Source organism: Sphingobacterium sp. UBA7038, assembly GCF_002494055.1.
Taxonomy (GTDB): domain Bacteria; phylum Bacteroidota; class Bacteroidia; order Sphingobacteriales; family Sphingobacteriaceae; genus Sphingobacterium; species Sphingobacterium multivorum.
On sequence record NZ_DLAV01000016.1, the window covers coordinates 1 to 57,671 of the forward strand.

Sequence of the window (57,671 nt, forward strand, 5' to 3'; positions counted from 1 at the left end):
AAATTTGAGACAGCTTCTTCTTGCTGTTAGCTCCGTGGGGATTCTTCACAGAGGCAGCGTATAATTAGTGTGAACTTAAATTTTTCGCTTTCTCTTCATCGAAATTCGCTTCTAATTCAGCCAATTTTTTCTTACCGTATGCCATACGTGTAATCACAACGAATAGTACCGGAACGATAAAGATCGCTAGGAGTGTGGCTGCAGTCATACCACCAAATACCGTCCAACCGATTGTTTGGCGAGAAATTGCTCCAGCTCCATGAGATAGCATTAATGGAATAATCCCTAAGATGAAGGCAAAGGACGTCATGATAATTGGGCGTAGACGCAATTTTACAGCATCTAATGTCGCTTCATAAAGGTTCATCCCGATATCAACCCGTTCCTTAGCAAACTCCACAATTAGAATCGCATTCTTGGCAGCAAGTCCAATGATGGTGACCAGACCAATCTGTGCATAGATGTTATTATCCAATGTAGGGATTAATGTTAGGGTTAATATGGCCCCAAATACACCTAAAGGAACAGATAATAAAATAGAGAATGGTACAGACCAACTTTCGTATAATGCGGCTAAAAGCAAGAACACAAACAGGATACACAACGCAAAAATTTGGACAGTTTTTGATCCAGATTGCATCTCTTGCAGCGACAGACCGGAGAACTGATAGTCAAAACCTTCTGGTAATGTTTGTGCAGCTACTTCTTGTAAGGCTTTCAAAGCATCTCCTGATGAGTAACCAGGGGCCGAACTACCATTGATCTCGATACTTCTAAAGATATTGTAGTGATTGATGATCGAAGGCATAGTCATCAATTCATACTTAACCAGCGTACCCATAGGTACAGGGTTTCCCGACACATTATTGACATACAATTTGTTGATGTCTTCAATATTCATACGGTACGGGATATCAGCTTGTGTGACGACACGGTAACTACGACCATACTTTGTAAAATCATTCACATAGCTACTACCCAAATAGGATGATATCGTCGAATAAATACTGGAGATAGGCACGCCCATGCGTTTTGCCTGTTCGCGGTTCACTTCCAATTTGTAGTTGGGAGAGTTGGTATTAAATAGGGTATAAGCCATTCCAATTTCTGGACGTTGGTTGGCAGCCATCAAGAATTTGCCGACTGTCGCTTCGAAATCTTTGATATTTACCGTCTGTAAATCCTGTACCTGCATAGAGAAACCTCCAGATGTACCTAGACCCGGAATTGCTGGTGGCGTTACCGCCAACACCCTTGCTTTGGTATAGCCCTGGTATTTACCCATAATCATACCAGCGATATCGTTTGCCGTGCGTGTACGGGTTTCCCAAGGTTTAAGCGAAACGAACACTGTTGCACCATTGGATTTAAACGCGCGGTTCAAAATATTGATACCGGAAATTGCAGTAACATACTTGATTTCTGGAAATGTCTTGTGTAGATCGGCTTCAATCTCTTTAAGAACTTCATTTGTACGCGCAGAAGAAGAACCTTCTGGCAATGTAATACCGGCGAAAAATGCACCACCATCCTCTGAAGGAATAAATCCAGTTGGTTTGGTTGTAAACATCCAGCCTGTTCCGATAAAAATACATAACAGAATAATCAATACCAGTGGTGCTTTTTTGATAGCCTGTTTTACACCATTTGAGTACCTGATGGTCACTTTTTCAAACCAAATATTAAATTTGTAGAAAAATTTATTCAAACCTTTAGCGCCTTCATGTACTGCTGTCGGCTTTAATAAAATTGAACATAATGCTGGGGTTAACGAAAGTGCGATAAATGCAGACAGCATAACGGATACTGCAATGGTGATTGCAAACTGTTGATATAATTTACCAACCATTCCAGGGATAAAACCAACCGGAACGAATACCGCAGCCAAAATTAATGCAATTGCAATAACCGGAGCAGTGATATCGCCCATGGCACGACGTGTCGCTTCTTTTGCATCCAGTTTATAATGGTCAATATAGTGCTGGACGGCTTCCACCACAACGATGGCATCATCCACCACAATACCGATGGCCAATACAAAGGCAAGCATGGTCAGGTTGTTGACCGAAAAGCCAAACATTAGGAAGAAGATGAAAGTACCGATGATGGATACGGGGATTGCCAGTACGGGAATTAATGTTGCTCTCCAGCTTTGAAGGAAGAAAAATACCACGACCGTTACCAGAATCAATGCTTCAACCAAGGTGTGGATAACCGAAGAAATAGAGGCATTCACAACCGACACCGTCTCATAACTGATCGTATAATCTACATCCGTTGGAAAAGATTTCTTTAATTTTTCCAAAGCATCGACAATACCTTTTGCGGATTCTACGGCATTTCCTCCTGGGGTTTGATTGATCATCATCGCAGATGAAGTCATACCATTTACGGTAGATGATGTACCATAATTAAATTGACCCAATTCAACACGCGCAACATCCTTTAAGAGTACGATAGATCCATCTTTATTGGTTTTTACAACGATGTTTTCAAAGTCCTCGGGATTTGAAAGATCACTATCGGTAATGATCGGATATTCAAATACCGTCGAAGACTCTTGTGGACGTCCACCAACGCTACCACCAGGTATACGGGAGTTTTGTTCGGCAATTGCTGTGGATACATCAGCAGGAGTCATGCTCAGGTTGGCTAATTTATTTGCGTCAAGCCACACGCGCATCGAGAATGGTTGCCCGAAAGCCGTTACATCACCGACGCCTTTCACACGCAAAAGTGCATCTTTAACGTATAAGTTGTTGTAATTGGCCAAGAAATTTTCACTTCTAGTTCCTTTTGGTGAAGTTAAAGCAACCAACATCAAGATATCGTTATTGGCTTTACGGGTTGTAATCCCCAAACGTCTTACCGCTTCCGGAAGGGCTGGTTCAGCGATTCCCACACGGTTTTGTACGTCTAAGGTCGCAATATCGATATCCGTACCTACTTCAAATGTCACCGTAATTGTTGCTTGACCATTTGACGTACTATTGGACGACATATAAATCATGCCAGGTGTACCATTGATCTGACTCTCGATAAGAGTTGTCACGGTTTGTTCAACCGTCTGTGCATCAGCTCCGGTGTAATTGGCCGTAACCGTTACTGTTGGAGGTGCAATAGAAGGATACTGGCTAATTGGCAACGTGGATACTGCAATGATCCCGATAATTGAAATCAATATCGAAATAACGATTGCGGTAACTGGCCTCTTAATAAATACTTCTGAAATCATTCTATATCTTTTAGATTCTCTTTAAAAAATTAATGGTGTTATTTTCCTTGAGGTGCGCCTTTTGCAGCCTGTTGGGCAGCGACAGCAGCGTCAACTACTTTAACTCCATTTTGGACATTCATGGCACCATCGACAACGATTTTCTCACCATCTTTAACACCTTCTTTGATCACAATTTTGTCACCGGCTTTAATACCTAATTTTACTTGGCGAATTTCAGCTTTACTGCTATCATTTACGGTATAGAGGTTAAATACGCCAAGCTGTTCGAAAACGGCTTTGTAGGGAACCACAACTTCTTCCGTAGCTGAGGTTGTCGATACATTCATCGTAATATTCATACCGGCCCGCAATTCGTTGGCATTGTTGGGGAAAGTAGCGCGCACTTTGATCGTCCCGGTTGCAGGGTCAACTGCGCGGTCGATGGTTGTGATTGTTCCTTTACCTTCATACGTACTTCCATTTGGCAATACAAGAGAAAGATCCGATGATGAATGGCTACTTTGCAGTTGGGTAAATTTGGTAATATCCTTTTCATTTACCTGAAATTCAACAGCTATTGGGCTAGTTGAAGACAAGGTATTCAATAGGGTCGTACCTGGATTGACCAAGGCGCCCAAACGTACCTGTGATATTCCTACGGTACCACTAAAAGGAGCCCGAATGGTCGAACGCGATAAGTTTGTATTCGCGGTGACCAAAGCTGCACGAGCAGACTCTACCTGTGCCTGCGAAGCGGCTACATTCGAAACTGCATTGTCAAATACCTGCTTCGCAATCGCATCTTTATCGGCTAATGTTTGGTAGCGCGCTAGATCTCTTTTTTGGCGGTCCAAATCCGTTTGTGCTACCTGTAAGCTTGCTTTAGCTTGTTGGACAGCCGCATTGTAGCGTGTTCCATCAATTTCATAAAGCGCTTGTCCTGCGGAAACTACTGCGCCGTCAGAAACATATATTTTGGTGATATAGCCGCTTACTTCCGCATATAGATCTGCTTCGTTCAACGGTTTGACTGTTGCTGGATAGCTGATTGTACCTGTAACAATCTCATGTGATGCTACGCCAAAGCTGACAGGAACAACTTTTTCAGCCTGAGCCTGTGCTGCACCTTGCTTTTTTGCATCCTTATTTCCACAAGAGGTCCATACTAATGCCGTCCCAAGGAAGAAAGCGAATAATAATTGTCTTTTATTCATGATTTGTATTAGTTTCCGTTTATTAATTAATTTGTGTGGATTGCCCCAACTGCTTTCTGAACATCTAATTTACTTGATAATAGTGCATAGAGGGAGTTCAAATAATTAAGTTGCGTTGTTTTGAGATCAGTTTCTGCTGTCATTAGATCGAGGTAAGTTTTGATACCTTCGTCATATTGAAGTTTGATGGTCTCGTATACTTCTTTGGAGAGTTCCACATTTTCTTTAGCTGTTTTCCAATCATTTAAGTTAGCATTATAGGTTGCTCTTGCCAGCGAATACTCTGTGTTAATGCTATTTTCTAAATTTTTGATGTCCCAGTCAATTCTTTCTTCCTGCAATCTGGACTTATTGATTTGTTTTTTACGTTTAAATCCGTCGAAAATTGAAAAAGAAACATTTAGGCCGGCAACTGAACCCGGGAAATTATCGGAGTAAAGTTTACTAAATTTATCATTTCGATAGTTGAAAGCGTAATTATAAAAAGCACTTACACTTGGTAAATATGTCCATTTATAGTATTGCGTGCTCAACTGCTGGATTTTTTTGGATGTTTCCAATTGTTGGAATTCAATTCGATTAGAGACATTTATTCCAGCAGTTGTGTCTAACAAAATTTCTGATTCCATATTGCTATTGTCAAAGGATAGCGTCAAATTTTTGCTTTTATCCAAAGCTAGCAATTGTTTGAGGTATTCGTATTTATATTTGCGAAGCTCAACCGTTCTTTTCTCGTCTGCATTCGAATTTGCCAAAGCAATTTGTGCTCGCTTATAGTCGGTCTTATCGACTAAGCCCACATCGTATTGAGATTTTGCATCTTTCAATTGTTTTTGGAGGCGAGCGATATTTTCTCGTACAATCTTGATCTGCTCTTCCGAAGTTAGGATATCATAATAGGCTTTGCTGACCTCTACAACAGCGGTGATCTTTTTGTTCTCCGTATTTTGTTTATTGCCAAGACGTACCAATTCTGCCGCTTTCTTCGCCTGCATTAGCTCTGGATTTAGGATCTGTTGATCCGCTTGAAGCGTTAATGCACTTGCATTGTTCTGCCCCATTTTGATATTATTTCCGCCAATATTTGCTAATGGAACAATGACATTATAATTATAACTTCCTTTTAGACCCAATTGTGGATACCAACCTGAAAGAGAGATGTCAATATCCTTTTCACCGATGGTCTCGTCCAATTGCGCTTGTTTTACAGCGATTTGATTACGTAAGGCGTAATCAATCAGCTGCTGAAGTGTTGCATTTGCCGGCAAGTTTTCAGATTGCTGTTGTGCAAATCCTGTATTACTCAAAAGCGATAGGGCCGCTAAGGAATAAACGATTTTATTAAACTTCATATATGTAATTAATTATTTTTTTCTCTATTAATAGCCCCATCCCAAATAATCCCCATTAAGTCCTCCACATTTTGTTCGGAAAACTTGAGATCTTTAAATTTGATGCTGTGAACAGTTGATAGTGCCACGCCAATGTAACTTGCCACCAAAAGATGGACATCTACCTGCTTCAAAATTTTTCGATCAATGCCTTCCTGTAAAAAATCAACAACTTTGTTTTGCCCCCCCACAGGTTCTTGTATCTCAGCTTTGTTCTTCTCGTAATAAGGAGAGGAAAAAAACTGCTCAAAAAAACTAAAGATGTGCCCGTTCTCTAGATAGAACTTGACAAAGTTGCGCCAAATATGAAAAAATGAGTCTTTATAGTCGAAATCATCTTTTATACCATCAAAAATATACTCATTGAGTAGTGTTCTACAATGTTTGAACAAACCAAAAATTAGATCGTCTTTTGACGGGAAATAATGGTAGATAGTCCCAATTGCTACATCAGACTCTTGTGCGATTTTGCTCATCGGCGTTCCATGGAAGCCGTTTGTTTGTATAAGTTTTAGTGTGCTGGCAAATACTGCCGCAATTTTTTCATTGGAATTCATCAATCGAACGTTCATTCGGTTGCAAAATTAACGATTAATTTGGATCCAAAATGTCAGAATATTGTTATAAATCAATAAATATAAAACGATTTGAATCAATAATACAATAAGGAAAAAGAGATGAAATTGTTTTCGTATTTTTATTTTTTTTGATCGGTGGAGGGGAGGTAGAGGTGAAGGATCGCAAATAGAAAAGCGGTGATTNNAATCACCGCTTTTCTATTTGCAACCTTTTAAACTTTTCTCAACATCTTCCAAAGGATATAAATTTTTCCCTTTGTTGATCTTGGTATTGATATAGGTTAATACATAAGCGATATCAATTGCGGAAAGATTTGAAGCGGGCATGGTATTATTAAACTTTTTACCCGCAACTTCAAGTTCACCAGAAGTTCCGTGCTTGATGATGCAAGCAAGATCTTGACGATGAGTTTGCAGAAAGGTGGTATCGGTTAGGGGCGGATAGAGATTGCCCAATCCTTCACCTTTCTCTCCATGACAATTTTGACAATGTGTTCGGTATACCTTTTGACCGTTGACCGCATATTGCGCAGTTTTGATATCAACTTCATGCTGACAGCTTATCAAGACCGCTAAAATAGCACCAATTGTTATACCTGTTTTTAAGAGAATGTGCATGTTATTTTTTATCCTTGCTCAAGAGTAAAGGTAAGTCGTTCGTCAGTTTTTTTACTTGCTCATCATTTGTACCGTCGTAGGCGCCCCGAATTCGCTTATCTTTGTCTATTAAGACAAGGTACCCCTGATGATCGTAACCTCCAGGCGCATTTTTATCTTCAGCGGTATAAACCAGGTATTGATTGGCTAGACCATATATTTCTGCTTTAGTCCCCGAAACAAATTGCCAGTGATTATTGGTTACACCCAATTTATTGGCATAATCTTTCAGTACGTAGGGTTGATCGTATTTAAAGTCTATACTATGGGACAGGAAACGAACTTCTTCATTATCCTTGTATTGCTGGTATATCTTTAATAGGTTGCGATTCATCGTTGGACAGATACTTGGACAATGGGTAAAGAAGAAGTTGGCGATATATACTTTACCCTCAAAATCTTTGTCTGAAATCATTGTACTATCCTGATTGAGCAGTTTAAAAGGCGGAATAGTATGATAGACTGTATCTACGATTTGTTTTCCATCAACTGTTTTTTCTACAGCTTCTCTTTCGCCATAGATGGGTAAGCTTGTCTGGCTATTGTTTTTACAGGAAAATAAACCGAGTAAAAGACCAGTTGCGCAGTAAAATTTAGTTATGGATCTCATGTATTTAATAGTTTTGTTTGTTAAAGCTTGATTCCATCTTTACACGAACAACTTAATGTTAACCTAAAGAGGGGCGGACTGTGTTATTTGAATTTTTGGATTTAAAAATTCTTTAATTTGTCTTGGCTTTCTTTAGCAACATTATCAAATATTTTTTTCATATCACTTACTTTTTGAAGCTCTGTTTCAAAATATTTAACATCTGTTGAATCTGGGTTATATCCTTTCATCCAGTCCATCATATGGTCTGTAGCACTTTCTAAATTAGCTTTCAATGTGCTTAGCTCTTTTCTTGTTAAATTGGTGTCTAAATCAGCCTTAGTTGTTTTTAGGTTTTTTAAATTTGCCAAAATAGAATCTATCTTAACAACATCGCGGTCGAAATGAGCGATTTGAGGCATAATTTCATCATGTATCTTAATAGTTGAATCTTGCAGGGCTTTTACACCTGTTGCACCATTTCCCTGGGTTCCACATGCTGCTATTGCCAAGGATGCGATAGCTACAAACGCGATTTTATTCATGTTTTATGTTTTTTGGTAATTGGACAAATATATTAATTTCTTATGGCTCAATATTTCGATTTCTGGAAGGGAATGTAAAATTCAAGTCACGAATATAGGTTTCACAACGTACCGTGGCACAGAGGTCACCAGACTTATCTTTAATTTCCAGGGTAAAATCCTTAACTACTTTGCCTTTTGTGCGGATAATATGGGCACATTCTTCAAGGATTTCCTCTGAGAGTTGCACAGAATATTCCACGCTGGTTTTGCCGGGTTTCTTAAAGGTGATCTGTGATGATTTTAACCAAGCAACGGTTTTCTTAAAGCCAATTTTTTGAAGGTATTGGTCGATTAGGATAGGGAAGATGGGGTCTGCTGCAGAAAAGATTGTTCCACCAAAGAGTGTTTTGTTGGTATTGATGTTGAATGGTGTTTTATATATTTTTACTTTGGCACCTTGGAAGCCAGGACTAATTTTTTTTACCCAGATTCCTTGAAATAGAAAGGGCGGGTAAATACGTAATAGCCATGTTAAGGCAAGTGGACTATATCTCATGATGCAAAAATAAAACAATGTGTCGGATTATTTTTCGAAATCTTGGTTTTATAGCTTCACTATGGTATTTTTACAGATCAAAAAACCTAAAATGTCAACAATAAAAGAAAAACAACCCAATAAAAAAGTGTGGTTACTGGTTATGATTGCGTCACTGGGCTATTTCGTCGATATCTACGATTTGATTATTTTCTCCATCGTCCGTATTCAGTCCTTCACTGATATTGGCGTCCCTGCGGAAGAGATGCGGGTAAAAGGTGAATTTGTGCTCAATATGCAAATGGGCGGTTTGCTGTTGGGTGGAATTCTTTGGGGGATTATAGGGGATAAATTTGGACGTTTAAAAGTGCTTTTTGGATCGATTCTTTTATACTCTGTAGCGAATATTGCAAATGGTTTTGTACATGATGTGCTTATGTATGGTATTATTCGTTTTATAGCGGGCGTTGGTTTGGCCGGAGAACTGGGGGCGGGAATTACCCTGGTTTCTGAAAGTATGCATAAATCAAAACGCGGTTATGGGACCATGTTGGTTGCCGGTGTCGGTGTTTTAGGCGCTATATTGGCCTATTTTGTCTCGGAAGAATTTGACTGGCGGACGGCCTACTTTGTCGGTGGTGGAATGGGCTTACTGTTGCTATTGTTGCGCATTGGCTCTTTTGAATCAGGATTATTTAAGGAGCAAGATAAATCGGGTGTTGTGAAAGGGGATATTCGCATGCTTTTCACAAATAAAAGCCGCTTAAAACGGTATGTCAACTGTCTATGCATTGGTCTTCCAATCTGGTTTGTTGTCGGTGTTTTGGTTACTCAAGCTCCGGAGATCGGCAAGGCCTTGGGGGCTGCAGGTACACTGAGTGCTGGTCAAGGGGTGATGTTTACCTATATCGGTATTTCTATCGGGGATGTACTGGCAGGAATATTCGCACAGATTTTAAAATCCCGCAAAAAAGTGGTGTTTATATGTCAATTAATTATCATTGGAAGCTCACTATGGTATTTATTGAGTGATGGTATTACAGCGACGAAGTTTTTAAGCCTTGCCTTTATAATGGGCTTAGGAGTAGGGTATTGGGCAACCTTTGTGACTATCTCAGCGGAACAATTTGGTACAAATCTTAGAGCAACTGTCGCAACGACGGCCCCCAATTTTGTACGGGGTGCACTCATTCCGTCAACAATGCTATATGGACTTCTAGTAAATGCATTTGGAATTGTGCCAGCAGCAATTACAATGGTTGTCGTTCTTTCGGGTATAGCAATTTATTCGTTGACCCAGTTAGAAGAAAGCTTTGATAAAGATTTAGACTACCTGGAAGAGTAGTCAATAAATAGCTATTTTTTTCGTCCCGGACATTTTTTACAGCGTTTGCCTTCTTTATATTTTTTGCAACACTTTTTAAAGCAGGCACAAGAAAAGTCAGAAAAAGGGTTCATAGCCGTATTCCGAAACTGAAACAACCCAGCTTTATTTTCTGACTCATCGATCTCCAACACAGATTCAATAACTTCGTTCATAATACAAAGTTACAATTTGTTTAAAACAATTCTAAATAATAGGATTGTTTTTACATTTTTTTGATCAGATTTTCAATTATTTTAGGGAAGTACTGATGTTCGAGTTGCTGTCCTTTAAATTTAATAATGTCTAAAGTATCGTTGGGATCCACTTTGAATCGTGCTTGGTATATAATTTCCCCCTCGTCGAAATGTTCATTTGCGAAATGGATCGTAATGCCATGTTCCTCTTCCTTATTGGCCAAAACGGCTTTATGTACATGGTCACCATACATACCTTTGCCACCATATTTTGGTAGGAGAGCAGGATGTATATTTATAATTTGATTTGGAAATGCTTTCAGCAGGTTATTTGGAACGAGCCAAAGAAAACCCGCCAAAACAATCAGATCAATATTTAAGTTTTTAAGAATGTTGACAACGTTGTCGGTTTTGTAAAATTCGTCACGATCAAATATATGTGCAGGTATTTCAAAATTGTCGGCTCGTTGAATAACGTAAGCATCAGGGTTATTGGATAAAATCAAGGCAACCTCAGCTTCATCTGAATACTTGAAATGTTCCATTATTTTTTGAGCATTGGACCCTGAACCTGAAGCAAAAATAGCAATTCGTTTTTTCACGATTAATAAGTATTAATAGATTTGATCGATTTAAAAATTAGCCCAAACTTACGGATTTTTTGTAAAAAAACTAAAATAATAGTTGACTGAAGCGCATTTTTAAGTATTATTGATTAAAATTAATTGAATAGTCACTGTTGGTTTAAATTTCTTTAACATGAGGTTCCTTTGTTCCCTATTTTTTGTAAGTGTATTTTTCTTATTTAAACCTGTTTTTGCACAGGCACCCAAAACACTTCCATCGTTTACTTTTGAGGAGGTCTATCAGGCCAGCAAGTTTAATTCAGACAGGCTTCCAAAATCGGGCTATATTGTGTTGGATTTTTACGACCCGGGTTGTGGCCATTGCCAGAAAATGGGGGCTGGTATCGCACGCAATTTGTCCAAATTCAAGAATGTATCCTTCTATTTTATCTCCATGAATGATAAGCCTTATGTCGATGGATTTATTAATATGCATGCGAAGGCATTGAAAAGTGCCCCAAATGTCAAATTCTTGTTTGATGCTGGAACTCAATTTATTGAAAAATTTAAGCCAGGCAATTACCCATCGCTCTATATCTATGACGCAAAAACCAAAGTATTGGTACAGCATTTGGACGGCGAAGACGATGTAAACAAGTTGTTAAAAGCTTTAGGTATTACAGGTTAAATGTTTAAAAATTAACAATAAAAAAAGAACGTCCGACAGTACTGTCGGACGTTCTTTTTTTATTGTTCTTGTTTATTGATGAACACAAATTTACCGTCGAATACATCCAGACGAATAATCGAATCGCGATTTACTTTTCCGGATAAAATTTCCTTTGATAGTTCATTTAAAATTCGTTTTTGAATAACACGTTTTAGTGGCCTAGCCCCATAAATTGGGTCATAACCAAGCTGTGCCAACCAATCCATTGCTTCATCAGAAGCCGTAATGAATATATTTTGTTCGGCCAGCTGTTTCTGAACATGTGCAAATTGTAAACGAACAATATCTCCAATTTCGTCTCGACTTAATGGCGTAAACATAATCACTTCATCGATACGGTTCAAAAACTCGGGGCGAATCGACTGTTTTAAAAGATCGAAGACCTCATTGCGTGTTTTGGCGATAATTTCATCCCTATTATCATCGGTCAGATGACTGAAATTCTCCTGTATAATGGTTGACCCCGTATTGGAGGTCATGATGATAATGGTGTTTTTGAAGTTTACCGTACGACCTTTGTTGTCTGTAAGATGGCCATCATCCAATACCTGCAATAGGATATTGAATACATCGGGATGAGCTTTTTCAATTTCATCTAACAAAACAACAGAATAGGGTCTTCTTCGGACTGCTTCAGTCAACTGTCCGCCTTCATCATAGCCGACATATCCCGGAGGCGCTCCGATTAAACGAGACACGGCGTGTCGTTCTTGATATTCCGACATATCAATACGAACCATGGATTGTTCGTCGTCAAATAAGAACTCGGCAAGTGCTTTTGCAAGTTCGGTTTTTCCGACTCCGGTAGTCCCCAAAAATATGAACGATCCTATTGGTCGTTTCGCATCATTTAATCCAGCACGTGATCGACGAATGGCATCGGAAATAGCTTCTATTGCTTCATCCTGACCGGCGACACGTTTATGAAGCTCTTCCTCCAGATTCAATAATTTTTCGCGTTCTGATTGAATCATCTTGCTCACAGGTATTCCTGTCCATTTTGCGACAACATCAGCAATGTCTTCTGAAGTAACTTCTTCTTTGAGCATACGCTTGCTTTCTTGTTTTTCAGCGAGTTCAGCCTTTAGTTTGTCCACTTTTTCTTGCGCTTCTTTAATTCGTCCATAACGAAGTTCTGCTACCTTTCCATAGTCTCCGGAACGTTCGGCCTGCTCAGCTTCGAGTTTGTAGTTTTCAATATTCTCAATCTCTTGATTGACATTGTCAACAAGACTCTTTTCTTCTTGCCATGACGCTCTTAAGGTATCTCTTTCCGCAGATAGATTAGCGATACTTTCCGATAATTCTGCAACTTTTTTATCGTCATTTTCACGTTTCAAAGCTTCACGCTCAATTTCCAATTGCATGATACGACGTTCAAGCTCATCGACAGCTTCCGGTACAGAATCCATTTCAAGGCGCAATTTGGATGCTGCCTCATCAATTAAATCAATCGCTTTATCTGGTAGAAAACGATCGGCAATATAGCGCTGTGACAATTCCACGGCAGCAATGATAGACTCATCCAGAATGCGTACCTTATGGTGTGTTTCGTAGCGTTCTTTTAGGCCACGGAGAATGGAAATGGCATCTTGCGTGTCAGGTTCTTCAACCATAACTTTCTGGAACCTGCGCTCCAATGCTTTATCTTTCTCAAAGTATTTTTGGTATTCGTTTAAGGTTGTCGCTCCAATTGCACGTAGTTCACCTCTAGCTAACGCCGGTTTGAGGATATTAGCCGCATCCATTGCACCTTCACCACCTCCAGCACCCACCAATGTATGGATTTCGTCGATAAAGAGTATGATGTCTCCATTGGAATCGGTAACTTCTTTTACAACCGCTTTTAGACGTTCTTCAAATTCACCTTTATATTTAGCTCCGGCAACCAAAGCGCCCATATCTAAGGAAAATACAATCTTAGATTTTAAGTTTTCAGGTGCGTCGCCTTTAATAATTCTGTAAGCAATACCTTCCGCGATAGCCGTTTTACCAACCCCAGGCTCACCGACAAGTATCGGGTTGTTTTTGGTACGACGGGAGAGTATCTGCATCACACGTCGAATTTCCTCATCACGGCCAATCACAGGATCCAATTTTCCGGATTCGGCATATTCATTTAAATTTCGGGCATATTTTCCCAAAGCATTGTAGGTGGCCTCCGCATTTTGATCAGTTACCCGACTGTTTCCGCGCAATTCTTTTAGGGCGGTCTTTAAGTCTTTTTCTGTAACGCCCTGTGACTTAAGTAATGTTGAGGTTTTATCAGAAGTTGCCAGAATACCCAATAATAAATGCTCTACCGAGACAAATTCATCATTGAATTCTTTGAGATAGCCCTGTGCTTTCTGAAGTGCATTGTTGGCATCGCTACTTAAATAAATATTGCTGCCACTAACCTTCGGAAAACCTTCAATTTGTTTGTCAAGTTCAGTCCCGAGATAGCTGATGTTGACATTTAACTTTTTTAATAAGTGGCTGACAACATTTTCATCCACTGTGAGTAAAGCTTTTAAAATATGCGCTGTCTCAATCGCCTGTTGTTGATGACCAGCCGCAATTTCGGAAGCTTTTTGTATAGCCTCTTGGGCTTTAATTGTATAGTTGTTAAAATTCATTTTTATTCTCTTATTTAAAGTTTCGTTGATACATATTGGTTATAACAATTGAAGTGCCATTCGGGTTTTAAGCTATACTTCGGAAAAAATGGCAATAATTTTTATTGAATCATGACAAATTTTCAGTTGTCAAAAATAATGCGCTTGATTTTTAAATAATTGGCTTAGCAGGGTATAAAATTCTTGAAATCGACTTGCATTTTTGGTTTAAGCTTTCGATATTTGCAGCATCTTAAAACGGTCAGACGTTATAAGATTGAAAAGAAGTAACGCCTCTTTAGCTCAGCTGGTAGAGCAACTGACTTGTAATCAGTAGGTCATTGGTTCGATTCCGATAAGAGGCTCTTTTAAGCAACATGCATTAAACTTCTTTAAAAAGCCTCTTTAGCTCAGCTGGTAGAGCAACTGACTTGTAATCAGTAGGTCATTGGTTCGATTCCGATAAGAGGCTCTTTGAGCGACACTCATTAAAATTCATTTGAAAGCCTCTTTAGCTCAGCTGGTAGAGCAACTGACTTGTAATCAGTAGGTCATTGGTTCGATTCCGATAAGAGGCTCATAAAAAAGATCCCCAAGATTTCTTAGGGATCTTTTTTTGTTTAGTCCAAACTAAGTTTTGCTGCTGTAGCGATTTTCTTTGGTATATCTGTGTTATCCATTTTCTGACTGAATTGCTCGGAGCCAACACCGATCGCATATACCGGTGCATAGGCGGCCGAATGGTTGTTAGAGGCCCAGCTTATTGATCCCATCCGATTTAAGATTGAAATACTCAGTGCGGCTATTTTGTCGTCGCTTGCGTAAAGGCTTTTTGCGGTTTCATTTTGGTGATCGACAAAGCTTTTTTGATAGGCAGCTTCTAAAGCACTACGATCAGTTTCATGGATTGTAATTTTGGAAAATAAACCAGTTTGAGCAGCAATGAGATTCTTGAGATCGTCCCATGTTGCATTTGGATTATTCTTACGAAGGTTGCCTATTGCGTTCGAAAGTTCTGCATGCGAGGTTTTTTGGTGGGACAAGAATTTTGTTTTCAGCGAAGAACTTCCATTACCGACACCTAATCCTCCTGTTTCATGGTCCGCTGTAACGACTATAAGTGTTTCATTTGGGAATTTTTTATAAAAATCATAGGCGAGTTGTACGGAGGCATTGAAATCCAATACTTCCTGAATCGTTGTAGCCGCATCATTTGCATGGCATGCCCAATCAATTTTTCCACCTTCAATCATTAAAAAGAAACCATTTGTATTGTTTTTATGCAGTGAAGTGATAGCTGCAGATGTGATATCTGCCAATTTTAAATCATTTGGCTTTTGGTCTATGGCATATTTAAGGGCATCTATGGGACTGCCATCTGAATTCATCAATATGATCTTATCTGATTTATTTGGTAGTTGTGCATAAGCATCTTTTCCTTTAAGCACGTTATAGCCGGCTTTTTCTAATATGGGGAAAAGCGATGGCGCCTTTTTATGATCAAATGTTGTTTCGGGTTTGAGAAAATTGGATCCGCCAAAAAAATCAAAATTGGAAGTGACAATTTCTTTACCGATTTCATAATACATGTCGCGGTCTGCTTGGTGCGCATAAAATGAAGCCGGGGTAGCGTGGTCTATGCTGACGCTTGTAATAATACCGACTTTCTTTCCTTTTTGCTTTGCGGCATAAGCTATACTCTTATAGGGGACAGTTCCTGTACTATCCATACCGATAACGCCATTTTTGGTTTTTTTTCCAACGGCTAATGCGGTACCTCCAGCGCCTGAGTCCGTTACGCCATTTGAAAGTGAATGTGTGGAGGCAAATCCAACATGAGGAAATTGGGTAAACACAAGTGGGATGGGGTTATCTTTATGCTGTACTTCAGCTTGATGAATTTCGGTGAGATTAACCTGGTTGAGGCCCATGCCATCACCAATTAAATAAAAGATGTATTTTGCTTCTTGGCCAAAAGAGGGGAGAACATGTACAAAAACGAGGAGAAACAGAAATAAAACGTGTTTTTTCATTTGAATGGTTGTTATTTTAAAAAAACACAAATTACAGCCTTAGGATTAGTTTATTGTTAATTCAATATTATGAATTACTATTTAGGCGATTCAACTGGTTTCTGTTGCTAATTTTTGGATATCTTTAACGTTTACAGTGTGGATACCTATTGTGTAGTGATTGATCGCCTGTAAAATTGCGGAAGCAACTTGTGCTACAGACAGTGGCTTATAGGATTTGAATAATCCTATCGTATTAAGGATACGAAGGGCAGTAATGGCTGTTTTTTCACCGAAGCGATCTGTGTTTGGTCGAATTAATCCTCCCGGCTGGAAAATGATAAGCCGATTGAAATTAAGTGCTTTAACATCCTGTTCAAGGGTTCCTTTCATGCGGTTATAAAAAATTTTTGATGCAGGATCCGCAAGAACTGCCGATAATAAGAGAAAGGTAGGAAAACCATTTTTTTTGGCCAATGCCGCAAATTGCAAATTAAGATCATGATCTATTTTCCATTGTGCATCTTTACCGCCTGCATCCTTTAATGTGGTGCCAAGGCAGGAAATAGCGATGTCGCCTTGGATCTCGCGCTCAAAATCCGTTAGATTTTCAAAATCTACGATAACCTGTTTCAATTTAATGTGCTCCTCAAACGACACACGTCTTAAAAGAACAACGATTTCCGTAACTTCCTTAGATTTCAACATCAATTGAATGAGCGCCCTTCCTGTAGCACCAGAACCGCCAATTAAAACTACCTTCATTATTTCATTACTTATTTTCTTTACTAATTATCTTGAATGAATTGCTTCACGGAGAGTTATTGCCCAGATGATTGAGTATGCAATTAATCTTTATAATTAGGCTTGCCAGGAGTAAAGCGAACAATAGATTGATCCAATCGGAGGGTGTTTGCTACAGTGATTAGATCTTCTTCGACAATAAAATTTTGATCAATAGCGGTTTTTATTGTTGTAAAGTCCTCTTGATCGGCATCTTGGAAATAGAGTAGGGATTGAATTGTAGATACTGCCACCAGTTCGAGTAATTCGTCTTCACCTTCGTATCCAACGTAGAAAAAATCTGCCATAATATTGATATTTAATGTTATACGAATATACTTTTTTATTTTTAAAATTTGTCAAATAGCGTGAGAACTTCTTGAAGAGTGATAGACACTATGTCAAAAAGTTGTTGAAATTTGACTTTCTTTTATCCAGTTGTGGGCAGCCAGTGTAAAATACATTATATTTGATATAGTCATTTTAAAGATAATTAACAATAAGTTTTAATAACGATGGATAAAGAGCAGATACAAAATTGGTTAGATAATGGGTATGATATACTTCATCATGGAAGACCAGTGAAGGTTGAAGGTGATTTGTGGGATTACATCGATGGATTGGGAAGTTATGAAAATGTGTATGTTTTACGAGAATTAATCTACTGGACGGAAGAAGAGTTAGCAAATATTGGTAAATAGCGTTGAGACCCTGAAAATCCGTGTTCAGGATCCCTTCGGTTGTTTCTTGTGCTAGAATATAATATTACGTTTGAAAGCACAGCCTAATTCGATAAGGGAGTCTGTCTTCGCAATTCCTGGAATGCTATCGATTTTTTCATAAAGTAGTTGTCGCATATGTTCATGATTTTTAGCAATAATTTTCACATATAACGTGTAGTTGCCCGTAATATAGTAGCATTCTGTAACTTCTGGTATTTTTTTGAGCTCTTCAATAATTCTGCTCGAATCATGATCTTTTTCTAAACTTAGCCCGGTAAAAGCACCCCAATCATAGCCTAGCTTCTTTTCATTCAATACGGGCTTTATACCTGTCAGTATCCCTTGTTCCGTCAAACGGTTGATTCGTTGATGGATCATGGTATTGGATACGCCCATGGCTGTTGCTATTGCAGAGTAGGCCATCCGTCCATCTTCGTCTAAATATTTTAAAATCTGTAGATCAAAGTCATCGATATTATTCATTGTAGAAAGTGGTTTAAAAGTTAATTTTAATATTTATATGCTAATTTAGTGTTAAATTTTATTTTTCAGTCAATAAAAAAGTAAATATTGTATATTTGTTCTTATTAGAAAAAACTGAATTATGAGTACAGTAGCTAAACAAGGTAAGGGCGAGATGTTCATTGCCAAAGAAGAAAAATATGGAGCGCACAATTATCATCCTCTTCCGGTCGTCTTGGAACGAGCTGAAGGAGTTATGGTGTGGGATGTTGATGGAAAGTCTTATTTTGATTTCTTATCTGCATATTCAGCTGTCAATCAAGGACACTGCCATCCACGGATTGTACACGCTTTAAAAGAGCAAGCCGAGAAATTAACATTAACATCCAGGGCATTTTATAATAATAAACTGGGTGATTTTGAAGAAATGCTTTGTCATCTTTTTGGATTTGATAAGGCTTTGGTGATGAATTCGGGCGTTGAAGCTGTGGAAACAGCAATGAAGCTTTGTCGTAAATGGGCCTATCAGGTGAAAGGTGTAGCAGCCAATCAAGCGAAAATTGTCTTTGCCAAGGACAATTTCCATGGTAGGACAATCTCTGTGATATCGGCATCCAATGATCCTACTGCAACACATGAATTTGGTCCCTTTTTAGATGGCATAGTACTCGTTCCCTATAATGATGTTGATGCACTAGAACAGTTATTCAAAGCAGATGAAAATATCGCCGGTTTTATCGTTGAGCCAATTCAGGGCGAAGCGGGTATTGTCGTTCCTGATGAGGATTATCTGATACGCGTGAGACAATTATGTACAAAATACAATGTATTGTTTATTGCAGACGAAATCCAAACTGGTATTGCTCGGACGGGAAGCATGTTGGCATCCTATGCTATTGATGATGCGCAGAGTCAAAGCAAACCAGATGTTCTGATTTTAGGGAAAGCTTTATCGGGCGGTGTATTGCCGGTATCGGCAGTGTTGGCAAATGATTCCATTATGTTGTGTATTAAACCGGGCGAACATGGTTCGACTTATGGTGGTAATCCCTTAGCCTGTGCAGTAGCTATGGAAGCGCTAAATGTTGTGCGGGATGAAAATTTGACGCAACGGGCGCTTGAGATGGGGGCCTTGTTTTTGGATGGATTGCGTCAGATTGCTGCTAAGTTTACGTTAATTACAGAAGTGCGAGGAAAGGGGCTCTTGACTGCCATTGTAATTGATGCGGATGAAGAAAGTGATTTGGCCTGGAATATCTGTCTCAAATTTAAAGAAAATGGACTTTTAGCGAAGCCTACACATGGTAACAAAATTCGATTGGCTCCGCCGCTGGTTATTACAAAAGAGCAAGTCGATACTTGCTTAGGGATCATTGAGCGATCGTTGACTAATTTGAAATAGTGTATGGAGAAAATGATTGAATTGATCAAAAACAGATCGGATATAGGAGCAGGGACTAGGGGTTCAGATCTGGGCATCGACGCCATCGAGATAGCTGCAATTAATAAAGGAAGTCAATATTTCATTAACTATCCATTTGTTGATGTGCCGACTCGAAATAGCTCCATTTATCAGAATGATAATCATCCTTTTGCGAAACATATTCAGCAGGTTTATGAACAATGCAAACAAGTAGCTTCCACCGTTGAAGATAGCTTATCTTCCGGCAATTTTCCATTGGTGTTTTCAGGGGATCATTCCTCCGCAATGGGGACGATCAGTGGTTTAAAGTCCGCTTATCCTGATAAACAACTCGGTGTGATCTGGGTAGACGCGCATGCCGATATTCATTCTCCGCACACAACACCTTCTGGTAATATGCATGGAATGCCTTTAGCGGCGATGTTGAGTGAGGATAATATCCCGTGTAAAATCAATAAAATAGACGAATCGACACAAGAATTTTGGAATAAACTAAAACGAATAGCTGGCCCAGTAGGTAAAATACTATCCAATCATTTGATTTATTTTGGTGTAAGGGATACGGAAGAACCGGAAGATCAGGTCATTGAACGACTTGGCATTAAAAACTATCGTGTGGAAGATACGAGACAGCGCGGAATAACCGATTGTGTGGCTGAAGCATTGAAAATCCTAGAAGCATGTGATATGATTTATATCTCTTTTGATGTGGATAGCATGGATAGTGAATTGATCTCGGATGGCACCGGAACACCAGTACCGAAGGGGTTTTTGCCAAGGGAGATTGTGTTGATTTTAGAAGAGATCATCCGATCGGGTAAGGTGATTTGTTTTGAAATTGTTGAAGTTAATCCACTATTGGACAATAAGGGTAACAAAATGGCAGAGGTGGCATTTGATATATTAGAACGGATCACTCCGCTCATTGAATTGAAATCGAGTAATTAACCGGTTTTGGGATTGTCTATTTTCAAGCCCTTTTATTGATGTGTATCGTCAATAAAAGGGCTTTTTTAATAGTATATCGTTGAGCTTGGTGGATAAAAATAAGTCAGCCTTCCTTATGTTAAAACTCGTATTACTCTATGTGATTTAATATTGTGTTAACATGTTTCATGTACATTTGCAATTCGATTATTTACATGAAATATGAGGATTTCTGATAAAATTATTTTGTTTCTACTTTTTTTAATACAGCTTTTTTTGTGGCAGCCAGGTACTGCGCAGGTTAAATCCTTTAAAGATATCAGGGCGTTAAGTCAAAACCATCCGGATTCTGCAATTATGCTCGTAAAAAAACGTTATGCAAAAGCTGTTACGGATAAAGACTTATTATTACAAGCCAATTGTTTACAGGCGATTGGATGGTTATGTGTTAATCAGGGGCATTATGGACAGGCGCAGGACTACTATTTTCAAGCTGATCGAATCTATACGCAATTAAATTCAAAACAGCATCTTGCTTCGAATTGGAGTGATATCGGGGAGCTCAATATTTTCAACAAACAACATGATCTAGCGAAAGTTTATTTTAACAAGGCGCTACATTCTTTCCGAACAGAAGGGGATAAAAATGGAGAGGCAGGTACATTAGGGAATATAGGTCATTTATTTGAAAAGGAAGCGAACTACGACTCCGCCTTTGTCTACCAGAATCTTGCTTTGTCCATTTATAGCAGTATTGGGAATAAAAATGGAGAAGCTAAGATCCATGAAAATTTAGGCAGTATTTATGAAGATCTTGCAAGATATGACAGCGCTTTTTTTCATTTTGAAAAAGCACGTACCCTCTATACGGAAACAAAAGACAATTATGGAAAAATTGTGGTCATAAATAATATGGGCGATATTTTTAGGAAGACCAATAAATATCCAGAAAGTATCAAACTCACGCAATTGGCTTATCAGATGGCGGAAAATTTGGGTGATGTGTATCAAATGGCTGCTACGACAAAAGATTTGAGTAGGACCTACGCCTTGCGCGAGCAGATGGATAGCGCCTATTTTTATGCAGAAAAGAGCCGTAAGTTGGTGCTTGAGCTTTATAGTGTGGATGGTGCTCGCCATACTGCTTTTTTTCAGGCACTCTACGATATGAATCAACAAGCCGAAGAGATCGAGAAATTACAAGTAACCAAAAGAATCAACTTAATCATGCTCTGGGGAACAATCGTGGTTTTAATTTTGTTAATTGTGTTATCCTATGTATTGCATAGTCGCCAGAAAATTAAGATTAAAAACCAGATCTCCGATTCCCGAAAACAGGAGGCCGAACGCGAGTTGACCGAAATTGCACTTAAAAACCAGTTGCTTGAAGATAAGCAGCTCAAACAAGAACTGTCGCTCAAGCAAAAGGAATTGACATCCCATACCTTAAATTTAATCCGTAACAATCAATTTTTGGAAGAACTTCGTGATGAACTGAAAGGTATGGTTAAGGACGAACGCCGGGATCAAAAACGACAGATGCAGAAGTTGGTGTTGCAGATCAATGAAAATATCACACAGGGTATTCATTGGAAAGAGTTTATGGGAACTTTCGAAAAGGTGCATCACAGCTTTTTTGAAAAACTTATTCAACGATTTCCAGATTTGACGGCAGCGGATATGCGGTTAATCGCATTGCTTAAAATAAATTTGAATAATATCAATATTGCCGTCTTATTGGGCATATCACAAGATAGCCTTCGTGTTGCCAGACATCGATTGCGAAAAAAACTAAGACTGGAACAAGGAGAGGACCTCGCGGGCTATCTTGTTGGGATTTCATAATTTTTTAACACAGGAGTAAAAGAATGTTAATGGCGCTTGAATTGCATTTAAACTGCTGTTTATTAGTTGTTTAGTAGTGCTTGTTTCCTCGCTGTATAGCCCACTTTCTACCTTGTTTCCTCATTGTAACGCTCGATATTTTGTGTGATTAAAGTTGGCTGCCATCTTTGCGACAACAATCAAAGATTCATAATAATCTAAGCAAAATGAAAAACTTTTTAACAGTATTACTTGCCTCCAGTATTTCGGTCAGCGCTGCTTATGCGACCAAAATCAAAGGTAAGGTATTGGATGGTCAGACTGGTGAAGCTGTTGCTGGTGCAACAGTTTTCTTGGAACAAAGTGGGCTATCGACCAAAACACAATTGGATGGTTCGTTTGAATTCAAAGGATTATCTGCAGGTGTGGATAAGGTCCATATCAAGCATATGGCTTACGCCGAACTAATTAAAGAAATCGAGATTCAAAAAGAAAATACCCCTCATTTTATTTTTCAGCTGACATCGACCGAACAAACATTAATGGAAGTAACTATAAAAGGACGTCGAAACGGTGGGGATGACGATCCTAGCGCGCGGCGTTTGGAAAAGAATGCGTCACAAATTATGAATGTTGTTTCGGCGCGCGCAATAGAGATTTCTCCCGATATCACCGTCGCAAATGTTATACAGCGTGTTTCGGGTGTATCCATAGAAAGAAATTCGAATGGCGAGGGGCAATACGCAATTCTGAGAGGGATGGATAAACGTTACAACACGACTTTGGTGAATGGCGTAAAAGTTCCGAGTCCAGATAATAAATACCGTTATGTGCCTTTGGATTTATTTCCTTCAGATATGTTGGAACGCTTAGAAGTCTACAAGTCGCTAACACCAAATATGGAAGCCGATGCAGTGGGTGGGGTTGTCAATATGGTTATGAAATCGGCGCCGACAAAGCTATTGCTTCAAGCAAATTTGGCAACGGGTTATAGCCAACGTTATTTTAATCGGGATTTTGGAAGCTTTTCAACAAGCGGAACCTCGGCAAAATCGCCATATGAACAGCATGGGAAGAATTACAATGCAACCGCTGCTGATTTTAATAAAGGTGCATTAGATTATACTTATAAAAAGCCCCTTCCAGACCTTGTCGGCAATTTGACAATAGGCAATCGGTATTTGGATGATAAATTGGGCGTTATTTTGGGTGCGAGTTATCAAAATTTACATCGTGGCAGTCGTTCTATTTTCTACAAATCGGCTGTCGTTGGCGTAAATCCCAATGCGGTAATTACTGAGCAGAGTGATCGTCAATATGATGAACAGCAACAACGCTTAGGTTTGCATAACAAGATCGACTATCGATTTAATCTGAATCATCGGATTAGCTTCTATCAAATGTATGTGAATTTAAATAACATGCAATTGCGTGATGCTGTGAATACGATATATAATGGCCAGTATGATCCCAGTATTGGTAAAGCCGAACTGACCTATGTGACAAGAAGTCGAAAAACACAGCAACAGATCTACAATGGTACCCTACAGGGGGATCATCATTTTTTAGATAATCGGCTGAATGTCCGTTGGTCAGGTGTGCTTTCTTCAGCGCGCAATCAATTGCCACAAAATACGATGATCAGTTTGGATGGCGTAGAAGAAAATTTTGAACGTAAAAGAACTTCTCTCGTCAATAAATCTCCTGTAACCTATCGTTTGGAGCGTAATACGGATAATGATCATGCAGGTTATTGGGATGTAGCTTATAAAGTTCCAATGGAAAACAGTAAGCTGGAGCTATCGACCGGAGGTCTGTATCGTGATAAACAGCGTAGTAGTTTTTACAATAACTACAACTTATCACCAGCTTCTGCAGAAGAGGCAAAGTATAAATACGGTATGGATTTTCAGCGCTATACCGATCTCAATCTGACTGTCACCAATCCTACTGGAGCTGTCGCAAATCCACTAACTTACGACGCTGGTGAGAAGACCACAGCATTGTACGGCATGTTCAATTATGAGAATGACAAATGGCAGATGATCGGTGGAATCCGGATGGAACACAGCAATCAGAATTATAAATTATTGTTTCCTGCAGGAGAAAAAAGACCGGAGGGATCACAGATTTATACAGAATGGCTGCCAAGTTTGACCATGAAATATCATTTGGACGAAAAACAACAGCTTCATGCGGCTTATTATCGCGCGTTAAACCGACCTGGATTTTATGAAATTGTACCCTCAAGTGTGGTTAATGAAGAGTTTTTAGAAAAAGGAAATCCAGATTTAAAACATGCCTTAGCAGATAATTTCGATTTAAGGTATGAATTATTCCCTGAAGCTTCTTCCCAATTTCTTGTCGGTATGTTTTATAAGAAAATCAAAAACCCAATTGAATATACCTTTCAACCGGATGAGGTTCGTAAGCAAGATGTATACTACACTCCAGGTAATTTTGGTAATGCCAACAACTTTGGTGTCGAGGTTGATTACATCAAGTATATCCAGAAATTTGGTGTTAAGGCCAATTATACCTATACACATTCACGTATAACGACCGCTAAGATGTCGCGTCGAATCAATGAAACCACACAGGACCCAGAAGCGATAATCGTGGATCAAACTAGACCATTATATGGGCAAGCTGCACATGTGGCCAATCTATCATTGCTTTACAAAGATGCTAATAATGGCTGGGAAGGACAGTTGGCTGGATCTTATACCGGCTCACGGATCAATACAGTATCGCAATTTTTGAACGATGATTTATGGCAAAAGGGATTTGTTCAGTTAGATGCTTCTATTGAGAAAAAATTTAAAGCAGGTTGGGCCGTTTTTGCCAAAGCCAACAACATCTTGAATACACCCATGGAATTGTATGTGAAAGGAACAAATCCCGAAAATGAGAAGATCGCTGAAAAGCTTATTGAAGACGGAAATACATTGATTAGAAAGGATTTGTATGGACAGAATTATATCCTTGGTTTACGTTATTCGTTTAGTAAATAATAGACCCGCGTAAAACACAACATGTTTTAATCTGAACATGTACGGTGTGAAATAACAACAGTTTGTTTCGGTGAAGCTTTCCCTTTTTTGGAACGATCAAGTTTTGAACAAGTATGATTCGCTTCATCATTAAAATTAAATATATACAGATGAAAAATAAATGTATTTTATCGTTTCTAGCATTTTTTATCGTGGTGTTAAGCGCCTGTGAAAAAGCAAATATTGATGTTGATACTTCTGATGCCGATGGAAGTGCTATCGGCGAGGTCTCCGGTGTGTGGAGTAAGGGGAGTGTGCAGCATATTAAGGGGGATATTATTATTCCCGAAGGTAAGACACTAACGATTGAGGAAGGCGTAACTGTATTGATGGATTCTGTCAATAAGCCTGAAATTGTTGTTTTGGGTAATTTATATGCGTTAGGTACAGCTGAAAATCCTGTCAAGTTTACGGTTGAAGATGGGTATAAGACGAAGACGAATGAATTTGGCAAATTATGGGGAGGAATTTTAGCCGCTCCAAGCTGTCAGGAACTTGTTTTGGACAATACCATCATAGAGTATGGGGGTGCAATTACATCAGACGCGTCGACTTCTGTAAAGATGGGCTTGTATAAAAAAGTGTCTGGTGAAGCTTTACCAGCGCTATGGTTTTCTAATCCAAATGGAAAACTAGTGGTTCAAAATAGTACGGTAAGTCATTTTCACGAAGACTGCACGTATATTGAAGGAGGAAAAATCATTTTTGCTAACAACCGTTTCTTTTCCAATGGGGTGACAGGTGGCGAAGCGATGAATTTCAAATCCGGATGTCTTGCAGATGTTGCTTATAACCTAGTGTATAGTGTAAATACCAATGCATTAAAACTGTCAAATTCAGGAGACCGTACACCCCAGGCTTATATTATTGTTTACAATAATACCATGCTCAACACGGGATGGCGCAGACCGACAGCCAAAGGAGGTTCGATTTGGTTAGAAGCATCTGTCAGAGCCGAGATTTACAATAATCTTTTTGCTAATACGCGGTTTGGAGTCAAGCGCGATCCGAAAAAGCCAGAAGATAACCGTTCTGTGTCAAGTAATAACTGGTACTATGGTTACAGCCAATTGAATGTAGATCAGTTTCAGGTGGGCAAAAATGATATTGTAGGCGGTAGTAATGATATAAGAGGTAAAGTGGCAGGAGATAATAATCCTAAATTTATAGCCTATCCTTTGGAAACCTCAGTCGACAACTATCTGTTTGACTCCACCTGGGATTTTCATCTCCAAGGGAATTCACCTGCATTAAAGGCTGGTACCCTTGCTTTTAAACCTCATTTTACGAGTGGCCTGGTGATGTCAAACGGTCTAATCTATAGTTCTCCCCAGCCAGCAGCATATGTTGGGGCATTCGGTTCCAAATTCTAATTTACTTCATATAATGACAAATTTAAAAACAATACTAACACTAACTTTGGGAGCATCAACCCTGCTTCAAATGGCATGCGAAAATGCGCAAACAAATAATATAGAATCAGTTAAGCCCGTTATTGTGACTGATGCTGTACGTTATGATTCGGATGATCCCGCAATTTGGATCAATAAGAGCGATCCGAGCAAGAGTTTGATTATAGCAACGGATAAAGATGCCGATGGAGCTTTATTCGTGTACGATTTACAGGGTAAAACGGTCAAAGAAAAAGTGGTTTCCAATTTAAAACGACCAAACAATGTTGATGTAGCCTACGGTTTGGTATTGGGAGGGAAACCTGTCGATATCGCCGTCACAACAGAGCGTATGACCCATAAATTGCGTGTCTTTTCATTACCCGATATGAAACCGATCGATCAAGGGGGACTGGATATGTTTGTTAGCGAAACTGAACCGGAATTTAGGGATCTGATGGGGATTGCCCTATATACTTCCCCAAAAGGAGAGATCTATGCTATTGTTGGACGGAAAAATGGACCAAAAGAAGGCTATTTGGGTCAATATTTATTGGAGGATAATGGTTCTGGTACGGTAAAAGCTACATTAGTTCGCAAATTTGGTTCATTTAGTGGAAAGAAAGAGATCGAGGCGATAGCGGTGGACAATGAGCTTGGATATATTTACTATTCGGACGAACAAGTTGGCGTAAAACAATACTATGCCGATCCAGCAAAGGGAAACCAACAGTTGGCATTATTTGCTACAACAGGTTTTAAAGAAGATCATGAAGGTATTTCGATTTATAAATTGACCGATAGTACCGGATATATCTTGGTGTCGGACCAGGGTGCAAATCGTTTTCAGGTCTTTAGTCGCGAAGGAACCCAAAGCAATCCTTTCGAACACAAATATCTGAAGACTGTACCGGTTATGGCAACACAAAGTGATGGTTCAGAAACGACCTCCTTTAATTTAAATGAAACCTTTAAACATGGCTTGTTTGTTACTATGAGCGACGATAAAACATTCCATTACTATCGATGGGAAGATATTGCCGAAGCGGATTTGAAAAAGAAATAGGTTATAGAATAAGTGCTAGAGCAACAGTTGTTATTTGATTTCAGCTGTTGCTTTTTTTTGCTATTGGTAATATTTGTTTGCTATTGGTAATATTTGTTTAAAATACCTCGCGTTATGCTTTATGCACTGAGCGGAATTTTAAACCAAAAGGTTGATCCTTGACCAATCTGGCTGTTGACACCAATTTCTCCTTGATGTTTTTGAATAATTTCTTTGCAAATAAACAGCCCAATGCCAAATCCCGACGCGTAACAATCTGCATCGTCATTTACACGATAGAATTTGTTGAATATTTGTTTCTGATCCTTGTGATTGATGCCTTTTCCTTGGTCTTTGATATCGACTTCAAAATAACCTGATTGTATTGCCACATGCAGGGTAATTGTTGAATTACTGGGTGAATATTTAATGGCATTGTCCATGAAGTTGATTAGCACTTGTTCGATTTTATCACGATCGGCAATAATCTCCAAATTCGAATCTATTGCTCCAGTATAATGGATGAAGTGCTTTACCGATTTTAAAGAATAGATATTTTGAATATAATCGATTAAAGAGCAAATGTTAAATGTCTTTTTGCGAAGCACTAGCTTACCCTCATTTAATTGAGTAACATTTAAAAAGCCGTCAATTAAACCGCGCATACGCGTTGCTTGCTCATTCGATTGGTGGAGATATTGCATGCGCTTTTCGGTGCTCAGTGTACCTTCTTTGGCCTGAAGTAATTGGATATAGGCAATTAGTGAGGTCAACGGTGTTTTAAGTTCGTGACTTGCGATACTAATAAAGTCTAGTTTTTTCCTTTCTTCTTCCTTGTCATTGGTGCTGTCTATTATAGCGCCGTAGATCATATGTCTTGTTGTATCCGATTCCAATTGACTTCCACCTATTGACCTTAACCATTTTATCTTACCTGTTTTTTTATCTTTTATTTCACATTGACAATCGAAAGGAGATTGTTTATGTGTTACTTCCAGAAAAACATCATGGATGATAGTTCTGTACTGAGGCAGTATTTGGTCGAAAAAGTCAGCTTCTTTGATGTTGTCTTGCTGATCGAAGCCAAATAATTCACGGCAGCGATCATTGAGTTCCATTGTTTTGGTTTCCATGTCAATAGAAAATATACCGATACCGGCGGCTTCTACGATCATTCTAAACTGTTGATCTCTTTTGGCGATAAGTTGATGAATTGTTTCAAGCTTTTCGTGTTCTTGATGCTGGGTGGTAATATCTATAGCGGTACCTGCAAACCATTCGGGTTGTTGGTCTTGGTCAAAGTATACTCTTCCTTTACAGTGCAACCACCGTAACTGAAGATCTTGTGCTCCAATGGTTCTAAACTGTACGTCATAAACACCTTTGTTTTGATAAGTCAGTGATTTTTTTACTTCCTGATCGATTCTATTCCTATCTTCTGGATGAATATATTTAAGGACTTCATTGTATGGAACATACTCACCTTTCGCAAACCCAAAGAGTTCCCGAGTCCGTTCATCCCAATTTACTAAGTAATTTTTACAATTTAAGGTCCATGTTCCCATCTCGGCCGACTGTAAAGCAAAATGATAATGTTCTTCACTCTCAATGATTTTCTTGAGTGCCCCCTTAAGTTTTTCATTGAGATCTTCAGTATGTTTAGATGACAAGGTGTAATTATTCGTTGGGCTCTTATAGTGTTTTCCTGCTATAAGATATTTTTGAGTTAATAAATCTTGTAGCAATTTTCGTTCAATGGTATTTTTTTCCTGCGTTTGTGGGTACTTGTCTTCATTTTCAGGTATCAGTCTAATTTGATTAAATATGCCATAAATTTCACCTTTTTCATCGATGAGCGGATGATATTCAAAAGTGTGCGTATAACCTAGTGAAGCCTGATTTTCCGTTTTGAGTTTAATCCTTATCTTTTCAATGACCGCAGTTTTTCCGTTTATCCAGACATTTTTCAGGAGGGGGATATAGGGTGTTAAATCTTCTCGTTGAAGACAATTTTCAAGACACTGCCCAATAATACGCTGATCACAACCCCAAAGTTTTAACATGTTAGTGCTTGCATAAGAAATATGGAGTTCTGCACTATCCTAAATTGAGCAGGCATCCAATGAAGAGGTGAGAACGGCTAAAATATCTTTATCTGAACATATCATAACATAGCAAAAATTAAGTATTGATTAAAGCGATATCGCTATAGCTTGATTTAATAGCATACAAATATTGTTCCTTTCTCATGAGTTTTCGCTCTATCCATAAATGACCGGAGTTGTCGTAAGGGATGAAATCCACTATTTTATTTGCCAGTTGATCCTGTGGGCTGTTTAATGTGAACTCATCATGTCGACAGTAGACTGGATAGAAAGTTGTATCTTTATTTTGTTTATGCAGTCTGTTTCTTTTTTATTTCAAATAGCGAATATGATAAATTATCGTTGCAGTATAAGTTTGGAAGAAAATAGAATTGAAAGTTTTTATTTAAATGCCATAGAAGATGAATACGGTTAAGATACTATTGGTTGAAGATCACATGGTCGTACGGAATGGTATTAAACTACTTTTAGAATCCCAGGGTGAATTTACGGTGATAGGCGAGGCATCTGATGGTGCAGAAGCGCTGTCTATATTGGCGAATGGTTTAGCTCCTGATATTGTTTTAACTGATATAAACATGGAGCATATGGACGGGATGGAGCTTTTAAAAATCATCAGTCAAAAATATCCATTGGTCAAAGTTGTGATATTGTCTATGCTAAATCAAATTCATTATGTTGTTGAAGGTTTTGAACATGGTCTTTCAGGCTACCTGTTGAAAAATATAGGTTACAATGAATTACTTTTTGGATTAAAGCATGTCGCTGAAGGCGGACGCTATATGAGCGAAGAAATTAGTATAGCCCTGCTTGAACAAGTTTCTTCCGGTCAAGTTTATAGGGATGCGGGCTCGAATATCATCCTCGATCTGGAAATAAACGATCGCGAGCTAGAAGTATTAGAGTTAATCGCTGACGGTTTTACAAATTTAGAAATTGCAGATAAAATCTTTTTGAGTAAGCGTACTGTTGAAGGATATCGGCAGAGCTTGATAGATAAAACAAGGGTAAAAAATACCGCGGAATTAGTAAAATATGCTTTTCAACATGGCTTATTAAAAAAGTCATGATAACCATTTCTGTATTTGGTGAGCATGACGTAGCGGGCTATTATTGGAAGTCCGCGCATGCTATTACGTTATATTCGGTATTCTTTCTCGACAACGATTGAAAATAAATAGACCAGCTCCAATAAGAATGAAGGGTATACTAAGCAGCTGTCCCATATTGATCAATAAGGAGTCTTCAAAATGCTCTTGATTGATTTTCAAAAACTCATCTAAAAACCTGAACGAAAACAGCAAAACCAACAGCAAGGCGAAATAGTTTCCATTGTTACGTCGAAGCTTGTTTTCTTTCCATAAACGATATAACAATACGAATAATAAGAGACAAAATAAGGCTTCATAAAGCTGTGCTGGATGCCGGGGGATAGTATCGATATGGGTAAACACAAAGGCCCAAGGTAAGCTACTTGCTGTGCCAATCATTTCAGAGTTCATTAAGTTGCCCAATCGAATGCAAACACCAGCTAAAGGGACGACCAAAGCAATCCGATCTGCAAGCCAGAGAAAAGGAAGTTGCTGTTTTTTTGCAAATAAATAGATTGCGATTAGTATGCCTATACCACCACCGTGGCTTGCCAGCCCACCTTCCCATATGGCTAATATTTTTAAGGGATTATTGAGGTAATAACCGGGATCGTAAAATAATACATGCCCTAGTCTAGCGCCAATGACAGTACCAAAAACAATATAAATGGTTAGTTGATCTAAAAACTCGGGTGGCCGACCTTCTTTCTTAAATAATGATCCTAATATCTTATAACATAATACAATACCCAATAACCAAAATAGTCCGTACCAGCGAATAGGGTGTTCAATAAGTGGAATAACAAAGATATCACTATCTATAGTCCAGTTTATGTAAGTAAAGATTAGGTTATTTACCATATTACGTTTTAGCGTGATGCTTTATGATATAAGTATGTGGTATGGCTATTTCGTTACACGTTTTGATAAAAAAACGAAATTCTCTTTATCGATGCAAATATTGAGTCATATATTGCGATTATTAAATAGTAAGTTTTCATTGTTGACCAATTTGTATGTTTGTAGGAAGTAAAAGAAAATTAACTCTATCTGCGATCAATAATTGCACTCGGTGTTTTTACTGAGGAAGAATATTAACATAAGTATCAGTGGGGTTAAATACTTTTGAAAGTATATATTGGTTTTTTTGATAATATTCCGATATTCGACAATAGATAACATGATATGGATAGTAGTGCCTTGCCTATTTTTTTATAGCTGTTGATATCTTGTGAAAGCTTATTATAGTTAATGAAGGAGGTAATGGAAAAATATAAGACCTTCATGTAAATTTAAACAGATAGTTATATTCTGATGATACGAAATTTGACAAGATTTACTTTTTGTTTTTTATCTCTCGTGCTAATGGCACAGTTACTTTCTTGTTATCAAAGTGACCGTCAGACGTCTAGAAATAATGCGCATACTGAAGATAAGGCACTTGATTTAACCTATCAGGACACATTATTAAAATTTCTCGCTCTACAGGATTTTAGGGATCAATCTATTATAGCAAAGAAGACAACGGAGTTTGCTAAGGATAGATATTTTAATATTTCTGGCTATAATTGGATTTTTTTGGCGTATAACTACTTGTTGGATGATAAAATTGATTCAATAGAAATTGCGCTGAAAAACCTTGATGGGAGAACAATGTCTCCCGATTTGCATGTTCTGAAGGATTACTTTAAAATAAGAGCTAATTTTAGTTTTAATGATGTGACTACTATTGGCATCATGGAACAAATTATCGATGCGAAAGAATATGCATTAGCAAATAAAAGTAGGTTTAGTTTTCTTTTTTTTAATCTATTGGCCAATGCAAATTATCGCCGCGCTGATTATAACCAGGCACTCAAAGATAACGAGTCGTGGTATTATTATCATCCCAACAGATCCGACCCACATGTTGCACAGGCCTATCAGGAGATTAAATTTATACAGTATATTGAATTGCATGATTTTGAGAAATTAAAATTAACACTGGATAGCTGCAGATATTATGCAAATAAAACGGCTGATTCTGCTATTATTATGCGCATGTATAATTTACAGGCGCAGTATTTTTTTAGCATAGGTAATAGTCGAAAAGCAGTAGAGGCATCCCAAAAGTATTTTAATTATTTATCTTCAAGCAAGGCGCTCAATGCCTATGCGTATGCGAATTTGGCAAAAAATTTTTTGAATAATCATCAAGTGGACTCGGCGATCTATTATTTCAATGCTGGATTGCAGTTTATCAAAACACATAAAGGCAAGCAAAATAAATTATTCTATTACCAGAATCTACAAGTAGCACACGCATTAAAAGGAGATTATGAACGGGCTTATTTTACCTTAGATTCAGCCTATCAGGATTATAAAAATAGCACAAAAAGTATTGAAAATGATCGTATCAATGAGATCAATACACGATATGAAACTGAAAAAAAGGACCAGGCTATTCAGCTTTTAAAAACAACAAATGCCTTCAACCATCAGATTATGGTCCAACAGCGTTGGATTTTTGTTATTTTATTTGCGCTGATCTTTAGTATTGCATTCTTCATTTATTATCGGAATAAACAAAAGTTGTTGAAAAATATTAATCAGCGTATAGTTGCCGAAAACAGACAATTAATTTTAGAGCAAAAGACACGACAAAACCAGCTTAATCCGCATTTTATTTATAATGCTATAGCTAATTTGCAAGGTTTGATCAGTAGTGAACAAAAAGCAAAAGCAAATCAATACCTCATCCTGTTGTCCCGTCAAATTCGTGATATACTCGAATTAAATAGGGAGGAGTATATTTCTTTGGATCAAGAAATTAAATCATTAAAGAATTATATACTTTTACAGCAGATGCGCTATCAAGATGTATTTGATTTTGAAATTGAGAGCGGTAATTTGGATGTGGACGATGTCATGATTCCCCCCATGTTGATTCAGCCGTTTGTTGAAAACGCTATTGAACATGCTTTCAAAAATTTAAATTATCGCGGACAGTTACAAATTCTTTTTAATCAGCAAGCAGATCAATTGCATATTGTTATCAGTGATAATGGTTGGGGAATGCGCACAGATAAAAAAGAGAATGCGCACAAGACATCTCTTTCTCAGGTGATTACCAAAGAGCGTCTTGAACTTTTATTTACTGATCCAAAGCAAAAAGCAAGGATTGAAATAAAACCCAATTATAAAGAGGATAAAAGTGGATATCGTGTAGAAATTTATATCCCACTTGTTTTATATTTTAATTAAATACGTGAAATTATGAAAGTTTATATTCTTGAAGACGAGCATAACATCTATCTGTATATTAAGTCTCTGTTAGATGCGATACCCTATGTTCAGATAGTAGGTTATAGTCCCTCTATTGCCCAGGCAGAACGTGAATTGCTTGAATCTAATCCAGATCTTATTTTAGCCGATATTCAATTGAAAGACGGATCCAGTTTATCCTTCCTTTCAGAACTGAAATTGGATATTAATACCATCTTTATAACAGCATTTAACCAGTATGCCATAGAAGCCCTAAATATAGGTGCCATTGCGTATTTATTAAAGCCATTAGTCCCAGAACAATTTATGGAAGCTATTGAAAAATGTTATAAAAAAAATACGGAATTTAAGTTCAATAGCATGCAATTAAGCATGGCCGAAAGCTATCTGAAATCTCCAAGTAGACCTCGTAAGATAGCGCTTCGTACATTTGAATATACCCAGATCGTGAATATTGATGATATTCTTTATTGTCATGGAGATAAAGGGTATACTACATTTTATATCAAAGACAATAAACCGATGATGGTTTCAAAAGTCCTTAAACATTTTGAAACGATGCTTCCTGAATCTGAATTTATTCGTTGTCATCAATCTTATTTAATCAATGCCAATTATATTAAAAAATATTTCAAGGATGGCCAAATAGAAATGTCTGATGGTAAAATGATTCCTGTTGCGACCAGAAAAAAAGATGTCATCCAACAATTCTTGAATGATATATAAGAATTGAAATAGTAAAGATTCCGTTTTAGCACTGTGTTTATTTGCTAAAAAATATAGCTTTCGTCTTTAATACTAAAATATTTAGTATTACATTTGTATGTACTATTAAATAGGAGGGGCTATGATGTTAGATGATAAACAAGCTTTGATTAGCAAACTTAAAAAAGACTTACTGTCGTGGCAGGGAGTAGCTCAAAGTTTGAATGATGAATGCGCTATAGATTTGGGGCCTTTGGAAAAAGCTTTTCCAAATGGAATCTTTCCCAAAGGTGTTATACATGAATTTGTTAGCTTTAACCGCATGGATAGTGCTGCTTCCTGTGGATTTATTGGTGCTTTGCTTGGAAAACTGATGCAAAATGATGGGATTTGTATTTGGATAGGCTCTATTCAAACGGTATTTCCTGCTGCTATCAAATCATTTGGAGTTGATCCGGCCTCGATTGTTTTTGTCTCCATGAAACGGGAAAGAGATGTTTTATGGGCAATGGAAGAAGCGTTGAAATGCCATGGCATAACAGCCGTATTGGCTGAAATACATCAGCTGGATTTTATTCAGTCAAGGCGCCTTCAACTTGCCGTAGAAAAAAGCCGGGTGACAGGATTTATACTTCAACATAACCCCAAGATCTTGTTGGCGACGAGTTGTGCTGCACGTTGGAAGGTTACTTCTTTACCTAGTCAATCGGATGATGGATTACCTGGTATTGGTTACCCCTGTTGGGAAGTAGAGCTGCTTAAGGTAAGAAATGGTAATCCAGCCAAAGGACAAATTATCTGGTCTCCACAAGGATTTAGAACATTCCTCAAAAAAGATGTGCAGATCACAGATTGGACCTATAATTATCAAAATTTAGGCTAGCCATGAAAAAAAGATTTGCGTCCCTTTGGTTTCGTTACTTAAAAACAGATTGGCTTACCGTCTGTAAGCCACATTTGCAGGATGTTCCTGTTGTTTTGTCTGTCGCTGTGCAAGGAAAATTAATCGTTAGTGCGTGTAACGCATTTGCAGAGCAAGCGGGGATACACGCAGGTATGGCTATAGCAGATGCACGGGCATTTATTCCATCACTTAAAATCATCAAAGAGCAAGCTGGATTGGCTGAAAAATTACTCCATTCCATAGCAGATTGGTGCATAAGGTATACACCATGGGTTTCATTGGATGAGCCCGATGGAATTATGCTCGATATAAGTGGTTGTGCACATCTTTGGGGTGGAGAGGCAACTTACTTAACAAGTATTGTTTCTCAATTTAAACAACATGGTTATACTGTGCGCATGGGCATTGCTGATACCATTGGGGCCGCATGGGCTATCACACATTTTGGTTCTGAAAATACGATTATAAATGAACAGGCGCAGTCAGAGGCACTTTTTCCCTTGCACCCTGCAGCACTACGATTGGAAGAGGTTCAATTGAAAAGGTTGCAATCGCTTGGACTACAGTCAATAGGAAGTTTTGCAAAAATGCCGCGTTCAGTCTTGCGTAGAAGATTTGGTGACAGCCTATTGCTTCGACTGGATCAGGCCATGGGGCTGGAAGATGAATTTGTTCTTCCTATAAAAGCTAATTTACCGTATGAAGAGCGATTACCTTGTCTCGAACCCATCTGTACAGCACATGGTATTGAACTGGCGCTGGAAGAGTTATTAAACAAGTTGTGTAAACGTTTGTCGGGAGAGGGGAAAGGATTACGTGCAGCTGAATTGAATTGCCACCGCGTGGATGGGAAATTAGAGACAATCAGCATTGAGACTAATCGTGCTACTGCCCAGGTCAAACATATCCTTCAATTATTTGCCATAAAGATTCCACAGATTGAACCGGCATTGGGGATTGAATTATTTACTTTGGAGGTTTCTAAAGTTGAAATTGCAGATCCTATTCAGGAAAATCTTTGGAACCATAGAATTGGCCTCAAAAACCCGGCAGTTACCGAACTGTTAGATCGCTTGAAAAGTAGGGACGCCAATTGTGAGATTTCACGCTATGTTCCGTCTGCACATTACTGGCCCGAGCGATCCATGAAAATAGCGACTACACTAGATGAGGTTGCAACTGTTGACTGGCAAATGGCAAGACCACGTCCGACGCGATTATTGAAGGTTCCGGAACGTATTATTGTTACAGCTCCCATACCCGATTATCCCCCCATCTTGTTCCGTTATAAGGGAGACACCTATACGATCAGAAAAGCAGATGGCCCCGAACGTATTGAGCGTGAATGGTGGATTGATCCAGGCGAACATCGGGATTACTATGCGGTAGAAGATCTGCAAGGCCGGCGTTTTTGGCTGTATCGTTCGGGGCATTATGACGGGCATACGGATCAATGGTTTATACACGGTTTTTTTGCTTAAGCATGGGCTATTGTGAATTACAGATAACAAGTAATTTTAGTTTTCTCGAAGGTGCTTCACACCCTGAGGAACTGATCGAAAGGGCTGCTCAATTGGGGTATCATGCTGTTGCCGTAACCGACCGTAATAGCCTTGCTGGGATCGTTCGTGCGCATATCGAGGCTAAAAAAGTAGGTATACGACTTATTCCTGCCTGTCGTTTAGATTTACAGGATGGCCCAAGTTTATTGGCCTACCCAACAGATAAAGAGGCTTATGGCCGACTCTCAACATTGTTAACTCTTGGAAATTTAAGGACCGAAAAAGGAAAATGCGAGTTATATAAAAACGATGTATTTCAATACGCTGAAGGGATTATATTCATTATTTGTCCACCTGAAAAATTGGTCGTGGGGTTTGAGCTTGAACATTCATTTATTGAGTTTGTTCAGGAATGTCAACAGCATCTCCAGGGCTATCTTAATCTAGGAATAAAAAAACTCTATCGTGGGGATGATGCTAAATTATTGTTTCGGATAAATCAGCTTGGCGAACAATTGGATATCCCGAGGGTGGTACTTGGTGATGTATATTATCATGTCCCTGAAAGGCGTGAATTGCAGGATATTTTAACCTGCATTCGTGAAAAATGTACGATACATACGGCTGGATTTCATTTACATCCTAATGCGGAGCGTTATCTCAAATCAATACCTGAAGTTGAACGTTTGTTTAGGCTGTATCCTGAGGCCGTAGCACAGAGTGTAAAAATAGCCAATGCTTGTCGTTTTGCCCTAGATGATTTGAAGTACATCTATCCAGATGAATTATCATCCCATGGTCGAACGACGCAGGAGGAATTAACTTATTTAACCTGGGAAGGGGCAAAAAAACGATTTGATGGTGATATTCCAGCAACAGTTCGTGAAACGATTCTAATGGAACTTGATTTTATCGAACGCAAAAATTATGCTTCTTATTTTTTAACTGTATACGATTATGTCCGGTTTGCAAAGGAAAAAGGAATTTTATGCCAGGGACGTGGATCGGCAGCAAATTCTACGGTCTGTTACTGTTTGGGCATTACTTCTGTTGACCCATCAAAATACAGGCTTTTATTTGCACGATTTATGTCCGATGCACGCGATGAACCGCCGGATATAGACGTCGACTTTGAACATGAGCGTCGAGAAGAAGTGATCCAGTATATTTATGAGAAATATGGTCGAAATCGTGCTGCTATCGTAGCAACTGTCACACAGGTACGCTCCAAAGGCGCAATACGTGATGTTGGCAAGGCGATGGGGCTTTCCATGGATGCGGTAGGGCGTTTAGCAGGGGTAGTGAGTAGCCATTGGGACGATGATATCAATTTGGAACGTTTGGTTGAACAGGGCTTTAATCCCGAAGATCAACATTTGCGAAAAATTCTCGAATTGACGCACCAATATATTGGCTTTCCACGTCAATTGGGGCAGCATACGGGCGGCTTTGTTATTACGCAAGGTAATTTGCATGAGCTTTGTCCCTTAATAAATGCCCGTATGGATAATCGGACAAATCTCGAATGGAATAAAGATGATCTTGAGGCACTGGGTTTTCTAAAGGTTGATGTACTTGCTTTGGGGATGTTGACCTGTATACGCAAAGCTTTTGACCTCGCTAAAAAGCATTATGGAAAAGAGCTTACCCTGGCTGATATTGGGGCAAAAGACGATCCAAAGGTTTACGATATGATCTGTCATGCGGATACCTTAGGTGTATTCCAGATCGAAAGCCGGGCCCAGATGTCGATGTTGCCGCGATTAAAACCGCGCGAATTTTATGATCTGGTTATTGAGGTGGCTATCGTACGGCCTGGACCAATACAAGGCGATATGGTGCATCCTTATTTGCGTCGGCGAAATAAAGAGGAAGATGTCGATTATCCAAGCACAGAGATCCAAACCATTCTTGAAAAAACCTTGGGCGTCCCCCTTTTTCAGGAGCAGGCCATGGAAATTGCCATTGTTGCTGCGGGATTTACACCTGCAGAGGCCGACGAATTGCGCCGAAGCATGGCTACATTCAAAGCCAAAGGGCAGGTGTCGACTTTTCACAAAAAGATGGTCGATGGTATGGTAAAGAAAAACTATACGGAAGAGTTTGCAAATCGAGTTTTTAAGCAATTGGAAGGTTTTGGCAGTTACGGTTTTCCAGAGAGTCACGCAGCGTCTTTTGCATTACTGGTGTATGTGTCCTCATGGCTTAAGTATTACTATCCGGATATTTTTGCAGCATCCTTACTCAATAGTCAGCCCATGGGGTTCTATCAGCCAGCACAAATTGTTATTGATGCACAGAAACACGGGGTAAAAGTACGCCCTATTGATATCAATCATTCTTTGTGGGACAATACCTTAGAAGGAGAAATTGGAAAACCACATGACCTTCGATTAGGCTTACGTCAGATCAAAGGATTTTCAATGGAAGAGGCTGCTGTGCTGACACAAGGTCGGCAGTCTGCTTATGCATCCATTACTGGTATGATGGATGTTGGACTATCTCTTACTGCGTTGGAGAAGTTAGCTGATGCAGATGCCTTTACATCATTAGGTATTGATCGTCGGCAAGCACTTTGGGAAATTACAGCATTGGCGGATCGTCCGATTGCATTATTTGAAGGTCAACCCTCTGAAAGTATAGTAGAAGGACAGATCGAACTGCCATTGCTCACGAAAAGCCAACATGTAGTGGCCGACTATGCAAGAACCTCACTATCCATTAAAGCACATCCCGTGAGTTTCTTGCGCGGTAAGCTTGATCTACTCCATGTCGTGCCTACAGCAAAATTAGGTCTGATCAAAAATAATATACTCGTGAAAATATGCGGATTGATTACGGTTAGACAACGACCAGGAACCTCTAAAGGTGTTTTATTTATCACCATTGAAGATGATACCGGTTTTGCAAATATTGTCGTTTGGAGTACTGTATTTGAAAAATATCGAAAAGAAATTCTTCGCGCAAAACTCCTGATGGTCGCGGGTAAAATTCAAGTTGAAGGAGAGGTTATTCATGTAATAGCAGAACGATGCTTTGATATGTCAGGTTTGTTAAAAGATCTGACAACAGTTGGCGACAATGCTGCAGGTATTTTTCATAAGGGAAGAAATTTTCATTGATCTTTCATTTATTAATCTGATTTTTGATCTAAAATGGTTCAGTGCTAATCGATAGCGAAGCAATCCATAGAAATTAAACGGTATGACTAAAAATATTCTCGTAAATACAATCGAAATTGATAAAGCAACTATTCGTGAATTAATTAAACAGGGCGATGTTAATGCCGCAATTGATTTGGTTGCTACAGGGGCAAATGTAAAGTATAAAGCTGCCCGGGATATAGTGCAAATGTTTCAAGAAGATCATATTGATCTTTTTGATGGTAAAGACTTATTTTTAGGTGATTATGACCGGGTTGAACATCGTGACGATGCTGACAGAGCAGATCACAAAAGATCTACATTTTTGGAAGTGGAAACAAATGAGCATGGCCGGACCAGTATTTGGAAGGCACTTTTTATTTTTTCTGTCCTTGCACTATTTGCTTTTGTTATCTTAAATTACGTTGTTGGTTTTAATCAAATAGGACATCATATTTCAGAACTTACGCAGTTATTCGATAAAAATGAAAGCTCAGCTGCTGACACATCCAAACAAAATATCGCCTTAAGTGTTGGAGCCACCCAGGTGGACGATGTTGAAGACCTCCATCCCGTAGATACAAATCTCTTACCAATGGATGTGAGGCAGGCCGAAATAGCACGAATATATCAGGCTCAGTTCGACCGATTGAACCCCGCAAAACATTCGCCAACGGATGAAGATGCACAGCTTGCTTTAATTCACCTTACAAAAGGACGGTTGACGGACCTTATTATTCAACAAAAATTAAGTGTAAAAATAGGGAAGTGTTATGAAAACCTGGCCATGAAAGATAAGGGAACTTGCGTGAGTTGCATGATACTACTTTATAATAGAGCGCAGAAAAAATGGCAAGAAGCACCCGATGGGGAAAATTTCCTGCGTAATGCTTATGACTTTTACTTGTCCCCTGATTCAGATTTGTGGGAAGCTGGTCCCTTGAGTATGCGCATACCCTATGATTATGCTTTAGTGAACAAATATAAGGCAGCAAATTAGCGGCCTTAACCCTTATATAAAATAAGATAAAACAGCTAAACCCTATACAAATTACCTGCTATTTTACCTTTTGTGAAGGTAAATAAGCTATAAAACCTAGGACAAATAAGAGCAATATGACCGATAGTGCGATCGAGTAGCCATAAGCTGATGAAATATGCTGCCAAATGAAAAATTTATTTTCTTTTTGATGTAGAAATACACCGACGATAAATGTGATTCCCAGGCATATTGATAGTTGTTGTACCGTAAGATAGATGGCAGATCCGACTGAAATTAATTTTTCATTGAGGTCTTTTAAGGCAAGAGTCATTAATGCAGGTAGCACACTACCGCAACCAATGCCGTATAAAAAGAACAGGGTATGTATCTGGTAGTTATTTAAAAGCATCCTATTAAAAATGAAAAGATGTGCAACCAATCCCAAAATCATGATGCCTAATCCATAAAGCACCACAATTTTTCCATGACGCTGTATCAACTTGCTGACCATAACGCTTGCCAATACATAACCTATACCTTGATAAACAAAGGCAATTCCGGTCATTGTTGCTGTATAATTCTTTTGATTTTGAAGGTAATTGGAATTTATGATAAAATAAGCGTCCTGTACCATATAGTAGGCTAATGCGGCCAGCAGACCCAAATTGAAAACCCGATTATTGAATAAGGTGAAATTGAGTACGCTAGGATAGCCCATCTTTTCTAATTTACGCTGTTTTTTTAGAAATAGCTGGACAAAAACAAGCGTTGTTCCCAGGACCAGCAGTGACCATATTGGCCATTTCAAGTCAGGCCCCATGATTAATGGAAAAATTATTCCCATTAAAAGCGTAAATAATGTTACCATTGGTTTAAAAGAAACAGCGGATTTAACGTAGACTTGATCGTTAGCTGTATAACGATAGACAGCAAAGCAGGCGACCACCCCAATGGGAACATTAATTAAAAAGATAAGACGCCAGCTTTCATGTATCCAGGTCTGGTCGGGAAGTATTCCTCCCAATAATTGACCGATGACAGAAGCGATGCCTGCTATACTCCCATAAATACCCAATGCCATTGATCTCTTCTCGGGATTTTCAAAACGTAAGGTGATCAATGCGATACCCTGTGGAACCATCAATCCAGAACTAATCCCTTGGATCAATCTTCCGGCCAATAAAATGTAAAGATTATCGGCTAAGCCACATAAAAGAGAGGCTACTGTAAAACCAGCCATGCCAATTAAATATAATTTCTTCTTTCCATAATGATTTCCGGCATTCCCTGAATTGATTAGAAGACTTGTGTAACCAATGATATATAGTATTATGATCCATTGCGTATCACTATTGCGTAGATGTATCGCATGTTGAACCGTGGGAAGAGAAACATTAATGATAAAAAGATCGATGACGAAAAGAAATATACCCGTTGAAAGGAGGAAAATATGAAGTAGATCCTTAATTTGAAAGCGCATATAGAAAGTTTTTAATAATTTTACGATTAAAAATAGTTTGGATATTTTTTGCAATCAAGTAGTTATAAATGATGTACTTGGTATGTTTTTATGAACTAATGGTCAGTATGAGGAGATTATGAAGGAAAAAAAAAGTGAAAATTTTGGAGCCTGTTGTGATGTCAACGGAATTTTTAAGATAATTGGCGGAAAATGGAAAGTTTTGCTCATTAAGGCTGTTGCCAAACAATGCCCCAAAAGATTTGGAGAACTACGGCGAGAAATGGAAGATCTGGCGCAAACGACCTTGACCGTTCAACTCCGTGAGCTCGAACGTGATGGTATTTTATGTAGACAGATTTATGCTGAATCTCCACCACGTGTGGAGTATAAACTTAGCGAATTAGGTAAAACTTTACTGCCGGTCATTGAAAGACTTGATGAGTGGTGGTGTGATTACAAACGCGAAAGGGGATAGGCATTTAGTTTATATTCCCTTTCGCTACTCATTTTTGCTGATGCCTAATGAGACAATTGTACCGATGATACAACAGTTTGCATCCATTCTGTTTCTTTAAAAGGTGCATTTAGCCACAACATTGCTAATAGCGCTACCTCAAAATAAATTTGATGGGAAATCTTGTTAAAGCATGACCTCGGCGTCAGTGATTCCTTTGGTTGATAGGTCTGAGATGCTCCTTAGTGTTCTTTGCGAAATTTCGGTTAATGCTTCTGTGGTGAAAAAAGCTTGGTGTGCCGTCACTAAGACATTCGGATAACTCATCAATAATTGTATTGTTTCATCTTCAATAATTGTTGTCGATAAGTCTTTAAAAAACAACTTTTCCTCTTGTTCATAGACATCAATACCCAGTAAACCAATTTTTCGTTCTTTGAGTGCTTTAATGACATCTTGGGTGTTGATCAGATTGCCTCTGCTTGTATTAATAATAGTAACGCCGTCTTTCATTTTCCCCAATGACTCGCTATTGATGAGGTAGTGGTTCTCGGAGGTTAGGGGACAATGAAGTGAAATGATATCTGATTCTTTAAAGAGCTCATCCAATGATTTGTAATTGACACCCTGTGTTGTAAGCTGCTGATCGGGATATAAGTCATAGGCAATTATTTCTGCCCCAAATCCCAATGCAATTTTGATAAAGGCCTTTCCAATTTTTCCCGTTCCAATAACGCCAATTTTTTTCTGGTGAAGATTAAATCCTAAAAGGCCATTCAATGCAAAATTTTGCTCCCTTACGCGGTTATAGGCTTTATGGGTTTTACGATTCAATGTCAATAACATTGCCATTGTATGCTCTGCAACTGCTTCTGGGGAATAAGCCGGGACCCGACATACCTGAATGCCAAACTCCTTTGCCGCCTCCAGGTCAACATTGTTAAAACCAGCACAGCGTAATGCAATCAGTTCGACACCTTTTTGAGCAAGTACTTCAATCACTTGTCGGTTTAGTTTATCATTGACAAATGCGCAGACCACTTTCTCATCTTCAATAGCATTGACAATATGTGGACCTAAATGCGTTTCAAAAAAATTAAACTGAAATCCGTAAGCGCTGTTTTCCTGTTCAAAGAATAATTTGTCGTATGGTTTAGTCGAAAAGAAGGCGATTTTCATAAAATTGTTTGTTACGTAATAGAATACCATAAATATACAGTATAAATAGCTTATTTGGAACTTCCGTTGTAGGATGTTTCCCAATTGTTATCACATCATTTAACAAAAAATAAGCTAAATTAGACGCATTACATCGATCGTTATACAAATTTTAAGACTATTAAATTGTCCCGATATGCAGTGGTCAAATCAACTCACAAGATCAATAGGTATTGAATATCCGATTATCCAAGCTCCAATGTTTGGTGTTACGACACCAGAAATGGTCATTGCAGCCTCGCGTGCTGGAGCGCTCGGTTCGTTATCTTTGGGTGATCTGCCGCCAGAACGTTGCAGCGAACTTATTCGTTTGACTGCCGAAAATCTAAAGCGGCCTTTCGAGGTCAATATTTTTGTCAATAATATTCCCAAGGTTTCATTCGATTTAAGGAAACAGTATAGTGAAACAAAAACTTTCGTGGAGCAATTAGCCGCGCAGCACGACTTGAAAGTAACCTTACCCGAGCTTGATAGTATCCATTTGACCGATTACAGGGAACAGATTGACGTAATCATCACCCATCGGTGTAAAGTTGTGAGTTTTACGTTTGGAAATTTGGATACAGAAAGTATAAAACGATTGAAAGACAATGATGTTACTCTTATTGGTACATGCACCTCGGTGGCAGAAGCAATCGCTTTGGAAGAATCTGACATTGACATCATCTGTGTACAGGGACTAGAAGCAGGGGGACATCGCGGAAGTTTTGACGAGACTCCAATACCGGCGATTGGCGGACTTTCACTACTACCGCAGGTAAAAGAGCATGTCCATGTTCCCCTTATTTATGCCGGTGGTTTATACAACGCTAGTACATTGCATGCTGCAAAGCTCTTAGGTGCCAGTGGCTTCCAGGTGGGTAGTTTATTACTCAAATCTAAGGAGAGCGCGCTCCTGGACTTTGAAAAAGCGCGTCTTTCAGGCGTTAATGAATCAGACATCGTATTAACGAGGAGCTTTTCAGGGCGCTACGCCAGAGGTATAAAAAATAAATTCATTGAAGCTTTAGAAGCCGCTCAAAAGATTTTGCCCTATCCTTATCAAAATAAACTCACAGGCGAATTAAGAAGAGTAGCAAGGATAAATAGAAATGCTGATTTTATCAACATTTGGACCGGACAATCGATACATTCTTACAGTGAACTTTCTACTGCAGATATCATTCGTTCCTTGATCGAAGAAGTTGAAATTTTACATACTAGTTTAGTTGTTTAACAATAAACACGAAATAAGCTATGTCAATATATTGTCATTTTAAGAGATAACAATCCTTAAAACCTGCGTTTAAATTATTTAAATCCACCTGTAGTTGTTAATCGACAAGACATTTTCTTTTTTTTTCGAAACTTTGTCTCACCGTGAAAAACTAAAAATCTACCGCTATGGAGAACGAAAAAAAGAGAATTCTTGTTATCGAAGATAATGAAATTCTATTGAGCACAATGCAATTTGTTCTTGTAAGAGAAGGGTATGACCTCTTACTGGCAAAGTCCGGTAAAGAAGCCCTTTCGCTGGTTTCGGATGAAACCATTGATTTGGTCATAACAGACCTGGCATTACCCTTTGCTAATGGTTACGAAATAATCGATCGCATTCGGAAAAGCAGTACGAATAACCAGGTGCCCGTTATTATTATTTCAGGCTATCGAGATGACAACAGCATTGTTGAAGGTTTCGAAGTAGGAGCCAACGATTATATCAAAAAACCTATTTCGCCGTCTGAACTGATATCCCGTGTACGATTAAATATAGGTCATGCTTAGTAAAATAGAACATACGATTCATAGCATCCGATCCTTTTTTGAGGGTGAGGGTTGGCCAATTTTGGTTACGATAGCGCTTGTGTCGAGCTTTCTATTTTGGGTAAGCTGTCTTGTCGGTATTGCTATCTTTTATTATCGTGACTATCGGTATCGCCTATATCATGCTAAAATATATCCTGTATTGCGAGATTTTATCTATGAACACATTTTGATTGATAATAGGAATAGCCATTATCCGGTGGATAAACTAGCGTTGGATCTTCATAAGCCGATCATTCAGAAAGTGGTCCGTCAAATATTGCATGAATATATTTTTACTATCGGTGGAGAGAAAGGAAAAAATATGCGGAGTTTATTTAATGAATTGGGCTTCGATAGAGAAGCCCAATACGAAATAAGACACGAGAGCCACCATGTGGCAGCCACGGTAAGATCTTTGGCCGATTTAGCATTGATGAAGGTCGAGATCCAGGATGCGGTTTTGATGCAGCTGATGAGTAGCCCACGCATTGAAGTTCGGGTAGCGGCCTTTAAATATCTTTTGCAGGTGCGGGGTGAAATATCCTTCGATCAGGTTTTTTCTGGTATTGCAGGAATTACTGACCTGGATGCACTTGATATCTATCAAACAATTGTCTCAACCGATTATGTGGGATCTTACGTCTTCTCTCAATGGCTCGACGGCGCTCAATCTTTTTCAATCAATAGCCTTATGATGGACCTCATGGTCTATTACCAGCAATTAGATGAAGAAAAATTATGGCAGCTCATCGTTTCAGCTCAGGATGCTAAAACGCTACACAAAGCGATCAACTCATTGGGCAAACTCCTGGCGAGAGATAGCGAAAGTCGGTTAGTTGATTTTTACACCGTCGAGCAGCCCTTAAATGTCAAGATAGAGATTGTAAAAGCATTGGGGCGTCTTGGTCAAGGCAAATCGATCGATCTTTTAGAGAATATCTTCAACGATAAAAGTACAGTATTGGCACTACGAAAACACGCTTATTGTTCCCTGCTCGCGCAAAAGCCTTACAGTACATCAAGTTTAAGTAAAATTGAAACTGCTGAAAATTTGGACGATTATAAGCTTATACGTTATGTTAGTCACCCTATGGTTCACTATATATAGATTGCTAGGTATTGGTTCCATAACACAAAAGTATTGCATATGAAACATTTTATATTTTCAATAGAATTTGTTTTCGGATTTTATTGTCTCTTGCTGTTGATTGTATACGTCATGTTGTTTCGGATGTCATCCATATCGATCCGGAAGAATCTTCGGAAGCGAAATTCCCGACGTGTGCAGACATTAATGGAGTCTGAAATTGCTCCAGGGGTAAGTATTGTCGCACCAGCATATAATGAATCGGTTACAATCGTGAACAATGTACGTTCGCTGATGACACTGTTTTACTCCAGATACGAGGTCGTTATTGTGAATGATGGCAGTAAAGATGATACATTGGAGAAGCTCATTAAAGAGTTTGATCTGGTCCAGGTAGACTTTTTGGTTGACTATTTGGTGCCATGTAAGGAGATTAAAGCAATCTACAAATCCAGGGACATCTCTCATAAACGACTAACGATCGTTGATAAAATAAACGGGGGCAGTAAGGCCGATGCGGTAAATGCTGGAATTAATGTAGCTTCCTTTCCTTATATTTTAAATACCGATGTGGATTGTGTGCTCGCTAATGATACCCTCGTTCAATTAATCGAAGCTGTACTGGATTCGAAGGAACGTGTAATCGCTGTGGGCGCAACACTACGGATGTCAAACTCCAGTTATGTGGATTCCGGTATGTTGGTGGAAGCTGCATTACCCAAACCCATATTGGCCCGTTTTCAGGAAATGGAATACATTCGATCATACCTGTTGGGTAAAATGGGCTGGAATTACCTCAACTGTATTCCCAATGTTTCTGGGGGATTGGGATTGTTTGATAAAGAGATTCTCATTGCTGCGGGCGGATATGATTCTAATTCCTTGGGTGAGGATATGGAGATGGTAACCAGAATGTGTATGACCATGTGTGACAATAACCAAAAATACGAGGTCAAGTATATTCCGCAGACGCTCTGTTGGACTGAGGGGCCTGACAGCCTCAAGATGTTAACGCGTCAACGTGTACGCTGGGCGCGGGGTTTGATGCAAATTATGCGCACACATCGTAAGGCCTTTTTTAATCCAAAGTACAAAAGGTTTGGACTCATCGTTTTTCCATACAATGCCATTTTCGAATTTTTTGCCCCTATTATGGAAATTTTAGGTATTTTCTTTTATATCTACCTCATCCTAACACATGGCATTAATTGGCCAATGGCTATTCTTTTATTGATCTTCGTCTATATGTTTTCGGTCTTTCTGACAAGTTTTTCCATTTTACTGGACAATTATGTCTATAAATATTACAAACGGCGAAAAGATATTATAAGGTTATGCCTCACCGCATTTATAGAACCATTTGTATATCATCCCATTATCGTTTATAGTTCGATTAAGGGCTATGTCCAAGAACTTTTTGGGAAAAAGCATGCCTGGGGGGAAATGACGCGAAAAGGCACCTTAACTCCTTTGCCATCTGATCACATTAAAAAGTAGAAAAATGAAAAAATTAATCCTATCTGCGCTAATTTTTTGTTTGCTATTTTTGTCGCAAGTTGTACATGCGCAGGTTAACTGGCAAAATAAAACATACGACGTTGACAGCTTGGTTCCAAAAGCCGCTGGCTACCTGCGAGCAGGAAGAGTGGGGGAATCCATTGCATTGAGCCAAACCGTATTATCAAAATATCCTAAATACACGGATTTTAGGTATATCTTGGGATTGAGCTATCAGAAGATGGGGCGAGCCGACTGGGCGATTCCCTATTTTGAAGCAGTGGTTTCGAGCGAGCCCAGCTACAGAGACGCGTATCTTTCATTAGCTGCACTATATGAGTCTTCTAATCAGCCTGAAAAAGCAACGATTACCTGGCAATCCGCACGTAAACGGTTTCCGATGGACGCTGAAATCATCAGGTTGTATAGCGAATTTGAACATAGGAAGTTAACACGTGACCGTGATGCGTGCATCGATATCTGGTATAAAAGGGGACGGAATTTCGTCGAAAAGGGAGATGTATTTCAAGCATTGGCTTATTCGGACAGTATACAACATGCCGATCCTGCAGACAATCGTTTCTTATACCTGCGATCAAGTGCTTTTATGACGAATAGAGAATACGGGAAAGCGAAGACAGATTTCGAAACTTTATGGAGCAGAGGTGACAGTTCGATTTTTGTTACCGAACAATTAGCAAACATTGCCGCACTAAACAAAGATTATTCAACGGCATTGGGTTATATGAATCAGCTGGTAGCGAAGATGCCGGAAAATTTACAATATCAGCATTTGACCAAAGTTTACCGCGAGAATATGCCTTATAAGTTTTATGTTGGAGCAAATCATATGCAAAGTTCGCAAGATCGGCCAAATGGACATTTCTTTATTTCAGGTCTGGAATATGGCCAAAAATTAGGGGAGAAAAATACACTTATCGGACAGTTTAATTACGGGAATAGACGTGGTGAGAAAGGTTATCAGGTCGGTTTGGATGCTTGGCTTAACTACAGTAAAAATATATATGCCTATCACCAGATAGCTTGGGCTGATGGCAGTGTTTTTCCAACGTGGCGCGCATCTTATAGCCTGTATCGGGAAGCGGGATTGTGGCTCTTCGATTTCGGAGGAAGGTATGTTCGTGCAAATGACAATACAAATAATTACGGACTTGTCGCTTCGGCAGGCCGATATTTTGGGCCAACTTTTGTCTATTTAAGGGGATTTTTGTTACGTGATGAACAACGATGGAACCAAGCCTACTCCCTCGCGATCCGACATTATTATAACAGTGAAAAACCGGATTCCTATGTCACACTAATCGGTAATGTGGGGACTTCGCCAGATGATCCATCGCGTTATCAATTCCTAAACAACCGTTTCAATTTTTTATCCCGATCAATTAATGCAGGCTGGCAACATCGCATAGATGCTTGGGGTTTTACACTCATGGGCGGTTGGAGCTATTACAAAGTTGCTGAAAATAGATTTATGAACCAGTATGATCTAAATCTATCATTAAGGAGATATTTTTAATATGATGTGGAAGTTTATGTTAGGTCTATTGTCTTTGGTAACGATAGTTCAGGGTAAGGAAAGAATGGTATTGGTGGACAATGGGAAAACGGATTATGTTATCCAGGCGGATGCAAATGATCCTGTTGTACAAAAAGCTGCTGCGGTGATAAACACCTTTACAAAAGAAAGCACAGGTGTAGATTTTGCAATACAAGCTGAAGTTGATGGTACACATGCCATTATTTTGGAAAGAAGCCCAATAACAAATGCGTCCCCTGAAGACAGTTATTCGATTGAAGCTGTCGGAAAAAATATTTACATCAAGGGAAGTGGTAGAGGTGTAATATTTGCGGCGTACCGTTATGTCAGGGATGTTATTGGTGGGCGAAAGTGGTATACAGGTAAAGAAAATACCGATGTTCCAAAGTGTACTGCGTTATATGTGGATGCCGATTTAAAAATCTTTTCAAAGCCTAATTTTCAGTTTAGAGAAGTTTATTTCCCTGTGGAATTGGATCAGGAGTACATGGACTGGTATGGCCTACATAATTTGGAAGATAGATGGGGGGACTGGGGCCATACCTTCAGTAAAATATTGCCACCATGGATTTACTTTAAAGATCATCCGGAATATTACGCGCTGTATGATGGGAAGCGTCAACCGAATCAGCTCTGTCTTTCCAATGAAGAAGTTTTTAATCATACAGTCGCTTACTTTAAGAAAAGGATGCTTGAAAATCCAACGGCTATCTATTGGTCCATAGCAGCCAATGACGACATTGGAAGCTGTACTTGCGATCTTTGCCAAGCCATTGATAAGCGCGAAGGAGGAGCACAGGGCTCCTTGATTCACTTTGTGAATAGGGTGGCAGGAAAATTTCCAGACAAGAAATTTACGACGCTGGCGTATCTCGAATCGGCTAATGCTCCAGCGCATCTTCGCGTCGCAGATAATGTTTCGGTTATATTAAGTAATATCGATGCTTTTCGGAAAAATGATATCAGTAGTGAATATTCTGCAACAACTTTCCGTAGACAATTGGGCGCTTGGAAATCAAAAGCGAAGCATGTGTTTGTATGGGATTATTTGACTCAGTTTACCAATTATCTTGCCCCGTTCCCCATTCAAGGAACGATGCAGAAAAGCATGCAATATTTGAAAGGACAAGGGGTAGAAGGGGTATTCTTACAAGGTGGCGGAGCGACCTATAGTGATATGGCGGAGTTAAATGCTTATATTTTGGCTAACCTTGCCTGGGATACAGATGGTCGTTCAGAAGAGCAATTGACAGATGAATTTATTGAGGGCTATTATGGTAAGGCAGCGCCATTTATTAAGAAATATCTCGATCTGCGAAGAAATCACTTGCCTGGAGCGTCCTCCGCTTTGTCGATTTATGGAAATCCAATTGATAATAGAAAGGATTTTTTGAGTCCCGAAGCTATGGATCAATACAGTACATTGTTAGAAAAAGCTGAAATTGCAAGTGAAGGAAATCCTTTATTAGAATCGCGTATTAGACGTGTCGGTTTAGGCTTGGATTACACCTACTTGCAACAAGCACGGTTCTATGGTCCGCATCGGCATGGTATCTTTGAGCAAGACGGCGAACATTGGGTTGTGAGGCCTAATGTAAGCCGTAAAGTGACTCAATTTATTAAAGACGCCAAAAGGCTAGGGGTAATAGAACTTGCCGAAGGGGGGGCGTCACCTGATGCTTATGCAAAAGAGTGGAGCGAAATATTCAATGCTGGAGTCAGAATGAACAAAGCTTCACAAGCAAGTATAAAACTGAAAAATCCATTCGATCCTTCCTTCCCTGCCAATGGTCTGGAAACCCTCTCCGATAGTGTCCCAGGATACATGGATTATAGCTACAACTGGTTGCTATGGAATGGGGAGCCAATGGATATTACGTTTGATTTTGAACAGGAAAAACACATCTATACGATAGAGCTTAATTTTCTAAAGGATGCCCGACATTGGATATTTTCACCAAAGGAAGTCCGCATTTCGGTATCCCAAAATGGCGAAGATTTTCAAGATGTGCTGCTGAGGAAACTTGAATCTCAGGAGGAAGATTATACAGTGGAGAAGGTTCGCTATCGAGTTTTGATAAACGACCGTGTTAAGGTCATTCGAGTCTATGCTGAGCCCTTAGCAAAATTACCTGAATGGAGGTATCATCCGAAACGGAACGCGCTTATAGCCTGTGATGAAATATGGATAAACTGATGTTGAAGATGTATCTATAGAACTGATTTTAATGGTGTGTGGATATTGTTCTACAATAAATTTTTTAGTGGTTTAATTTAATACGGAAAATGATTAAATTAGAGTTAACTAAGTTATAAACAGATTCATATGGAAATTAAAACATCTTCAAAATTTGTTGCCGAACTAATTGGAACATTTGGTTTGGTACTTTTTGGTTGTGGAGCTGCCGCTATTGCAGGGGCCAATACCACAGCTGGACTTTCTGGCCTTGGCCTTTTGGGTATTGCAGTTGCCTTCGGCCTTTCGGTCGTGGTTTTTGCTTATGCGATCGGAAGAATCTCAGGTTGTCATATCAATCCTGCCGTTACGGTTGGTGTATTATTGGCGGGTAAAATGTCTGCTAAGGATGCAATTGTGTATATCATTGCTCAATTTATTGGCGCACTTTTGGAGCATTTGTTCTTCAACAGATTTTGAGTGGACAGCTGGCCGGCTTTACTGCAGGTGAATGGGCCTATGGCTCCAACGGATGGGGAAAGGGTTATCAAAACGAGTATGGTACTGCTTCTGCCTTTCTGATCGAAGCAGTGTTAACGTTTCTTTTTCTATTTGTGATATTAGCGACAACCTCTAAAGTAGGTAACAGTACAATGGCTGGACTTGCAATCGGTTTTACACTGCTATTAATCCACCTCGTTGCTATCCCTGTAACGGGTACATCCGTTAACCCAGCACGTTCATTTGGTCCTGCCATTTTAGCGGGGGGGGCAAGCTTTGTCTCAGCTATGGTTATTTATCGTTGCGCCGCTCGTGGGTGCTGCAGTTGCAGCGGTTGTTTGGAAAGCGTTGGAACCTAAAGACTAATTTTTTTCATTTTATCGGATGCGTCCAATGGGTACAACATACCTATTGGACGCTTTCATTTAGGAGTGATTGATAAGCCTAGAGGCAGGATCACTAAGATTTCAATATGGCCTCCATAAAACTTGCAACCTGCTCCTCGTCGGTGGCCCAGGAGGTAATCAGGCGAATAGCAGCATAATCATTATCTATTTCCTTCCAAATATAAAACTGGTATTTCTGACTCAATGTCTCTATGACAGATTTGGGTAAAATCGGGAAAATTTGATTAGTGGTTGAGTCTGTCAAAAATGAATGGCCTTTTTCTTTGATCACCTGAGCGATCCGCATAGCGTAGGAATTTGCTTTTTGCGCTAGTTCAAAATATAAATCATCTTTAAAGAGCTCGAGAAACTGAATGGATAAAACCCGGCCCTTGGCAAGCAAAGCGCCCTTCTGCTTGATTGCATAGTCAAAATCCAGTGCCAATTCGGGTTTATTAAACACTACGGCTTCACCTAAAAGCGCACCGTTTTTCGTCCCGCCAATATAGAATACGTCAGCATAATTTCCAATGTCTTTCAGTGTTAGATCGTTGTTTTCAGCCATCAAAGCATGCCCCAACCGAGCTCCATCCAGATAAAGTAAAAGATGATGTTCTTGACAACATACATAAAGTGCTTCCAATTCTGTCAGCGTATAGATCGTGCCAATTTCAGTCGAATTGGAAATATACACTATTCTTGGCTTTACGACATGTGGTGCCAGTGCATGTTCCTTTAACGTTTTTGTAATATCCTTCGGCGTTAGTTTTCCATCAAGTGTTTCGACAGTAATGACTTTGTGTCCAGTTGCTTCGATAGCGCCAGTTTCATTGGCCGATATGTGCCCCGTTTTTGCGCTAATTACGGCTTCATGGATACGTAAGAGAAAGGATAGCACAAGTAGATTGGTCTGTGTTCCGCCAGATAAAAAGTAAACAACAGCTTGCTCGTTCGCTATCTTTTTCTTCAAAATGCTTTTTGCTGCTTTAGCATATTCATCTTCGCCGTAGCCGGCTTGTTGTATCAGATTTGTTTCAATAAGTTTATCTAAAATGCGGGGGTGCGCCCCTTCGGAATAATCGTTTTTAAAATTATACATAACGCTGTTTTTTACTTCAGATGCTATTTACTAAGTACGTCAAACGCATTACCAGGATGATAAATGAATCTTGACCGAGTCAAATGTATAAATACAATATCGTTTTTTAACAATCTGAGCAGGAAAAAAATGGGATAAAAGCTATGAATATAACATTCTGAGCGTATAAGAAAAGAATATGTTGTTTTGCACTGTAAATGTTTTTTCAAAACTTATGATTAAATTTGGGAGAGGAGGTAGAAATAAATATTTATCCTTATCAAATTATGAAAAGAGTCGTATTTGTTGCGAGTATTTCGCTGGCGTTTGGAATGGGGTACGCCTTTAATACCATGAGCAATTTGAACCGACCTGTCGAGTTAAAAAGAGTAACTGGTATAGGCGGAATTTTCTTCAAGTGCAAAGATCCTAAAAAATTAAGAGCCTGGTATGCCGATCATCTGGGACTGGCAACAAATTCTTACGGCGCTGTATTTGAGTGGTATCAGGGTGCTGATAGTACGAAAAAAGGATTTACGCAATGGAGCCCTTTTAAAGAGAGTACAAGCTATTTTGGCCCCTCGGAAAAAGACTTTATGATCAATTATCGGGTTGCCGATATTGAACTTCTAACCGATCAATTGAAGAAGGAGGGAGTTACGGTACTTGATAAGATCGAGTCCTTTGACTATGGCAAATTTGTTCATATCATGGATATTGAAGGAAATAAAATAGAGCTTTGGCAGCCGAATGATCTTGCTTATGAAAAGATGGGCATCGATATGGGGGCCAAAACGACAAAGTAGGTCTATTCAGTTCACAATGCAGGGTCTGTTTTTAGCAAATGATCTTTAAGATAATCAAGAAATGCAGCTCCAAGCGCTCCCAAGCAATAAGCCCCTAAATCTGACCAGAGAAATCCTTGTCCAAATACGAGGCGCAAAAGTGAATTGCTCCTTATCCATAAAAATAGGGGCAATTGGACAAGTTGTAAAAATTCAATGGTAAAACAGAATAGAATGGTAATGATACAGTAGGAGAACAGTGATTTTTTAATAAATATTAAGCGTGATAACCAATACACCATCATGGCATAAAGCACATCGCCACATATAGGCGATATGACAGATATTTTACGTGAGATTAAACCCAAGAGTAGAGTTGTCACCATTAGGACCAAATACTGAATTTTTGCCGCGCTTTTCATTTCGTATATCGATGCCAAATTTATTGCCTGGAATAGGAAATTGTTTCAACAGGATTTCCAAAGATCTTTTTGTTCCCCTTTGTCTTCACAAATCTACCCTGTTGTGCTATTGCACTAGCGATGGAGAAAATGACATTTGTGTCGTTTTGGGGGTGTATTGTAGCGAGTAGCTGTCTATTTTGATCGAACAGCTGAAGCTGGTTAACCAAAGCATGGTTTATTTCCATGATGTAGATCTCTTTCAGTGGAATAATGCTATCCTCTTTTTTCGGCTGCCTGATAGATAAGTTCGCACTGTCAACTTGTACTTCAATCTTGGGATTGATCAATTGCAAGATGACGACGAGTGGACCAATGATAACAACCGCAACCAATATCCCTAAGCCCTTCGCCGAACCAAAGTTATTTGCCGCATCGGCCATCCCATTTATACCACCGAAGATCATATAACATAGTATAAATACAACAACTAAATAAATTAATCCAAAGATTAAGCCCTTTTTAACCTGATGTGATTTAAACTGAAAAGTCTTCATACGATACGCTTTGATTTTTTACAAATATATTAATTAAAGATATTTATATTTATGCAATCAGAGAGATATTATGTTAAACATTTTTTCATTTTGTTCGAGCAGGTAGTGGAAAACAGCATTGAAATTAAGAGAACCAACTTCCAACGGAAATCAGATTATTTTCAACTGCTGATGTATATGCTATGCTCAGTGCTGGGTGTTGTCAGTATATTTTGGGATTGGAAAGCAAGTATCCCAGCTGTAATGTGTACAATTTTTGTGTTAATAATACGACGTAAGGTTGACATTTTGTCTAATATGAGCTGGTTTATTTTTGGATTTATTGCTGTTGCATTGCTTTTGTCCTGGATTTTTCATCTGTCTTTTGGTCTGTTTGTGCTTCAGTGTGCATTATTTGCAACCGTTAAACTTGCCATATCAAAATTTAGAGAGATTGGTCAAGATCACACTGATATTATCTTCTCTTTAAATGCCATTGAGTTCTCTTGTCTATGTCCCGAAAACAGCGATTATAAGGGCTATGCAATAAATCCCATGGGCTATAAAAAGCGATTTCAAATGGCAGATATTCGCTCTGTACAACGCGATCGCAAAAATCTACTTATCGTATTAAAAGAACAGCTCGTCCGCCCCCGCGAACTTAGACAGGAAGAGATAGAGCTCATTCTTACGTATTTTAGAAAAAATAAGGCCGCTCTTATTCATGCGGTAACCACCGAAAGGATCCTCCAGGAAGAGGATCGTGTCTATTGGATCAAGCTGATTGTTTTTGCTTTGCCCTGTCTGTTGGCGGTATGCGCAATCTATATTTTTGCTGATAACGGGCGAAATTCATTAATCAGCGTATGTATCATTATTGGGGCAATACTTGTAGCGGTAATTTTATTAAAAATCACGAATTTGATTTATCATCATGGTGAGAAAAAGTAATTTTTTTATTTTAAGAAGTCCGCATACCAATGCCCAGAGGATTTGATGATACGTTGTTGATTTTTGAAATCAACATACACCAGTCCAAATCTTGGCCGATATCCTTCAGCCCATTCGAAGTTGTCAAGAAAAGTCCATACAAAATAGCCCTTGACATTTATACCTTCCTGTTTCGCACGATAAACTTGTTGCAATGCTTCCTGTAAATAGGAAACTCTTTTAGGATCATGTACTATACCATTCTCGGCTTTATCCGGAAACGCGGCGCCGTTTTCGGTAACAATTAAAGGCGGCATG

The 57,671-nt window shown here is 39.0% G+C and carries 49 protein-coding genes and 3 tRNA genes (1 of these 52 running past the window's edge); 30 read left to right on the top strand and 22 right to left on the bottom strand.

From position 1 onward, the window contains the following. Positions 1–64 precede the first annotated feature (64 nt). The 8 genes from B3H30_RS10595 to B3H30_RS10630 form a co-directional block, all read right to left on the bottom strand. Positions 65–3,235 (bottom strand): efflux RND transporter permease subunit, encoded by a 3,171-nt coding sequence (locus tag B3H30_RS10595; protein ID WP_070563807.1) that lies wholly within the window; start codon positions 3,233–3,235, stop codon positions 65–67. Between the two features lie 38 nt (positions 3,236–3,273). Continuing rightward, positions 3,274–4,431, bottom strand: coding sequence for an efflux RND transporter periplasmic adaptor subunit (locus tag B3H30_RS10600; RefSeq protein ID WP_046673554.1), 1,158 nt, complete (start codon positions 4,429–4,431; stop codon positions 3,274–3,276). Positions 4,432–4,457: 26 nt separating this feature from the next. Further along, positions 4,458–5,783, bottom strand: a complete 1,326-nt coding sequence (locus B3H30_RS10605; protein WP_046673553.1) for a TolC family protein — start codon at positions 5,781–5,783, stop codon at positions 4,458–4,460. An 8-nt stretch (positions 5,784–5,791) separates the two neighbouring features. Beyond that, the gene (locus B3H30_RS10610) at positions 5,792–6,379 is read right to left on the bottom strand and encodes a TetR/AcrR family transcriptional regulator (RefSeq protein WP_053003616.1); all 588 of its coding nucleotides are present in this window, start codon (positions 6,377–6,379) and stop codon (positions 5,792–5,794) included. A 219-nt stretch (positions 6,380–6,598) separates the two neighbouring features. Further along, positions 6,599–7,018, bottom strand: coding sequence for a c-type cytochrome (locus B3H30_RS10615; RefSeq protein WP_070563810.1), 420 nt, complete (start codon positions 7,016–7,018; stop codon positions 6,599–6,601). 1 nt (position 7,019) lies between these two features. Then, entirely contained in the window at positions 7,020–7,667 is a 648-nt protein-coding gene (locus B3H30_RS10620; RefSeq protein ID WP_286834068.1) for an SCO family protein, read from the bottom strand. Between the two features lie 101 nt (positions 7,668–7,768). After that, on the bottom strand, positions 7,769–8,191 hold the full coding sequence (locus tag B3H30_RS10625; protein WP_070563816.1) for a hypothetical protein: 423 nt from the start codon (positions 8,189–8,191) through the stop codon (positions 7,769–7,771). Positions 8,192–8,231: 40 nt separating this feature from the next. Continuing rightward, the gene (locus B3H30_RS10630; RefSeq protein ID WP_070563819.1) at positions 8,232–8,729 is read right to left on the bottom strand and encodes a PaaI family thioesterase; all 498 of its coding nucleotides are present in this window, start codon (positions 8,727–8,729) and stop codon (positions 8,232–8,234) included. Positions 8,730–8,820: 91 nt separating this feature from the next. On the opposite strand from B3H30_RS10630, the gene B3H30_RS10635 reads away from it, so the two are divergent. Then, on the top strand, positions 8,821–10,053 hold the full coding sequence (locus B3H30_RS10635) for an MFS transporter (RefSeq protein ID WP_070564477.1): 1,233 nt from the start codon (positions 8,821–8,823) through the stop codon (positions 10,051–10,053). A gap of 244 nt (positions 10,054–10,297) precedes the next feature. On the opposite strand, the gene purN is transcribed toward B3H30_RS10635, so the two are convergent. Further along, positions 10,298–10,870: a phosphoribosylglycinamide formyltransferase gene (purN, locus tag B3H30_RS10640; RefSeq protein ID WP_070563826.1), complete on the bottom strand. Its 573-nt coding sequence runs from the start codon at positions 10,868–10,870 to the stop codon at positions 10,298–10,300. A 157-nt stretch (positions 10,871–11,027) separates the two neighbouring features. On the opposite strand from purN, the gene B3H30_RS10645 reads away from it, so the two are divergent. Beyond that, positions 11,028–11,522: a TlpA family protein disulfide reductase gene (locus B3H30_RS10645; protein WP_070563829.1), complete on the top strand. Its 495-nt coding sequence runs from the start codon at positions 11,028–11,030 to the stop codon at positions 11,520–11,522. A gap of 59 nt (positions 11,523–11,581) precedes the next feature. On the opposite strand, the gene clpB is transcribed toward B3H30_RS10645, so the two are convergent. Next, positions 11,582–14,182, bottom strand: a complete 2,601-nt coding sequence (gene clpB / locus B3H30_RS10650) for an ATP-dependent chaperone ClpB (protein ID WP_070563832.1) — start codon at positions 14,180–14,182, stop codon at positions 11,582–11,584. 271 nt (positions 14,183–14,453) lie between these two features. On the opposite strand from clpB, the gene B3H30_RS10655 reads away from it, so the two are divergent. From B3H30_RS10655 to B3H30_RS10665, 3 genes are all read left to right on the top strand, one after another. Then, positions 14,454–14,526: transfer RNA gene (locus B3H30_RS10655), tRNA-Thr, on the top strand. Between the two features lie 34 nt (positions 14,527–14,560). Further along, positions 14,561–14,633: transfer RNA gene (locus B3H30_RS10660), tRNA-Thr, on the top strand. Between the two features lie 33 nt (positions 14,634–14,666). Beyond that, positions 14,667–14,739: transfer RNA gene (locus tag B3H30_RS10665), tRNA-Thr, on the top strand. 42 nt (positions 14,740–14,781) lie between these two features. Here B3H30_RS10665 and B3H30_RS10670 read toward each other — a convergent pair. The 3 genes from B3H30_RS10670 to B3H30_RS10680 all read right to left on the bottom strand — a co-directional run bounded on the left by B3H30_RS10670 (position 14,782) and on the right by B3H30_RS10680 (position 17,264). Further along, positions 14,782–16,194, bottom strand: a complete 1,413-nt coding sequence (locus B3H30_RS10670) for an alkaline phosphatase (protein ID WP_070563835.1) — start codon at positions 16,192–16,194, stop codon at positions 14,782–14,784. Between the two features lie 90 nt (positions 16,195–16,284). Further along, a complete protein-coding gene (locus B3H30_RS10675; protein WP_083295848.1) occupies positions 16,285–16,938 on the bottom strand; it encodes an NAD(P)H-binding protein in 654 nt (217 codons plus the stop codon). An 83-nt stretch (positions 16,939–17,021) separates the two neighbouring features. After that, positions 17,022–17,264: a hypothetical protein gene (locus B3H30_RS10680; RefSeq protein ID WP_070563841.1), complete on the bottom strand. Its 243-nt coding sequence runs from the start codon at positions 17,262–17,264 to the stop codon at positions 17,022–17,024. Positions 17,265–17,471: 207 nt separating this feature from the next. Here B3H30_RS10680 and B3H30_RS10685 point away from each other — a divergent pair, with 207 nt between their 5' ends. Further along, a complete protein-coding gene (locus tag B3H30_RS10685; RefSeq protein WP_046673540.1) occupies positions 17,472–17,657 on the top strand; it encodes a hypothetical protein in 186 nt (61 codons plus the stop codon). A gap of 51 nt (positions 17,658–17,708) precedes the next feature. Here the strand turns inward: B3H30_RS10685 and B3H30_RS10690 are convergent, their stop codons facing one another. Next, positions 17,709–18,161, bottom strand: coding sequence for an Lrp/AsnC family transcriptional regulator (locus B3H30_RS10690; RefSeq protein WP_046673539.1), 453 nt, complete (start codon positions 18,159–18,161; stop codon positions 17,709–17,711). Between the two features lie 121 nt (positions 18,162–18,282). Between B3H30_RS10690 and rocD the strand changes: the two genes are divergently transcribed. From rocD to B3H30_RS10720, 6 genes are all read left to right on the top strand, one after another. Next, complete coding sequence (gene rocD / locus B3H30_RS10695) at positions 18,283–19,542, top strand: ornithine--oxo-acid transaminase (protein ID WP_070563844.1); 1,260 nt, start codon at positions 18,283–18,285, stop codon at positions 19,540–19,542. A 3-nt stretch (positions 19,543–19,545) separates the two neighbouring features. Then, positions 19,546–20,511 carry an arginase gene (locus B3H30_RS10700; protein ID WP_070563847.1) on the top strand — a complete coding sequence of 322 codons (966 nt, stop codon included), beginning with the start codon at positions 19,546–19,548 and terminating at the stop codon, positions 20,509–20,511. A 255-nt stretch (positions 20,512–20,766) separates the two neighbouring features. Continuing rightward, positions 20,767–22,335, top strand: coding sequence for a tetratricopeptide repeat protein (locus B3H30_RS10705; protein WP_070564480.1), 1,569 nt, complete (start codon positions 20,767–20,769; stop codon positions 22,333–22,335). Between the two features lie 206 nt (positions 22,336–22,541). Next, a complete protein-coding gene (locus tag B3H30_RS10710) occupies positions 22,542–25,328 on the top strand; it encodes a TonB-dependent receptor (protein ID WP_070563849.1) in 2,787 nt (928 codons plus the stop codon). A gap of 149 nt (positions 25,329–25,477) precedes the next feature. Next, positions 25,478–26,740 (top strand): right-handed parallel beta-helix repeat-containing protein, encoded by a 1,263-nt coding sequence (locus B3H30_RS10715; protein WP_070564482.1) that lies wholly within the window; start codon positions 25,478–25,480, stop codon positions 26,738–26,740. A 13-nt stretch (positions 26,741–26,753) separates the two neighbouring features. Continuing rightward, on the top strand, positions 26,754–27,824 hold the full coding sequence (locus B3H30_RS10720; RefSeq protein ID WP_083295850.1) for a phytase: 1,071 nt from the start codon (positions 26,754–26,756) through the stop codon (positions 27,822–27,824). Between the two features lie 119 nt (positions 27,825–27,943). Here the strand turns inward: B3H30_RS10720 and B3H30_RS10725 are convergent, their stop codons facing one another. Beyond that, positions 27,944–29,866: a sensor histidine kinase gene (locus B3H30_RS10725; protein ID WP_070563852.1), complete on the bottom strand. Its 1,923-nt coding sequence runs from the start codon at positions 29,864–29,866 to the stop codon at positions 27,944–27,946. A gap of 443 nt (positions 29,867–30,309) precedes the next feature. Between B3H30_RS10725 and B3H30_RS10730 the strand changes: the two genes are divergently transcribed. After that, complete coding sequence (locus tag B3H30_RS10730) at positions 30,310–30,978, top strand: response regulator (protein ID WP_070563855.1); 669 nt, start codon at positions 30,310–30,312, stop codon at positions 30,976–30,978. 63 nt (positions 30,979–31,041) lie between these two features. On the opposite strand, the gene lgt is transcribed toward B3H30_RS10730, so the two are convergent. Then, complete coding sequence (gene lgt / locus B3H30_RS10735) at positions 31,042–31,860, bottom strand: prolipoprotein diacylglyceryl transferase (protein ID WP_070563858.1); 819 nt, start codon at positions 31,858–31,860, stop codon at positions 31,042–31,044. A gap of 504 nt (positions 31,861–32,364) precedes the next feature. Between lgt and B3H30_RS10740 the strand changes: the two genes are divergently transcribed. From B3H30_RS10740 to B3H30_RS10765, 6 genes are all read left to right on the top strand, one after another. Then, positions 32,365–34,242 carry a sensor histidine kinase gene (locus tag B3H30_RS10740; RefSeq protein ID WP_070563861.1) on the top strand — a complete coding sequence of 626 codons (1,878 nt, stop codon included), beginning with the start codon at positions 32,365–32,367 and terminating at the stop codon, positions 34,240–34,242. 12 nt (positions 34,243–34,254) lie between these two features. Beyond that, positions 34,255–34,989, top strand: coding sequence for a LytR/AlgR family response regulator transcription factor (locus B3H30_RS10745; protein WP_046673530.1), 735 nt, complete (start codon positions 34,255–34,257; stop codon positions 34,987–34,989). 121 nt (positions 34,990–35,110) lie between these two features. Then, positions 35,111–35,851, top strand: a complete 741-nt coding sequence (locus tag B3H30_RS10750; protein ID WP_070563863.1) for an ImuA family protein — start codon at positions 35,111–35,113, stop codon at positions 35,849–35,851. A 2-nt stretch (positions 35,852–35,853) separates the two neighbouring features. Next, a complete protein-coding gene (locus B3H30_RS10755) occupies positions 35,854–37,353 on the top strand; it encodes a Y-family DNA polymerase (protein WP_070563866.1) in 1,500 nt (499 codons plus the stop codon). 2 nt (positions 37,354–37,355) lie between these two features. Further along, the gene (locus tag B3H30_RS10760; protein WP_070563869.1) at positions 37,356–40,496 is read left to right on the top strand and encodes an error-prone DNA polymerase; all 3,141 of its coding nucleotides are present in this window, start codon (positions 37,356–37,358) and stop codon (positions 40,494–40,496) included. 82 nt (positions 40,497–40,578) lie between these two features. Continuing rightward, complete coding sequence (locus tag B3H30_RS10765) at positions 40,579–41,517, top strand: hypothetical protein (protein ID WP_083295853.1); 939 nt, start codon at positions 40,579–40,581, stop codon at positions 41,515–41,517. Between the two features lie 58 nt (positions 41,518–41,575). Here the strand turns inward: B3H30_RS10765 and B3H30_RS10770 are convergent, their stop codons facing one another. Then, complete coding sequence (locus B3H30_RS10770) at positions 41,576–42,979, bottom strand: MFS transporter (RefSeq protein ID WP_070563872.1); 1,404 nt, start codon at positions 42,977–42,979, stop codon at positions 41,576–41,578. A 118-nt stretch (positions 42,980–43,097) separates the two neighbouring features. Between B3H30_RS10770 and B3H30_RS10775 the strand changes: the two genes are divergently transcribed. Continuing rightward, a complete protein-coding gene (locus tag B3H30_RS10775) occupies positions 43,098–43,436 on the top strand; it encodes a winged helix-turn-helix transcriptional regulator (RefSeq protein ID WP_112375470.1) in 339 nt (112 codons plus the stop codon). Between the two features lie 165 nt (positions 43,437–43,601). Here the strand turns inward: B3H30_RS10775 and B3H30_RS10780 are convergent, their stop codons facing one another. Next, positions 43,602–44,594: a 2-hydroxyacid dehydrogenase gene (locus B3H30_RS10780; RefSeq protein WP_046673609.1), complete on the bottom strand. Its 993-nt coding sequence runs from the start codon at positions 44,592–44,594 to the stop codon at positions 43,602–43,604. 175 nt (positions 44,595–44,769) lie between these two features. Here B3H30_RS10780 and B3H30_RS10785 point away from each other — a divergent pair, with 175 nt between their 5' ends. The 8 genes from B3H30_RS10785 (at position 44,770) to B3H30_RS24755 (ending at position 53,596) form a co-directional block, all read left to right on the top strand. Beyond that, positions 44,770–45,849 (top strand): NAD(P)H-dependent flavin oxidoreductase, encoded by a 1,080-nt coding sequence (locus B3H30_RS10785; RefSeq protein WP_201639186.1) that lies wholly within the window; start codon positions 44,770–44,772, stop codon positions 45,847–45,849. A gap of 167 nt (positions 45,850–46,016) precedes the next feature. Then, positions 46,017–46,397 (top strand): response regulator, encoded by a 381-nt coding sequence (locus tag B3H30_RS10790; RefSeq protein WP_070563878.1) that lies wholly within the window; start codon positions 46,017–46,019, stop codon positions 46,395–46,397. After that, positions 46,390–47,526 carry a HEAT repeat domain-containing protein gene (locus tag B3H30_RS10795; protein ID WP_070563881.1) on the top strand — a complete coding sequence of 379 codons (1,137 nt, stop codon included), beginning with the start codon at positions 46,390–46,392 and terminating at the stop codon, positions 47,524–47,526. Before B3H30_RS10790 ends, B3H30_RS10795 begins: the two co-directional genes overlap by 8 nt. Positions 47,527–47,565: 39 nt before the next feature. After that, positions 47,566–49,002 (top strand): glycosyltransferase family 2 protein, encoded by a 1,437-nt coding sequence (locus tag B3H30_RS10800; RefSeq protein ID WP_046673521.1) that lies wholly within the window; start codon positions 47,566–47,568, stop codon positions 49,000–49,002. A 4-nt stretch (positions 49,003–49,006) separates the two neighbouring features. After that, positions 49,007–50,539: a YaiO family outer membrane beta-barrel protein gene (locus B3H30_RS10805; RefSeq protein ID WP_070563884.1), complete on the top strand. Its 1,533-nt coding sequence runs from the start codon at positions 49,007–49,009 to the stop codon at positions 50,537–50,539. 1 nt (position 50,540) lies between these two features. Beyond that, entirely contained in the window at positions 50,541–52,757 is a 2,217-nt protein-coding gene (locus B3H30_RS10810; protein WP_070563887.1) for a DUF4838 domain-containing protein, read from the top strand. 129 nt (positions 52,758–52,886) lie between these two features. Further along, entirely contained in the window at positions 52,887–53,216 is a 330-nt protein-coding gene (locus tag B3H30_RS24750; RefSeq protein ID WP_312129143.1) for an aquaporin, read from the top strand. Further along, positions 53,213–53,596, top strand: coding sequence for an aquaporin (locus tag B3H30_RS24755; protein ID WP_349682246.1), 384 nt, complete (start codon positions 53,213–53,215; stop codon positions 53,594–53,596). The genes B3H30_RS24750 and B3H30_RS24755 overlap by 4 nt, the downstream gene beginning before the upstream one ends. Positions 53,597–53,696: 100 nt before the next feature. Here the strand turns inward: B3H30_RS24755 and B3H30_RS10820 are convergent, their stop codons facing one another. Further along, complete coding sequence (locus B3H30_RS10820) at positions 53,697–54,722, bottom strand: threonine aldolase family protein (protein WP_070563890.1); 1,026 nt, start codon at positions 54,720–54,722, stop codon at positions 53,697–53,699. A gap of 266 nt (positions 54,723–54,988) precedes the next feature. Here B3H30_RS10820 and B3H30_RS10825 point away from each other — a divergent pair, with 266 nt between their 5' ends. Then, positions 54,989–55,507, top strand: coding sequence for a VOC family protein (locus B3H30_RS10825; RefSeq protein WP_217493517.1), 519 nt, complete (start codon positions 54,989–54,991; stop codon positions 55,505–55,507). A gap of 11 nt (positions 55,508–55,518) precedes the next feature. Here the strand turns inward: B3H30_RS10825 and B3H30_RS10830 are convergent, their stop codons facing one another. Further along, positions 55,519–55,908 (bottom strand): DUF2809 domain-containing protein, encoded by a 390-nt coding sequence (locus B3H30_RS10830; RefSeq protein WP_070563893.1) that lies wholly within the window; start codon positions 55,906–55,908, stop codon positions 55,519–55,521. A 20-nt stretch (positions 55,909–55,928) separates the two neighbouring features. Then, complete coding sequence (locus B3H30_RS10835) at positions 55,929–56,444, bottom strand: hypothetical protein (protein ID WP_070563896.1); 516 nt, start codon at positions 56,442–56,444, stop codon at positions 55,929–55,931. Positions 56,445–56,741: 297 nt separating this feature from the next. Here B3H30_RS10835 and B3H30_RS10840 point away from each other — a divergent pair, with 297 nt between their 5' ends. Then, positions 56,742–57,374 carry a hypothetical protein gene (locus B3H30_RS10840; protein WP_139144936.1) on the top strand — a complete coding sequence of 211 codons (633 nt, stop codon included), beginning with the start codon at positions 56,742–56,744 and terminating at the stop codon, positions 57,372–57,374. A 5-nt stretch (positions 57,375–57,379) separates the two neighbouring features. On the opposite strand, the gene B3H30_RS10845 is transcribed toward B3H30_RS10840, so the two are convergent. Then, on the bottom strand, positions 57,380–57,671 hold the final stretch of the coding sequence (locus B3H30_RS10845; RefSeq protein WP_070563902.1) for a GH1 family beta-glucosidase. It continues 1,043 nt past the right edge of the window; 292 of the gene's 1,335 nt are visible here — the last part of the coding sequence; its start codon lies off the right edge, out of view — the gene reads right to left on this strand; the stop codon is at positions 57,380–57,382.

Excerpts from the sequence above, each read along its gene's own strand:
- B3H30_RS10595 (WP_070563807.1), bottom strand. The coding sequence starts at position 3,235 with ATGATTTCAGAAGTATTTATTAAGAGGCCAGTTACCGCAATCGTTATT.
- B3H30_RS10600 (WP_046673554.1), bottom strand. The coding sequence starts at position 4,431 with ATGAATAAAAGACAATTATTATTCGCTTTCTTCCTTGGGACGGCATTA.
- B3H30_RS10605 (WP_046673553.1), bottom strand. The coding sequence starts at position 5,783 with ATGAAGTTTAATAAAATCGTTTATTCCTTAGCGGCCCTATCGCTTTTG.
- B3H30_RS10610 (WP_053003616.1), bottom strand. The coding sequence starts at position 6,379 with ATGAATTCCAATGAAAAAATTGCGGCAGTATTTGCCAGCACACTAAAA.
- B3H30_RS10615 (WP_070563810.1), bottom strand. The coding sequence starts at position 7,018 with ATGCACATTCTCTTAAAAACAGGTATAACAATTGGTGCTATTTTAGCG.
- B3H30_RS10620 (WP_286834068.1), bottom strand. The coding sequence starts at position 7,667 with ATGAGATCCATAACTAAATTTTACTGCGCAACTGGTCTTTTACTCGGT.
- B3H30_RS10625 (WP_070563816.1), bottom strand. The coding sequence starts at position 8,191 with ATGAATAAAATCGCGTTTGTAGCTATCGCATCCTTGGCAATAGCAGCA.
- B3H30_RS10630 (WP_070563819.1), bottom strand. The coding sequence starts at position 8,729 with ATGAGATATAGTCCACTTGCCTTAACATGGCTATTACGTATTTACCCG.
- B3H30_RS10635 (WP_070564477.1), top strand. The coding sequence starts at position 8,821 with ATGTCAACAATAAAAGAAAAACAACCCAATAAAAAAGTGTGGTTACTG.
- B3H30_RS10645 (WP_070563829.1), top strand. The coding sequence starts at position 11,028 with ATGAGGTTCCTTTGTTCCCTATTTTTTGTAAGTGTATTTTTCTTATTT.
- clpB (WP_070563832.1), bottom strand. The coding sequence starts at position 14,182 with ATGAATTTTAACAACTATACAATTAAAGCCCAAGAGGCTATACAAAAA.
- B3H30_RS10670 (WP_070563835.1), bottom strand. The coding sequence starts at position 16,194 with ATGAAAAAACACGTTTTATTTCTGTTTCTCCTCGTTTTTGTACATGTT.
- B3H30_RS10675 (WP_083295848.1), bottom strand. The coding sequence starts at position 16,938 with ATGAAGGTAGTTTTAATTGGCGGTTCTGGTGCTACAGGAAGGGCGCTC.
- B3H30_RS10680 (WP_070563841.1), bottom strand. The coding sequence starts at position 17,264 with ATGGCAGATTTTTTCTACGTTGGATACGAAGGTGAAGACGAATTACTC.
- B3H30_RS10685 (WP_046673540.1), top strand. The coding sequence starts at position 17,472 with ATGGATAAAGAGCAGATACAAAATTGGTTAGATAATGGGTATGATATA.
- B3H30_RS10690 (WP_046673539.1), bottom strand. The coding sequence starts at position 18,161 with ATGAATAATATCGATGACTTTGATCTACAGATTTTAAAATATTTAGAC.
- rocD (WP_070563844.1), top strand. The coding sequence starts at position 18,283 with ATGAGTACAGTAGCTAAACAAGGTAAGGGCGAGATGTTCATTGCCAAA.
- B3H30_RS10700 (WP_070563847.1), top strand. The coding sequence starts at position 19,546 with ATGGAGAAAATGATTGAATTGATCAAAAACAGATCGGATATAGGAGCA.
- B3H30_RS10710 (WP_070563849.1), top strand. The coding sequence starts at position 22,542 with ATGAAAAACTTTTTAACAGTATTACTTGCCTCCAGTATTTCGGTCAGC.
- B3H30_RS10715 (WP_070564482.1), top strand. The coding sequence starts at position 25,478 with ATGAAAAATAAATGTATTTTATCGTTTCTAGCATTTTTTATCGTGGTG.
- B3H30_RS10720 (WP_083295850.1), top strand. The coding sequence starts at position 26,754 with ATGACAAATTTAAAAACAATACTAACACTAACTTTGGGAGCATCAACC.
- B3H30_RS10725 (WP_070563852.1), bottom strand. The coding sequence starts at position 29,866 with ATGTTAAAACTTTGGGGTTGTGATCAGCGTATTATTGGGCAGTGTCTT.
- B3H30_RS10730 (WP_070563855.1), top strand. The coding sequence starts at position 30,310 with ATGAATACGGTTAAGATACTATTGGTTGAAGATCACATGGTCGTACGG.
- lgt (WP_070563858.1), bottom strand. The coding sequence starts at position 31,860 with ATGGTAAATAACCTAATCTTTACTTACATAAACTGGACTATAGATAGT.
- B3H30_RS10740 (WP_070563861.1), top strand. The coding sequence starts at position 32,365 with ATGGCACAGTTACTTTCTTGTTATCAAAGTGACCGTCAGACGTCTAGA.
- B3H30_RS10745 (WP_046673530.1), top strand. The coding sequence starts at position 34,255 with ATGAAAGTTTATATTCTTGAAGACGAGCATAACATCTATCTGTATATT.
- B3H30_RS10750 (WP_070563863.1), top strand. The coding sequence starts at position 35,111 with ATGATGTTAGATGATAAACAAGCTTTGATTAGCAAACTTAAAAAAGAC.
- B3H30_RS10755 (WP_070563866.1), top strand. The coding sequence starts at position 35,854 with ATGAAAAAAAGATTTGCGTCCCTTTGGTTTCGTTACTTAAAAACAGAT.
- B3H30_RS10760 (WP_070563869.1), top strand. The coding sequence starts at position 37,356 with ATGGGCTATTGTGAATTACAGATAACAAGTAATTTTAGTTTTCTCGAA.
- B3H30_RS10765 (WP_083295853.1), top strand. The coding sequence starts at position 40,579 with ATGACTAAAAATATTCTCGTAAATACAATCGAAATTGATAAAGCAACT.
- B3H30_RS10770 (WP_070563872.1), bottom strand. The coding sequence starts at position 42,979 with ATGCGCTTTCAAATTAAGGATCTACTTCATATTTTCCTCCTTTCAACG.
- B3H30_RS10775 (WP_112375470.1), top strand. The coding sequence starts at position 43,098 with ATGAAGGAAAAAAAAAGTGAAAATTTTGGAGCCTGTTGTGATGTCAAC.
- B3H30_RS10780 (WP_046673609.1), bottom strand. The coding sequence starts at position 44,594 with ATGAAAATCGCCTTCTTTTCGACTAAACCATACGACAAATTATTCTTT.
- B3H30_RS10785 (WP_201639186.1), top strand. The coding sequence starts at position 44,770 with ATGCAGTGGTCAAATCAACTCACAAGATCAATAGGTATTGAATATCCG.
- B3H30_RS10790 (WP_070563878.1), top strand. The coding sequence starts at position 46,017 with ATGGAGAACGAAAAAAAGAGAATTCTTGTTATCGAAGATAATGAAATT.
- B3H30_RS10795 (WP_070563881.1), top strand. The coding sequence starts at position 46,390 with ATGCTTAGTAAAATAGAACATACGATTCATAGCATCCGATCCTTTTTT.
- B3H30_RS10800 (WP_046673521.1), top strand. The coding sequence starts at position 47,566 with ATGAAACATTTTATATTTTCAATAGAATTTGTTTTCGGATTTTATTGT.
- B3H30_RS10805 (WP_070563884.1), top strand. The coding sequence starts at position 49,007 with ATGAAAAAATTAATCCTATCTGCGCTAATTTTTTGTTTGCTATTTTTG.
- B3H30_RS10810 (WP_070563887.1), top strand. The coding sequence starts at position 50,541 with ATGATGTGGAAGTTTATGTTAGGTCTATTGTCTTTGGTAACGATAGTT.
- B3H30_RS24750 (WP_312129143.1), top strand. The coding sequence starts at position 52,887 with ATGGAAATTAAAACATCTTCAAAATTTGTTGCCGAACTAATTGGAACA.
- B3H30_RS10820 (WP_070563890.1), bottom strand. The coding sequence starts at position 54,722 with ATGTATAATTTTAAAAACGATTATTCCGAAGGGGCGCACCCCCGCATT.
- B3H30_RS10825 (WP_217493517.1), top strand. The coding sequence starts at position 54,989 with ATGAAAAGAGTCGTATTTGTTGCGAGTATTTCGCTGGCGTTTGGAATG.
- B3H30_RS10830 (WP_070563893.1), bottom strand. The coding sequence starts at position 55,908 with ATGAAAAGCGCGGCAAAAATTCAGTATTTGGTCCTAATGGTGACAACT.
- B3H30_RS10835 (WP_070563896.1), bottom strand. The coding sequence starts at position 56,444 with ATGAAGACTTTTCAGTTTAAATCACATCAGGTTAAAAAGGGCTTAATC.
- B3H30_RS10840 (WP_139144936.1), top strand. The coding sequence starts at position 56,742 with ATGAGCTGGTTTATTTTTGGATTTATTGCTGTTGCATTGCTTTTGTCC.